This window comes from Secundilactobacillus kimchicus JCM 15530, assembly GCF_001433995.1.
Taxonomy (GTDB): domain Bacteria; phylum Bacillota; class Bacilli; order Lactobacillales; family Lactobacillaceae; genus Secundilactobacillus; species Secundilactobacillus kimchicus.
The window spans coordinates 1-57,671 of the sequence record NZ_AZCX01000005.1; the positions used below are offsets into that span (position 1 = coordinate 1).

General features: G+C 46.7%; 51 protein-coding genes and 1 pseudogene (1 of these 52 running past the window's edge). 40 read left to right on the top strand and 12 right to left on the bottom strand.

What is annotated here, in order from left to right; genetic code table 11:
* Positions 1–4,316, top strand: a 4,316-nt coding sequence (locus tag FC96_RS13005) for a DUF5776 domain-containing protein (protein ID WP_056942578.1), incomplete at its 5' end; no start/stop codon positions are given.
* Positions 4,317–4,416: 100 nt separating this feature from the next.
* Here the strand turns inward: FC96_RS13005 and FC96_RS07685 are convergent.
* Entirely contained in the window at positions 4,417–5,589 is a 1,173-nt protein-coding gene (locus FC96_RS07685) for an SAM-dependent methyltransferase (protein WP_056942579.1), read from the bottom strand.
* Between the two features lie 161 nt (positions 5,590–5,750).
* Between FC96_RS07685 and FC96_RS07690 the strand changes: the two genes are divergently transcribed.
* The 5 genes from FC96_RS07690 to FC96_RS07710 all read left to right on the top strand — a co-directional run bounded on the left by FC96_RS07690 (position 5,751) and on the right by FC96_RS07710 (position 10,164).
* The gene (locus FC96_RS07690; protein ID WP_056942580.1) at positions 5,751–6,671 is read left to right on the top strand and encodes a hypothetical protein; all 921 of its coding nucleotides are present in this window, start codon (positions 5,751–5,753) and stop codon (positions 6,669–6,671) included.
* 173 nt (positions 6,672–6,844) lie between these two features.
* Positions 6,845–7,948, top strand: a complete 1,104-nt coding sequence (locus FC96_RS07695; protein WP_056942581.1) for an AI-2E family transporter — start codon at positions 6,845–6,847, stop codon at positions 7,946–7,948.
* A gap of 3 nt (positions 7,949–7,951) precedes the next feature.
* Positions 7,952–8,566: a signal peptidase I gene (gene lepB, locus FC96_RS07700; RefSeq protein ID WP_054660989.1), complete on the top strand. Its 615-nt coding sequence runs from the start codon at positions 7,952–7,954 to the stop codon at positions 8,564–8,566.
* 198 nt (positions 8,567–8,764) lie between these two features.
* Positions 8,765–9,457 (top strand): 2,3-diphosphoglycerate-dependent phosphoglycerate mutase, encoded by a 693-nt coding sequence (locus FC96_RS07705; RefSeq protein ID WP_054660987.1) that lies wholly within the window; start codon positions 8,765–8,767, stop codon positions 9,455–9,457.
* Positions 9,458–9,936: 479 nt separating this feature from the next.
* Positions 9,937–10,164 (top strand): hypothetical protein, encoded by a 228-nt coding sequence (locus FC96_RS07710; protein WP_235804740.1) that lies wholly within the window; start codon positions 9,937–9,939, stop codon positions 10,162–10,164.
* Between the two features lie 94 nt (positions 10,165–10,258).
* Here FC96_RS07710 and FC96_RS07715 read toward each other — a convergent pair whose 3' ends face one another.
* Positions 10,259–10,843 (bottom strand): TetR/AcrR family transcriptional regulator, encoded by a 585-nt coding sequence (locus tag FC96_RS07715; protein WP_056942582.1) that lies wholly within the window; start codon positions 10,841–10,843, stop codon positions 10,259–10,261.
* A 197-nt stretch (positions 10,844–11,040) separates the two neighbouring features.
* Between FC96_RS07715 and FC96_RS07720 the strand changes: the two genes are divergently transcribed.
* Both FC96_RS07720 and FC96_RS07725 read left to right on the top strand, forming a co-directional pair.
* Positions 11,041–11,910 (top strand): SDR family NAD(P)-dependent oxidoreductase, encoded by an 870-nt coding sequence (locus tag FC96_RS07720; protein ID WP_056942583.1) that lies wholly within the window; start codon positions 11,041–11,043, stop codon positions 11,908–11,910.
* A gap of 787 nt (positions 11,911–12,697) precedes the next feature.
* A complete protein-coding gene (locus tag FC96_RS07725; protein ID WP_056942584.1) occupies positions 12,698–13,864 on the top strand; it encodes an MFS transporter in 1,167 nt (388 codons plus the stop codon).
* A 212-nt stretch (positions 13,865–14,076) separates the two neighbouring features.
* On the opposite strand, the gene FC96_RS07730 is transcribed toward FC96_RS07725, so the two are convergent.
* Positions 14,077–14,838 (bottom strand): SDR family NAD(P)-dependent oxidoreductase, encoded by a 762-nt coding sequence (locus tag FC96_RS07730; protein WP_056942585.1) that lies wholly within the window; start codon positions 14,836–14,838, stop codon positions 14,077–14,079.
* 382 nt (positions 14,839–15,220) lie between these two features.
* On the opposite strand from FC96_RS07730, the gene FC96_RS07735 reads away from it, so the two are divergent.
* Entirely contained in the window at positions 15,221–15,766 is a 546-nt protein-coding gene (locus tag FC96_RS07735) for a GNAT family N-acetyltransferase (RefSeq protein WP_235804745.1), read from the top strand.
* A gap of 51 nt (positions 15,767–15,817) precedes the next feature.
* On the opposite strand, the gene FC96_RS07740 is transcribed toward FC96_RS07735, so the two are convergent.
* Positions 15,818–16,429 carry a pentapeptide repeat-containing protein gene (locus tag FC96_RS07740; protein WP_054660973.1) on the bottom strand — a complete coding sequence of 204 codons (612 nt, stop codon included), beginning with the start codon at positions 16,427–16,429 and terminating at the stop codon, positions 15,818–15,820.
* Between the two features lie 145 nt (positions 16,430–16,574).
* Between FC96_RS07740 and FC96_RS07745 the strand changes: the two genes are divergently transcribed.
* Together FC96_RS07745 and FC96_RS07750 are read left to right on the top strand one after the other, a co-directional pair.
* The gene (locus FC96_RS07745) at positions 16,575–16,787 is read left to right on the top strand and encodes a hypothetical protein (protein ID WP_054660971.1); all 213 of its coding nucleotides are present in this window, start codon (positions 16,575–16,577) and stop codon (positions 16,785–16,787) included.
* Positions 16,788–16,878: 91 nt separating this feature from the next.
* On the top strand, positions 16,879–17,541 hold the full coding sequence (locus tag FC96_RS07750) for a hypothetical protein (protein WP_056942586.1): 663 nt from the start codon (positions 16,879–16,881) through the stop codon (positions 17,539–17,541).
* Positions 17,542–17,834: 293 nt separating this feature from the next.
* Here the strand turns inward: FC96_RS07750 and FC96_RS07755 are convergent, their stop codons facing one another.
* From FC96_RS07755 to FC96_RS07770, 4 genes are all read right to left on the bottom strand, one after another.
* Positions 17,835–18,950 (bottom strand): NAD(P)/FAD-dependent oxidoreductase, encoded by a 1,116-nt coding sequence (locus tag FC96_RS07755; RefSeq protein ID WP_056942587.1) that lies wholly within the window; start codon positions 18,948–18,950, stop codon positions 17,835–17,837.
* On the bottom strand, positions 18,947–20,050 hold the full coding sequence (locus FC96_RS07760; RefSeq protein ID WP_056942588.1) for an ammonium transporter family protein: 1,104 nt from the start codon (positions 20,048–20,050) through the stop codon (positions 18,947–18,949). The genes FC96_RS07755 and FC96_RS07760 overlap by 4 nt, the downstream gene beginning before the upstream one ends.
* Before the next feature lie 619 nt (positions 20,051–20,669).
* On the bottom strand, positions 20,670–20,846 hold the full coding sequence (gene rpmF / locus FC96_RS07765; protein ID WP_056942589.1) for a 50S ribosomal protein L32: 177 nt from the start codon (positions 20,844–20,846) through the stop codon (positions 20,670–20,672).
* 168 nt (positions 20,847–21,014) lie between these two features.
* Entirely contained in the window at positions 21,015–21,326 is a 312-nt protein-coding gene (locus FC96_RS07770; RefSeq protein WP_054660957.1) for a hypothetical protein, read from the bottom strand.
* A gap of 108 nt (positions 21,327–21,434) precedes the next feature.
* Here FC96_RS07770 and FC96_RS07775 point away from each other — a divergent pair, with 108 nt between their 5' ends.
* From FC96_RS07775 to FC96_RS07810, 8 genes are all read left to right on the top strand, one after another.
* Positions 21,435–22,055 carry a PepSY domain-containing protein gene (locus FC96_RS07775; protein ID WP_056942590.1) on the top strand — a complete coding sequence of 207 codons (621 nt, stop codon included), beginning with the start codon at positions 21,435–21,437 and terminating at the stop codon, positions 22,053–22,055.
* A 198-nt stretch (positions 22,056–22,253) separates the two neighbouring features.
* Positions 22,254–22,778: a TetR/AcrR family transcriptional regulator gene (locus FC96_RS07780; RefSeq protein ID WP_056942591.1), complete on the top strand. Its 525-nt coding sequence runs from the start codon at positions 22,254–22,256 to the stop codon at positions 22,776–22,778.
* Positions 22,779–23,834 (top strand): ABC transporter permease, encoded by a 1,056-nt coding sequence (locus tag FC96_RS07785; protein WP_056942592.1) that lies wholly within the window; start codon positions 22,779–22,781, stop codon positions 23,832–23,834.
* A 3-nt stretch (positions 23,835–23,837) separates the two neighbouring features.
* Complete coding sequence (locus FC96_RS07790; RefSeq protein WP_056942593.1) at positions 23,838–24,512, top strand: ABC transporter ATP-binding protein; 675 nt, start codon at positions 23,838–23,840, stop codon at positions 24,510–24,512.
* Positions 24,513–24,841: 329 nt separating this feature from the next.
* Positions 24,842–27,301: a phosphoketolase family protein gene (locus tag FC96_RS07795; RefSeq protein WP_056942594.1), complete on the top strand. Its 2,460-nt coding sequence runs from the start codon at positions 24,842–24,844 to the stop codon at positions 27,299–27,301.
* A 353-nt stretch (positions 27,302–27,654) separates the two neighbouring features.
* A complete protein-coding gene (locus FC96_RS07800; RefSeq protein WP_054660951.1) occupies positions 27,655–28,548 on the top strand; it encodes a hypothetical protein in 894 nt (297 codons plus the stop codon).
* A gap of 427 nt (positions 28,549–28,975) precedes the next feature.
* Complete coding sequence (locus tag FC96_RS07805; protein WP_056942595.1) at positions 28,976–29,659, top strand: DUF389 domain-containing protein; 684 nt, start codon at positions 28,976–28,978, stop codon at positions 29,657–29,659.
* Positions 29,660–29,686: 27 nt separating this feature from the next.
* The gene (locus tag FC96_RS07810) at positions 29,687–30,232 is read left to right on the top strand and encodes a hypothetical protein (RefSeq protein WP_056942596.1); all 546 of its coding nucleotides are present in this window, start codon (positions 29,687–29,689) and stop codon (positions 30,230–30,232) included.
* Positions 30,233–30,316: 84 nt separating this feature from the next.
* Here FC96_RS07810 and FC96_RS07815 read toward each other — a convergent pair whose 3' ends face one another.
* Positions 30,317–31,357, bottom strand: coding sequence for a zinc-dependent alcohol dehydrogenase family protein (locus tag FC96_RS07815; RefSeq protein WP_054660941.1), 1,041 nt, complete (start codon positions 31,355–31,357; stop codon positions 30,317–30,319).
* Between the two features lie 162 nt (positions 31,358–31,519).
* Positions 31,520–32,398 (bottom strand): LysR family transcriptional regulator, encoded by an 879-nt coding sequence (locus FC96_RS07820; RefSeq protein ID WP_056942597.1) that lies wholly within the window; start codon positions 32,396–32,398, stop codon positions 31,520–31,522.
* Between the two features lie 106 nt (positions 32,399–32,504).
* Between FC96_RS07820 and FC96_RS07825 the strand changes: the two genes are divergently transcribed.
* The 9 genes and pseudogenes from FC96_RS07825 to FC96_RS12915 all read left to right on the top strand — a co-directional run bounded on the left by FC96_RS07825 (position 32,505) and on the right by FC96_RS12915 (position 43,373).
* Positions 32,505–33,068 carry a DapH/DapD/GlmU-related protein gene (locus FC96_RS07825; RefSeq protein WP_235804741.1) on the top strand — a complete coding sequence of 188 codons (564 nt, stop codon included), beginning with the start codon at positions 32,505–32,507 and terminating at the stop codon, positions 33,066–33,068.
* A gap of 106 nt (positions 33,069–33,174) precedes the next feature.
* On the top strand, positions 33,175–34,035 hold the full coding sequence (locus FC96_RS07830; protein ID WP_338055567.1) for an alpha/beta hydrolase: 861 nt from the start codon (positions 33,175–33,177) through the stop codon (positions 34,033–34,035).
* Between the two features lie 11 nt (positions 34,036–34,046).
* A complete protein-coding gene (locus tag FC96_RS07835) occupies positions 34,047–34,694 on the top strand; it encodes an NAD(P)H-binding protein (protein ID WP_054660937.1) in 648 nt (215 codons plus the stop codon).
* A 35-nt stretch (positions 34,695–34,729) separates the two neighbouring features.
* Positions 34,730–35,599 carry an aldo/keto reductase gene (locus FC96_RS07840; protein ID WP_082593492.1) on the top strand — a complete coding sequence of 290 codons (870 nt, stop codon included), beginning with the start codon at positions 34,730–34,732 and terminating at the stop codon, positions 35,597–35,599.
* Positions 35,600–35,827: 228 nt separating this feature from the next.
* On the top strand, positions 35,828–37,576 hold the full coding sequence (locus FC96_RS07845) for an ABC transporter ATP-binding protein (RefSeq protein ID WP_056942598.1): 1,749 nt from the start codon (positions 35,828–35,830) through the stop codon (positions 37,574–37,576).
* A 505-nt stretch (positions 37,577–38,081) separates the two neighbouring features.
* Positions 38,082–39,665 (top strand): annotated as a pseudogene (locus tag FC96_RS07850) (ABC transporter ATP-binding protein); the annotation flags it as partial.
* 168 nt (positions 39,666–39,833) lie between these two features.
* Positions 39,834–40,565: a nuclease-related domain-containing protein gene (locus tag FC96_RS07855; protein WP_056942600.1), complete on the top strand. Its 732-nt coding sequence runs from the start codon at positions 39,834–39,836 to the stop codon at positions 40,563–40,565.
* Between the two features lie 198 nt (positions 40,566–40,763).
* Entirely contained in the window at positions 40,764–42,608 is a 1,845-nt protein-coding gene (locus FC96_RS07860) for a DUF2207 domain-containing protein (RefSeq protein ID WP_056942601.1), read from the top strand.
* Positions 42,609–43,202: 594 nt separating this feature from the next.
* The gene (locus tag FC96_RS12915) at positions 43,203–43,373 is read left to right on the top strand and encodes a hypothetical protein (RefSeq protein ID WP_156403192.1); all 171 of its coding nucleotides are present in this window, start codon (positions 43,203–43,205) and stop codon (positions 43,371–43,373) included.
* A gap of 33 nt (positions 43,374–43,406) precedes the next feature.
* On the opposite strand, the gene FC96_RS07865 is transcribed toward FC96_RS12915, so the two are convergent.
* Positions 43,407–44,078 carry a Crp/Fnr family transcriptional regulator gene (locus FC96_RS07865; protein WP_056942667.1) on the bottom strand — a complete coding sequence of 224 codons (672 nt, stop codon included), beginning with the start codon at positions 44,076–44,078 and terminating at the stop codon, positions 43,407–43,409.
* 225 nt (positions 44,079–44,303) lie between these two features.
* On the opposite strand from FC96_RS07865, the gene larA reads away from it, so the two are divergent.
* The 7 genes from larA to larD (FC96_RS07900) all read left to right on the top strand — a co-directional run bounded on the left by larA (position 44,304) and on the right by larD (FC96_RS07900) (position 51,213).
* Complete coding sequence (larA, locus tag FC96_RS07870) at positions 44,304–45,587, top strand: nickel-dependent lactate racemase (RefSeq protein WP_056942602.1); 1,284 nt, start codon at positions 44,304–44,306, stop codon at positions 45,585–45,587.
* A gap of 6 nt (positions 45,588–45,593) precedes the next feature.
* Positions 45,594–46,361, top strand: a complete 768-nt coding sequence (larB, locus tag FC96_RS07875; RefSeq protein WP_056942603.1) for a nickel pincer cofactor biosynthesis protein LarB — start codon at positions 45,594–45,596, stop codon at positions 46,359–46,361.
* Positions 46,358–47,641, top strand: coding sequence for a nickel pincer cofactor biosynthesis protein LarC (gene larC, locus FC96_RS07880; protein WP_054660927.1), 1,284 nt, complete (start codon positions 46,358–46,360; stop codon positions 47,639–47,641). Before larB ends, larC begins: the two co-directional genes overlap by 4 nt.
* A gap of 1 nt (position 47,642) precedes the next feature.
* Positions 47,643–48,353, top strand: a complete 711-nt coding sequence (gene larD / locus FC96_RS07885) for a D/L-lactic acid transporter LarD (protein ID WP_056942604.1) — start codon at positions 47,643–47,645, stop codon at positions 48,351–48,353.
* Positions 48,354–48,376: 23 nt separating this feature from the next.
* On the top strand, positions 48,377–49,201 hold the full coding sequence (gene larE / locus FC96_RS07890; protein ID WP_156403193.1) for an ATP-dependent sacrificial sulfur transferase LarE: 825 nt from the start codon (positions 48,377–48,379) through the stop codon (positions 49,199–49,201).
* A gap of 21 nt (positions 49,202–49,222) precedes the next feature.
* Positions 49,223–50,233, top strand: coding sequence for a HoxN/HupN/NixA family nickel/cobalt transporter (locus FC96_RS07895; protein ID WP_054660923.1), 1,011 nt, complete (start codon positions 49,223–49,225; stop codon positions 50,231–50,233).
* 269 nt (positions 50,234–50,502) lie between these two features.
* Positions 50,503–51,213: a D/L-lactic acid transporter LarD gene (larD, locus tag FC96_RS07900; RefSeq protein ID WP_056942606.1), complete on the top strand. Its 711-nt coding sequence runs from the start codon at positions 50,503–50,505 to the stop codon at positions 51,211–51,213.
* Positions 51,214–51,456: 243 nt separating this feature from the next.
* Here the strand turns inward: larD (FC96_RS07900) and asnA are convergent, their stop codons facing one another.
* Positions 51,457–52,464 carry an aspartate--ammonia ligase gene (gene asnA, locus FC96_RS07905; RefSeq protein ID WP_056942607.1) on the bottom strand — a complete coding sequence of 336 codons (1,008 nt, stop codon included), beginning with the start codon at positions 52,462–52,464 and terminating at the stop codon, positions 51,457–51,459.
* A 453-nt stretch (positions 52,465–52,917) separates the two neighbouring features.
* Between asnA and galU the strand changes: the two genes are divergently transcribed.
* The 5 genes from galU to FC96_RS07930 form a co-directional block, all read left to right on the top strand.
* Entirely contained in the window at positions 52,918–53,814 is an 897-nt protein-coding gene (gene galU / locus FC96_RS07910) for a UTP--glucose-1-phosphate uridylyltransferase GalU (protein WP_054661126.1), read from the top strand.
* A 223-nt stretch (positions 53,815–54,037) separates the two neighbouring features.
* On the top strand, positions 54,038–55,627 hold the full coding sequence (locus tag FC96_RS07915; RefSeq protein WP_056942608.1) for an Nramp family divalent metal transporter: 1,590 nt from the start codon (positions 54,038–54,040) through the stop codon (positions 55,625–55,627).
* A 19-nt stretch (positions 55,628–55,646) separates the two neighbouring features.
* Positions 55,647–56,081 (top strand): universal stress protein, encoded by a 435-nt coding sequence (locus FC96_RS07920; RefSeq protein WP_054660921.1) that lies wholly within the window; start codon positions 55,647–55,649, stop codon positions 56,079–56,081.
* Positions 56,082–56,275: 194 nt separating this feature from the next.
* On the top strand, positions 56,276–57,121 hold the full coding sequence (locus tag FC96_RS07925; RefSeq protein WP_056942609.1) for an aldo/keto reductase: 846 nt from the start codon (positions 56,276–56,278) through the stop codon (positions 57,119–57,121).
* Between the two features lie 127 nt (positions 57,122–57,248).
* Positions 57,249–57,671 carry the 5' portion of a hypothetical protein gene (locus FC96_RS07930; RefSeq protein WP_156403195.1) on the top strand. Its footprint extends 60 nt past the window's final position, so only the first 423 of its 483 coding nucleotides appear in the window; it begins with the start codon at positions 57,249–57,251; its stop codon lies beyond the right edge, outside the window.

Below are 57,671 nucleotides of genomic sequence, written 5' to 3' on the forward strand. Positions count from 1 at the left end.
AAGCAAGCAAAGCTTCAACTGCTAAAGATCAGGCTTCGAGTGCTGCGTCAATAGCCGCAAGTGCAGCCTCAGCAGCTAGTTCGGCGGTAACCGCAGGCGATAGTTCAGCGGCTTCCACTGCCGGTTCAATCGCCTCCAGCGCTGCTAGTGAAGCAAGCAAGGCTTCCAGTGCAGCCAACTCAGCAGCATCAGAAGCCTCTAATGCAGCTTCGACAGCTTCCAGTGCAGCGTCAACTGCAACGAGTGCTGAAAGTAAAGCCTCGAGTGCGGCATCAACTGCCGCTAGTGCGGCTAGCCAGGCTAGTTCGGCTGCTAGTGTGGCAGTTGATGATCAGAATGCTTCCAGCGCAGCCTCAACGGCTGCTTCAAATGCATCAGATGCAAACGATGCAGCTAAGAGCGCCGCTAGCGACGCCTCAACGGCATCAACGGCAGATAGTCAGGCAAATAGCGATGCTTCGGTCGCATCAGACGCAGCCAGTTCAGCAGCTAGTCTGGCCAAGGATAACCCAAGTAACGCTAACATTTCGGATGCGAACTCAACGGCAAGTTCAGCCTCAAGCGATGCAGATAGTGCAGCTAGTGTTGCCGATAGTGCGTCAACGACTGCCTCGAATGCAGCGTCAACGGCCAGTGAAGAGGCAAGTAAAGCTTCTACTGCTAAAGATCAAGCTTCGAGCGCAGCCTCAGCGGCCTCAAGTGCAGCATCAGAAGCAAGCTCAGCCGTGACGGCGGGCGACAGTTCAGCGGCCTCCAGCGCGGGCTTAATTGCCTCCAGCGCCGCTAGCGTAGCCTCCAGTGCGGCGAGTGAAGCCAACAAGGCATCGAGTGCAGCCTCCAGCGCCGCGTCGACTGCCTCCAGTGCAGCGTCAACGGCAACAAGCGCTGAAAGTAAAGCCTCGAGTGCGGCCTCAACCGCGACAAGTGCAGCGAGTCAGGCTAGTTCAGCAGCTAGCGTGGCTCAAGACACTTCAACGGCTACGAGCAATGCCTCAACAGCTTCCAACGCTTCGAATACGGCAAGTACAGCCGCTTCCGGAGCTAATCAAGACTCATCGATCGCTTCTACAGCTAGTTCGAAGGCGACAAGCTCAGCATCAATTGCTTCAGATGCAGCCAGTTCAGCCGCAAGTTTAGCTAGCGAAAATCCAAGCAACGCTAACATCTCAGATGCAAACTCTAAGGCCAGTGACGCTTTGAGTGAGGCAAACAGTGCCGCTAGTGTGGCTTCTAGCGCCTCTACGGCCGCTTCGAGTGCGGCTTCAACAGCTAACAAAGAAGCAAGTGCTGCGTCAACAGCAGCAAGTACGGCTTCTGAGGCTGCTTCGACGGCCTCAAGTGCCGCTTCTGTTGCCAGCTCGGCAGTGACAGCAGGTGATAGTTCAGCCGCTTCCACTGCTGGTTCAATTGCCTCCAGTGCCGCTAGCGTGGCTTCAAGTGCGGCTAGTGATGCTAATAGTGCATCCACGGCGGCCAGTCAGGCATCAGATGCTGCCTCGAGTGCGGCATCGACAGCCACAAGTGCCGAGAATAAGGCATCTTCGGCAGCATCAACGGCGTCAAGTGCAGCGAGTCAAGCAAGCTCAGCTGCCAGTGTGGCCGAAGACACATCAACGGCCACAAGCAACGCCTCAACGGCAGCGTCAACGGCATCAGATGCTAACGATGCGGCTAAGAGCGCCGCTAGTGATGCCTCAACGGCTTCAGTAGCAGACAGTCAGGCAAATAGTGATGCTTCGGTAGCATCAGATGCAGCCAGTTCAACTGCTAGTTTAGCCAAGGACAACCCAAGTAATGCCAACATTTCTGATGCCAATTCAACGGCTAGTTCGGCCTCAAGCGATGCTAAGAGTGCAGCTAGTGTTGCCGATAGTGCTTCAACGGCGGCCTCGAATGCAGCGTCAACGGCTAGTGAAGAAGCAAGTAAGGCATCTACTGCCAAAGATCAAGCTGCGAGCGCAGCCTCAGCGGCCTCAAGTGCAGCATCAGAAGCAAGTTCAGCCGTGACGGCGGGCGATAGTTCAGCGGCTTCCACTGCTGGCTCAATCGCCTCAAGTGCAGCTAGTGTTGCTTCGAGTGCGGCTAGTGATGCTAACAGTGCTTCAAACGCTGCCAAATCAGCAGCATCAACCGCCTCAAGTGCTGCATCAACCGCTTCAAGTGCAGAGAACAAAGCCTCAAGTGCTGCATCAACGGCTTCAAGCGCGGCGAGCCAAGCCAGTTCAGCTGCTAGTGTGGCAGCTGATGATCAGAATGCGAAGAGCGCTGGTTCAACTGCTTCGGGTGCTGCGTCAGGGGCCGGTCAATCAGCGAATGGTGCTGATAAAGATTCAGCTGCAGCTTCAACCGCGGCTTCCAGTGCAGCTAGCGATGCATCAGCTGCTTCAGATGCAGCCAGTTCAGCAGCTAGTTTGGCAAAAGACAACCCAAGTAACGCTAACATTTCTGATGCCAACTCAACGGCTAACTCGGCCTCAAGTACGGCTTCCAGCGCCGCTAGTGTTGCTGATAGTGCGTCAACGGCAGCTTCAAATGCAGCCTCAACGGCTAGTGAAGAGGCAAGTAAGGCTTCTACTGCTAAAGATCAAGCTTCAGAAGCCGCATCTACAGCTTCGAGTGCGGCGTCAGCAGCCAGTTCGGCAGTGACAGCGGGCGACAGTTCAGCTGCTTCCACCGCAGGATCGATTGCTTCGAGTGCGGCAAGCATTGCTTCCAGCGCTGCTAGCGAAGCAAACAAGGCTTCTAGTGCTGCTAACTCAGCCGCATCAACGGCCTCAAGTGCCGCTTCGGTTGCCTCAAGTGCTGAAAGTAAGGCTTCCAGTGCGGCCTTAACGGCTTCCACCGCAGCGAGTCAAGCCAGTTCTGCAGCCAGTGTGGCTAAGCAGGAACAAGAAGTTGCTAGCAAGGCAATTGATCAAGCAAATGGGGCAAGCTCGGCAGCAGCAAGCGATCGAACGACTGCTCAAAGTAACGCTAACGGCGCGGGTTCGGATGCCGCTAAGGCAAGCTCGGCAGCCAGCCAAGCAAGCAGTAGCGCCAGTCAAGCCGCAAGCCAAGCAAGTTCTGCTAGCTCAAAGGCGTCAAACTATCCTGGAAACCCAGTGATCAGTAGTGCTGCTTCAACGGCTAACAGCGCGGCCAGTGCGGCCTCAACTGCTCGAAGTACAGCTAGTTCGGCTGCTTCAACGGCTGCAAGTTATGCGAGTGTGGCTTCAAGTGCGGCAAAGGTTGCTGCTAGTGAAGCAGAGAAAGCTAAAGAACTGACTGGCCTTGCTAACAGCGCGGCAGCAGATGCTAAGACGCATGCAGATCAGGGTGATCAGGCAACCGCTGATAGTAGCAATGATAAGGCCAACAGCCTAGCTAGTGCTGCAAGTAACGCTGCTTCAACAGCTGCAAGTCAAGCGGCCATCGCCGCTGGCGCAAGTAGTGCTGCTTCAAGTGCGGCAAGCGTCGCGGTGAGTGCTGCTAGTACTGCTGCGGAACAAGAGGCAATTGCAACGAGTGCGAGTCACGTGCTTGATAGTGCGGCCAATGCAGCCGATGCGGCGGCTGCCGCAGCAGCGGAAGAAGCTAACCGAAAGAAGCTCACATCGGTTGAATCCCAAGATGCAGCGGATGGGTATCACACAGTAATGACTAGTCACACTATTGTGACCGACCACGGATTGTATCGTTATGATGGGGCAACGTTCAGTCGCGCCAAGAAATTAGAATACATTCCGACCGGCACGGTCTTACATGTGACCGACATCGTGCACAATGGCGACACCACTCGGTTTGTCTTGAGCGATGGCAGCTTTATCACAGGATTACAAAGCTATTCACACTTTGTTACTGATGTTCCGGCGAAGTATGGTAATGACAATTACCGACCAGGCATCTGGGTTGTCACGAGCCGTAAGGGGATTTACGAATACTCTGGCAAGACGTTCAAGTCAGCTAAGCAGATTCGGAATGTGAAAGTGGGGACGGTACTGCACGTTAAGCGCGTCGTGAAGGCGGGCAAGACGTTCCGACTCTACTTGACGAATGGTCGCTATGTAACGGCTAACCGTAATCTAGTGGCTAAAAAGCCGGTGCAAGCTCGTTACTACACGGGTAAATTGCACGGTCGAACGGTGACAGTCACGAATGCTAAGGGCATCTTCAAGTACCGTTCAGCGAGTCTTAGCAAAGCGACCCGCGGGCAACATGTTAAGCGGGGGACGACGCTTCATGTGAAGCGGATTGTCCGGACGAACAACGTCACCCGGTTCCAGTTAACCGACGGCACGTTTGTCACAGCTTACACGAAGTTCATTAAGGTTCATTAGTCACGAGTCACACAAAAGAGGGCACCCTGTTTAAACGGGGCGCCCTCTTTTGTGTTGTAGCCAAACTAAAAGCCGGTTAACCCCCGGCTTTTGTGTCAGCTTATTGATAAATGTAATCGCGAGTCATTGGTAAGGCAGCGCCAGATGGTCCCTTGGTTAATAGGAACTGCATGACGTCGATGTTACCTGATTGGAACGAGGCGGCGCTAGCCTGCAGGTACATGTCCCACATGCGCACGAACCGTTCATCCATCATTTCAGTAATCTCGTCGCGATGACGGTTAAAGTTTTGATCCCAGATTTCGGTGGTCTTTTGGTAATGCCGACGAAGTGGTTCAAGGTCGGCAATTTGCAAGCCAGCGTCCAGAATGTGTTGCGTGTTTTCAACAATTCCGGGCACGTAGCCACCAGGGAAGATCCACTTGTTTAACCAACCGTTGTTGGCACCCTTGCCTTGCCGAGTAATGCCGTGAATGAGCGCGACGCCGTCCTTATTCATGTACTTGGCCACGTCGTTAAAGTAGGTGCCCAGGTTTTCTTCGCCGACGTGTTCGAACATTCCAACAGAGGTAATGTAGTCCCAGGTACGGTTACCAAGTTCCCGGTAGTCGACCAAGAGGACTTCGGCAACACCTGATAGCCCTTCATTAGTGATGCGTTGTTGGACAAAATCATACTGTTCCTGACTCAGGGTAACACCGGTGACCTTTAAGCCGTACTCCTTAGCAGCGGTCAGCATGAGCGTTCCCCAGCCGCAGCCGATATCGAGTAGCGTTTTGCCGGGTTGCGGATGGAGCTTTTTGATGATGTGGTGGACCTTGTTAAGCTGCGCGGTCTTTAGATCATCTTGCTCGGTCTCAAAGTAGGCGCAGGAATAAGTCATTGTATCATCAAGCCAGAGTTGATAGAAATCGTTCCCAAGGTCGTAGTGACTTTGAACGTCTTCCTTACTTTCAGTTTCATCGTGCTTTTGTTTTGGTAAAAACTTAATAAACTTGGAATTATGGAAAAAACTGCCCGCCGTTTCGTATGCGCTAGTCAGTAGTTTTTCAATACTTCCATCGATTTCAATCTTCTTATCCATGTAACCTTCACCCAAGGCGATTGAGGCATTTTTACGAATGTCTTTGATCGGAATAGGTTCGTTAAACGTGATGTGAATTTCAGGCTCACCGTTGCCGTAAACATCGGTTTTGCCATCCCAGTAGGTGACGGCAATCGGGATGTTAAATGAACGACTCAGGAAAGTCTTGTAAAACGTTTTTTCAAGCATCAGTTTTATTCCTCCCTTAATCTCTTACAAATACAAAGGACATTATACGCTTCTGTGTCAAATGACGTAAGAAATTTTGCTTTGGAAAAGCGAGGTAAAACAGTTCATGGTATAATACTCCTGAAACGATTACGAACAACTATCGGAGCGGAGGGACTATTTTGAAGAAATGGATATGGACGATTATTGTCGTCGTTATCGTGGCTTTAATTGGCGGATACGCCTACTCAAGTCATCGATCCATGCAAAGTCAGTATGATACAGCGATGGCTGATGGAAAGAGTGCCATTCAAGATAAGAAATACAGTGAAGCAGAAACGGACTTCCAAAATGCGTTGCGCCATAAAAGTAATGACAAAACAGCGCAGGCTTATCTAAATCAGACCCAAAGTTTGGTGTCGGCGGAAAGTAACCTGCAAAACGGTCACTTTGACGTTGCCAAGTCTGATTACAACGAGGCTAAAAATGCCAATAATGGTTCCAGTGTATTGGTAAAGCGGGCTAAGGACGGGCTGAAAAACCTCAAAACGGTCCAATTGAAGGCCGACACTTACCAACAGATTTATGACTCAGCTCTGACCCAGAACCGGGCACAACAATATACGGCTTCAAACAGTACGTTAGACCGAATCTTTAACGATGCTGAAGCCAAGCAAGCTCCTTACTCAACCGTTTACAATAAGGCCGTTGATCTGCGTAGTGCGAACAACAAAGCCATTAAAAACGGCGGTGACGGGACGCCATCTGATAAGGTGACGGCTTCAAACAGTTCAAGTTCTAGCGCTAGTTCAAGCAGCGCCTCAGCTAACTCTAACTCATCATCGGTGACTGGATTGACGGATGCCGAGAAGAAAGAGGCTAAAAATTACAAGGGCAAAAACGAGTACACCGTTGGTAAGGATCGGAAAGAAATTAACGGTAAGACGATTACTGCGAAACAAATTCAGGAGGGTCGTAATTTAATTACGGCTAGTGGTCTGGAAGAAGGTAGCTTCTCAGATCAGGATATTCGAGATGGGTTAATTGCGGCTCACAAGGCCGGCATGACTTATGCGCAATACCTCCAAAAGAATTACAAGTAGCCCGCGTTAACTAACATGGGTTGAGAATCTGCAAGTACTCGGCATGATGAGGCTCGCAGATTTTTTCATCTCACTAGACAGCGGTTTATTAAGCTTTCCTTCACGTCGTGTTCTACCATTGAAAAATACTCAGACACCGGTATTATTAAAGGTGGTTAATAGGGGGGAAGAGCTTGAGTTTATATGAACGATTTGTAAATAATATCGGTATTCGGCGTTGGGTCGTTCTAGGCAGCATCATTTTTGGATTGTGGTTGCTGCGAAGCGAAATGAACATGATTTTGCTGACGTTTATCTTTACGTTTCTCGTTGTCCGGTTAATTCGATTAGTCCAGCGATACGTGAAGATTCCGTCATCGCTGATTGTCATGGCCGTTTATCTATTGGTAATTGCGGCGATGTACTTTGCCGTGACCAAGTACATTCCCATGATTGTCAAACAAGTCACGATGATGGTTCAATCCAGTTATAATTTTTACCAAAGTTCAGCAAATGATACCAATCAGACGGTGAAGCTGATTAACGACTGGATGAACCAGTTTGACGTGGTCCCACAGGTTAAAAGTGGGCTCAAAGTGGTGGTGGACTACGTGTCCACGATCGGGTCGTTTGGCCTGACCTTTTTTCTATCGTTTATCTTGAGCTTCTTTTTCACCGTCGAAGAAAAACAGATGGTAACGTTTAGTCAGTTGTTTTTAACCAGTCACTTTGGCTGGTACTTCCAAGATGTCGCCTACTTTGCCAAGAAGTTTTTGAACACCTTTGGCGTCGTGCTGGAGGCCCAGTTTATGATTGCGGTAGTGAACACCATCATTACGACCCTAGGACTCGCTTTTCTGCATTTTCCACAGCTTATGGCGCTCTCTATCATGGTCTTCATCTTTAGCCTGATTCCGGTCGCAGGGGTTATTCTATCCGCCATTCCGCTGACTATCCTAGGGTATTCAGTTGGTGGATTTCAGACGGTCGCCTACATCATCATTATGTTGATTGTGGTCCACGGCCTGGAAGCGTACGTGCTGAACCCCAAATTCATGTCGTCTAAGACAGAGTTGCCCATCTTCTATACCTTTGTTGTGCTACTGGCCGGCGAAGCGTTCTGGGGCGTTTGGGGCCTGCTATTAGGGGTGCCGGTCTTTACGTTCTTCCTCGATGTGCTCGGGGTCAAGGCGGCCCACGGTCTACACGTACCGCCCGCCCGATTTCAAAAAATGAGACTTAAAAGATTCTATCGAGAAAATTCAGATTCAGATTCGAATGATGAGAAGGGAAAGTAAGTTATGAAAAAAGCATTGTCGTGGCTCGTCCCAATCGCGGTTGGGATCGCCTTAGCGTTTCTAATTAAGCAATTTGTATTCGTTGTCGTTCGGGTGGATGGCCCGTCCATGGAACCTAACTTGCAAAATAACCAACACGTTTTAGCGGTTAAGCCCCTCGCAATTCACCGTTTTTCAGTTATCGTGTTTGATGCGGATGGTGTGGATGCCAACGCTAACGGACATGAAAACTACGTGAAGCGGGTCATCGGGTTACCAGGAGATTCAATCAAATACACGAAGACGGGTAAGTTATACGTTAATGGCAAGTACCAAGCGCAAAACTTCATTTCAAAATATCAACGAACAACCGGGACGGTCGCCAGTTTCAAGAATGGCTTTGACCTCGTCACGGCTGCCCGACAGTATGATTGGAGTAATAAGTGGAGCCTAGATATTGGTAATAACCGGGTCAACAAGGTCCCCAAGAACTGTTACTTCGTCCTTGGTGACCACCGGAGCGTTTCTGAAGACGGCCGGATGTACGGCTTCGTTCCTAAGAGCAAGATCTTAGGGGTTGTCAAAGCTGGCTTCTGGGCTAAGAACCATAAGATGGTCAACTCGTATTCAAATAACTAACACGTAAGCATCGCTCAAATTGGGTGGTGCTTTTTTGAATTGGCTATCGGACAAATAAAGCGCAGGTGACGGGATAGCCTGTGAATGGTGAATGGTCACGCTTACACATTTGTGAAACGCTGATTTTGTACTGAAATAAACGCCGATATGGTGTAAAATGATGGGGTACTTTTAAATGAAAGAAAGAGGTTATTACCCATGGCAAAACTTGTATTAATCCGTCACGGCCAAAGTGAATGGAACTTATCTAACCAATTTACTGGTTGGGTTGACGTTAATTTGAGCGACGAAGGTGTTAAGCAAGCTCAAAACGCTGGTAAGTTGATCAAGGAAGCCGGCATTGAATTCGACTACGCCTTTACTTCTGTATTAACGCGTGCCATCAAGACGTTGCACTACGCTTTGGAATACTCAGACCAACTCTGGATTCCAGAAACTAAGACTTGGCGCTTAAACGAACGTCACTACGGTGCTTTGCAAGGCCAAAACAAGGCCGAAGCCGCTGAAAAGTTCGGTGAAGACCAAGTCCACATCTGGCGTCGTTCATACGATGTATTGCCACCACTTTTGAGTGCTGACGACGAAGGTTCAGCTGCAAAGGACCGTCGTTACGCTAACTTGGATCCACACATCGTGCCAGGTGGTGAAAACTTAAAGGTTACCCTTGAACGGGTAATGCCTTTCTGGGAAGACGAAATTGCGCCTAAGTTATTAGACGGCAAGAACGTCATCATCGCAGCCCACGGTAACTCATTACGTGCCTTGAGCAAGTACCTTGAAAACATCTCAGACGAAGACATCATCAACTTGGAAATGAAGACTGGCCAACCAGTTGTTTATGACTTTGATGATAAGTTGAATGTGACGAATAAGACTAAGTTGGGCGAATAAAGAATAGAGTGTGGAACGGGGCGGTTAGGTCACGGCGTGTAAGACGGGAAGTCAGGAAATCCTGCTTTTGGATTTTGTGACTTTTTGGCTTACACATTAGTGACCTGCCCCGTGGAACACGTTTCGGCCACGCTGCCTATGCCGTCTCCCTGGGGGGCGGCTTTTTGTGTGAGTGGGCGATGTCATCTCCGACGGTCGCTGTTAGTGCGCTGTGGGGACCGGTCCGAGCCTGAGGAGCGGTCTCGAACCTCGCATTGAAGCCCCGCTTACGGGTCTCCAATGGCGTCCCGCGGTGTAAGTGCTAAAGCACTAACGCCGCTGTCACCGCGCACCAACAGCGATCGTCTCCGATTGTGAGAGTTTCTGATTTAACTAACAACGAAACAGAATCAAAAATGATCACTCGCCATGGGTGATCATTTTTGGTGACAATGCTGGACTAACAAAATATTAGTAAAAATCGAATGGAGTTTAAAACCTTGGAAAACACAGCTAAACAAGAAGTCGCACAACGCGACATGATGAAGATTATCGGCCTTTTTCGAAAGAACAGTTTCCGTGGCGAATACGAAAGCTTTGAGCACGGTGACGGTGGTCAAGACGAGTACCTCGTCACTTTAGTGGATGAAAAGACCGGTGTTAAAGGGTTATTCAAGGCAGATTTAGGGACTGGTGTGATTGAGTTCCAGCATGTGGTGATGGATTAAAGATTTCTGGGTTTAGAGAATGTAAATAGGGCCAAGGTCGCGATTGTGCGATCTTGGTCCTTTTATCATATTCAGATATTTTTTATTAAATGCCCTACTCGTTTCCGGTCAACAAAAATCCATGAATTAGCGTTACCACATCTTGTTGTGATAGTGGCTGATCGGTTAATTCGCCGGTAGTCTGAAAAAGGAGGTAGTTAACAACCATTGAGAAGACCCCTTCGGCCAAAAATTGAGGGTTATAGTTTTTGATAACGTTAAGTTGTTGAAAGTGTTCAATTTTTGTAAAAAGAGCGTCAAAAAAAGGATCGTCTTGAATGGTTGGAAGTATCGGACGGATTTGTGGTTGTTGGCGAAATAGCAGAATAAGTTGAATTGATTGTGGATGTTGTAAGCCAAATTCAATGAGGCCGGTAATGAGGGCATCGATTTGCTGAACTGGACGTAATTGTAATTCAAGTAAAGGTTGAAGGGCTGTGATGAGTTTCGCCTGGTGTTGGCTAAAAACGGCTAGCAGAAGCATCTGTTTATTTTTAAAGTAGGAGTAGATGTTAGATTGAGAGATGTCTAGTTTTTTTGCCACTTTAACGGTTGAGGTGCCTTCGATACCTTGAGAAATCAACAACTGGGTGGTGGTGGTGAGGATTGATTGGCGGAGTTTTTCACTTTTGAGCTTCATAATTGTCTCCTTTAAATAATCATGATCATTATTAGGATAGCGAAGATTGATCCAACTAACAAGGGATTGGCGATTAGTGGCGCTAAATAATGAGTTAATAATCTTGACAAACGATAGACCTATCGCTATTATTGAGATGTTCTTTTAGAGATAGAGCTATCATTAAAAATGTAATTAATTACTGGAGGCAGACAAAAATGAAAACATGGTTTATTACAGGGGCTACGGGTGGTTTAGCAACCGCCATTATTAGCCAATTGCTTGAACGGGGTGATCGGGTCGCTGCGACAACACGTAAAAAAGATGCGTTGGCAGCCTTAGAAAGCGAATATGGCGCTCAGTTATGGGTAACGGCACTGGACTTAACAAATCCGCAAGCCGTTAATGGTGCTGTGAATCAAGCATTTCAAATCTTTGGTACAGTTGACGTGTTACTCAATAACGCGGCCTATGGGCTGTACGGAACGGTTGAAGGGATCAGCACCAAGCAAACGGGAGAGGTATTTAGTGTTAATGTTTTTGGGTCGTTAAATACGGCGCGGACGTTCCTGCCTCATTTTAGAGAACAGGGAGGTGGACAGATTATCCAGATTGCTAGTATGGCTGGACAGTACTCGGCACCAGTAACGGGAATGTATAGTGCGTCAAAGTGGGCAGTGGAAGCCGCGTTTGAAGCACTGGCTACAGAAGTTGAGCCATTTAACATTCAAACAACGATTGTTGAGCCTGGTGGCATCAGGACTAACTTTGTCGGTGGAAACGGTGTTTTCGGCGAGGATCCGATTGCTTATCAAGACACTAAAGTCGAAAAAATGGTTCGACTGATGAAAGGTGATGTTCCAGGGATGGATCTAGCAACGTACGAAAAGTATATCGCCGGTGATCCTGAAAAAATGGCCCATCAGATTATTAGCCGTGTAGATGTTGGAAAAGGACCATTGCGGTTGACGTTGGGCAGTGACGCCTATCAAAAAATCAAGGCAAGTTTGGAAGCGCGACTAGCGGCATTAACTGAACAAAAGACTGTTGCGTATTCTACGGATGCTGACGATTATGTTGCGCGGTAAGCATTGTTCGGCAAGCAAACAATATTAATAACGGTTGCCAGGGCATTAAGTTGATGTGTGTAGCGAAAGTATTGTCTTAGTTGATTTCAGAAACGGTTAAGGAAAACGATATATGGTGGCGGTCGAAATACATGATATGTGATGCTTAGTCAACGACTTAGTAAATAGCACCGGGATATAGAAAAAGCTAATGGTCCAAAGAACGAGCAGAGAGTCCGACACTAAGTAGGAATATTTCGTACAACGCACGGTCGTTTTGACTGAGGAGAAGTCAGGCGTTAAGGGATTATTCAAGGCTGGTTTAGGGACTAGTTCGATTGAACTCCAGCAGGTGGTGATGGAGTAGGTTTTATTGCTGGTTTACAGTTATTTAAAAAGGATAAGGTTGCGATTATGCGAGCTTATCCTTTTTGAATTCGAGAAAGAATCAGTTAATTTCAGAAACCTAACTACTTGGAATAATGCGTAGGATAGATCCCAAAATGAGTAAAAACGTTCTAGGCAGTATCGTTTCTAGGACAAGACCTAAAACTAAATCCATTTTGGTCCTGCGTAGTCGTATCGTTAACAGATCTGGCCGAATGAAGTAGTCAATTAGCATTAAGGTGTTAACAGGTGGGATGATCAACCGCAATAGTCGCTACGGTCTGGGAAAATATGATACAATTATTTGTACCTTTTAGAACGGAGGTTTTGACTATGGGTCGACCTGCAATGTACGTTGTACTTTAAAATCCTAATCCCCAGATCACGCAATGGCGTAGATTATGATTAGGAAGATAGTACAATGGAAAAAAGTTGGAAGAAGAAGGCCTATGTCTTCTTGGTTTCACAAAATATCTCTTTATTTGGCAGCTTGGTTACCAGTTTTGCTATTACGTGGCACATTTCGTTGGCCACCAACTCTGCTACATGGATGGCGATTGCAACGATCTGTACGATTTTACCGCAGATAGCAGTTTCGCTTGTTGGCGGCTTTCTTGCTGATAACTATTCACGCAAAATGCTGATTATTGCGGCTGACGGTGGAATTGCTTTAATGACAGTCGTCTTGTTTGTGATGAACTTAAAAGGCACCGTCGCGATCGGATTATTGTTACTCTTCACGGCTTTACGCTCGGTCGGTCAAGGTATTCAAGCACCAGCAGTGAGCGCAACTTATCCGACGATTGTCCCTGAGGAAGCACTCGCAACAGTCAACGGTCACAATCAAACTATGGTGTCAGTTTCGTCGTTTTTTGCCCCAATGATTGGTGGCGTAATTTTAGCAGCTAGTAATTTGGCAATTGCCTTATTAGTGGATGTTGTCACAGCTTTGATTGAAGTTGGGTGCCTGACATTTCTGACTTTACCAAAAGTGAATCAGCGGGTGAAAAATAATATGTTGCCCGAATTATTAACGGGCTGGAAAGTCGCGTTAAAAATTAAACCACTCAAGAAATTATTAGCGGTGTATACTGCAAGTTTCTTATTCATTACACCGATGATGGTTCTCGGCCTTATCATGGTGCAACAGCGTTTTGGCCTGGATGTTAAGTTGCTGACATCACAAGAAGTTATTTGGGGGTTGGGGTCAATAGTTGGCGGTTTAATCGTTGGGAAAATCACTAAAAAATATGAACTCAAAAAGATAGTTGTGATTAGTTTAACTGTCTTTGGTGTTCTTATGAGTCTCATGAGTGTTGTGCCGTTGTTTTGGATGTATTTGTTACTCTCGTTTGCAACGGGACTCTTAATGAGTTTAATTATTGCAGCACAAACCACAGTGATTCAGACTTTAGTGCCATTGGAAAACATGGGTCAGGTCTTTGCGGCTTTTCAAATGAGTAGCAACTTGATGATTTTACTAGGATCAATTATTTTTGGTCCCTTAAGCGACTTAGTTGGCATACAGATAATTTTTATAGCTAGTGGTGTTTTACTAATTATCAGTTCGTGTCTATATAATAAGTAATAAAAAACGAACTAGCTTAAAGTACAATAGAAGTCAGGCAGGTTTATTCAAGACAGATTTAGGAACCGGACCGATTGAGTTTCAGCATGTGGTAATGGATTAAGCATAGTCATTTAGAGCTAAAGAAGAAGGGCAAAGGTCGCGTATGTGCGATCTTTGCCCTTTTATCGTATTCGGATTTTTTTATCAGATAGATGCGAAGCATACCTAGTCTACCGTAACTTAATATCTCCGCCGTCCACCATGAGCGTTTGACCCGTCATATAGGAACTAGCGCTGCTGGCTAAGAAAAGGGCAACTGAGCCGATATCGGTCTCGGGATCGCCTAAGCGATGGAGTGGGATACTGTTGACCAGCTGGTCGTATTGTTCAGGCGCTGCCTTGTGCCATTGCTTAACGCCCTCTGTTTCAGCGATTGGAGAAATAATGTTGACGCGAATGCCATCGCTGGCCCATTCGTTGGCAGCGACTCTGGATAGTCCACGGATAGCTTCTTTGGCTGCGGCGTAGGCCGCTTGAGTTGGCTGACCGTTGATGCCAGCGCCTGAGGCAAAATTGATGACGCAGCCCTTTGAGTCTTTTAAATAAGGGTGAGCAAATTGCATTAAGTGCCAAGTTGGGTAGAACCCTGTATTAAAGGATAGGGCGAGATCGTCGTCGGTTAAATCGGTAAATGGCTTTTGCTTAGAGGCGTGAGCGTTATTAATTAACACATCTAGGCTACCGAACTTCGAGACAGCTGTTTCAATGATTTCTTGGTCGACGGTCACAGATGAGATATCCGCTTTTAACGTTTCAATGGTTCCGAAAGACGCCAAATCTTTTTTGGCCTGAGTGAGTGCCGAGTCATTAACATCGACAATTAATACTTTTGCACCGGCCTTAACAAATGCGGTCGCCATTCCAAGGCCGATCCCGCCAGCACCGCCAGTGATGATTACACTTTTATCTTGCACATCCCAGTTAATACTCATAATAAGAACCTCCATAAAGATAATTTTGCATTAAGCAGCATATCATAAATGTAAGCGTTTTTAAAATTAATTTCATAAACTTAGAATAATTGGCTTGTCCTAAAGGGAGAGGCATCATGAAAATGAATGAATTATTGATAATAAGCGTCGGGATGGCACTTTTTGATCGCTAGCACTATTGGTAGCAATCAGTTTTAACGAGTTCTGGGGTTAAAAAATGGGGAATGGATTGAGAAATTGGTTCATTGAGTTCCAGAATACGATGATGGCATAGCGTCGAGATACTTTGATAGTCTGCTCGCTGTCACTACCGTAATTTTTCATGTACAATTAAGCTTAAAATAAGCGACACCGTTCTTTAAGGAGGATTATCGTGGTTACAATGAGACGGGCCAAACCGACGGATGCCAAAGCTATTGCGAAGATCTTGATGGTGATTTTTGAACAGATGGGCATAACTGAGATGTTACCGGAGGAACTGGTCAAGCGGGTGGCTCGGGTATTTGAAGGGTCAGCCTTTCTTGGTGAAGTTGCCGAAACAATCGTGGCCGAAACGGCTGGGCAAGTGGTTGGTGTTGCGTTTAGCTACCATGCTGACCAAGAAGTGGCGGTCATTGAACACTGGGATTCGGCGTTTATCGACACGTCGTTGCGCCTTCACCCAACCAGCGAAACGCTACCGGGTGAATGGTATCTGGAACTCCTGGCAACCGATTCAAAAGTTCGCGGCCAGGGAGTTGGCGGCCAGTTGCTAACAGCAGTCCGTCGCCTGGCTCAAGATAATGGGGCCGAGACCCTGGCCTTAAATGTCGATGTTGCCAATCCCAAGGCGGAACGTTTGTACCGGCGGCAGGGCTATCAGTCGGCTGGAGACATGACAATTTTGGGCCATCGGTATCATCATTTAGAGTTGAATCTTGCGGAATAGCAATCAAAAACGAGACCGGCATCCATTACGGAAGTGAAGTCGGTCTCGTTTTTAGTCAATTTCAACGCCAAGAGCTAACGCAAATGGCAGGGCCTGCACGGCGTCAATGCGACAGCCGCGGACTAAAGCAGGGGTAAAGCGGAGGTCGTCAATGGTGCTTGTCCGAAAGTCGACCCGTTTCAGCGCGCTATCACTAAAGTCGGCCGCCACCAGTTGGCAGTCGGTGAAAGTTAGGCTATTTCTCACCGTCATCGCTTGGAAAGCTGCTTCTTCTAGGCGGGTGCTCACGAAATGGCATTGATCTAATTCGGTTTCGGAGAAATTGCAGTAGCTGGCTTGGCTATCCGTGAACGTCACTTGTTTGAGTCGTGACATTGTCCAGTCCGTGCCGATCAGCTGGCAAGCCTCAAACTGACACCGGTAAACATGGCTACCTGAGAAATCGGCATTTGGAAATTGACAATGGCTAACCTGACAGTCCAGCCATTCTCCTTGGCGAAAATTGGTCTGCTGGAGCACACAGTGGTCAAGAATGAGCTCGCTAAGCCTGACATCCGTGTTGGAGTAGGTTAGTGTGCAGTTTTTATAGTGATGTGCGGGTTGAAGGTCGTCTAGGGACAACGTCTGCGACGTGACAACGGGGTATTCAGGGGAATTTTGCATGGGGGCTCCTTCTATTGGCAAGCGGAACTTTAATCGGGCCGCTTTTGTTAGCGATAGCGTATCATGTTGGGTGACGTTTTGCCACGTGTTGGTCAAATTTTAAAAGGCGTATACTTAGGAAAACAACGAAAAGAGCGTGGTATCTGTGAAAAAACTAATTGCCGCTATCACAGTGATTTTGTGGCTGGCCGCTGTCGTAATCATCGTCGTTGCAGCTACTCACCATGAACTGCTAACACTAATACCGGTCTTTGCTGACAACCGACCTCAAGGGCGCCTTGGTTGGACCCTCACCGCCGCAATGGTGGTGCTAATAATCAGTCTGCTGGTCCATAGCAACGGCCACCATATTAAATAAGCGGGCTAGACTGGGGCGTTTAGCGAATGTTACACTATTACTATAATGATTGATAATTAAGTTTATTGTTTGATATTGAGGGGGGATTCTCATGAAAAAAATTGTTCAGGGGTTGATGGCATTTGGCTGCACGTTATTTGTCAGTGCCACGGTGGGGAGCGCCAAGACGGATTTTGTCACCACCACTGCACCCATTGAGGTTGGCACCGTTGTTATTCCAAAAAATACGCGGTTGTCGTTCATCGATACGAGTCAGGTAGCTAATAGAACGGTCGCCAATATTGACTGGTCGGCGTTGAGCTATACGCTGCGTCAGCAAAAGGCGGGCGATAGTCTCCAGCTACCATATTCAGACCATCTTAGAGCATCGAAAGACACGGCGGCTGACCGGCTACCATGGTTCTATCAAGGGCGTTACGTTGGGTCAGAGGCTCGTCAGTTGGCCCGGAAGATGTTGAAGGTCACATCCGACCAATACCTGGAATACTACAAGAGTCATGATGCCCAACAAAAACCGATTTCAACGACTAAGATTACGAAGAGCATTAAGAAAGGCAAGTTTACTTTCTTGTATGCCAAAACAAACATGGCCAAGTTGCCAGATAAGAAGGTTCGATCGACTGGCAATTACCGTTACCGGTTGACGATTCGGGATAACGGTACGAAGACGGATCCGGCATCACAGCAGAAGTACAGCAGCTTTTCGGTAGGCCGCGTTGCCAACAAGTTCTTCGTGCCAGAGGGCCGAGCTTAAATCGCTTTGCGGCAATTAAAGAAGATAATTAATTAACAAAACGGAGTAGGGGGAAAATCCCTACTCCGTTTTTTCTGGATTGGTGAGTCATAGTCATCGCGTGACGAACCGTTATAGGCGTTGATGGATTTGTACGTTGTTCCAGCAGTAGCGCACTAACGCAAATGTCGGTGGTGGTTTTTCCGTAACGTTTTTCATGAATATATCAGAGTTCTTTGGGGGTCACAATGACTGTCGGCCTCGGAGAGGGGAGGCCCCCCGGGACCACGTTAATCATTTTCTGTTTCTTAGAACTAGCACTGGCAATTAACATCACAGTCATCAAAGTCGTCCAAAAACATGTTGGCCTTTTTGTATTGCTGTGTGACTTGGGGATTAATTGTCATACGAAGCCGGGCTAACAGTTCTTCTGCCAGCGGGGCGAACCGTTGGCGGTATTTATAAATATAGCAAAGTACGACATCATCGTGAGTCACTTGTGGACCAATCAAAAATACATTTGGTGACTTGGTTGATTCGTCCATTGCGGTTAGTAGTGGGCGGTTGGCGCGAATGTCAAACAGGGAACTGACAAGAGGGCTCTGAGAGGCCGCAAAGCCAGTTGCAAAAATTGGCTTTGTTTGTGAAATGGCAGTTGATGAATCGGCAAAAGTCAGTTTGAAAGCGGTTGGTTTTTTCTTAATGGCAACCAGTTGTTTATGAGATTCAACGTGAATCAAATCAGCGTACTTTAAGTATCGACCGATGGTAAAGGTTGACAGTCGTTTGCTAGGGTCAGCCGCCTTTGATTCAAGACCGCTTTCAGTCGTGTAAATGGTTGTTGGAATCCCCCGCTTGGCAAGGTTGATTGCAACGTCAAAACCAGCCTCATTGCCACCAATTACAGTTTGCATTTGGTCGGAAAAGCGGTTATAAGTTTGAATATCGACGTAGTGAATGCCGTAGTTATTGCCTGGAATATCTGGTCGATAAGGGTATGAAAAATCGCCAATACCCACAAAGACATACTGGGCTTCAAGTATTTGAGACGAGGAAAGAATCAATTCAAAGTGGTCTTCGACGGGGAAGATTCTGTCGACTCCCGTGTGTTGTAAGACCGGTAAATGACTGAGTTTACTAACTGCTCGAAGATAGCTTGCGTACGCTTTGCCAGACGGATGTTCTGAGCTGATAGAATACGCGGGTGAAGTATCGGGAGTAATGGCATTGAGGTCTGGGGCCCCAAATCCGTTAGTAGTAAAGGAGGGGGAAATGAAGTGTGTCTCCGGATTCCAACTCTCAAATGAATGACCAATGGTCTCTTTTTCTAGGATTAAAAAATCGTTAATCCCGTAGTTTTGAAGTGCTACTCCTAAGCCGATTCCTGCCGGTCCGGCACCAATAATGACAATAGAATGTTGATCGTTCAAAATGCCGCTTCCTTTCGTCTGGATAAGATAAGTATTTTTATTATTTTGATGAGCCCCAAACAAACGAGAGTTCCAAGAAGGGTGATGAGAATTGTTACAATTAGAGTTAACCCTTCAACCTCGGCGAATTTTAAACCGCCAGAAAGTAAACCAGTGGCACCGGCCTTGTTAACCGTCGGCGTTGCGAACAAAATTAAGCCAAGTGTGCCAACAAGGCCGCCTATCCCGTTAATTCCGAATGAATCAACTGGATCGTAAAAGTAAGTGGAGTCTGCTAACAGGTCAGTGACATAGTGACAAATCAGACCGCTGATTAACGTGACGATGAGCATTGATGGAGTTGAAACATAAGCGACTAAGGCGGTACTCGTAACGAGGCCACAAATAATGCCGTTGTACAAAGTGCTGGAATCCAAGGACAGTCCCAACCGACTGCCACTCGTCCAACCAACGACGGCGCCAATAGCAGCTGTTAAAGTATTAATGACAATTAACGGACCATGGTTTTGAAAGGCGCCAGCAGGGGCTAAGTTAAAGCCAAGCCAGCCGGTTAAAATAAAGAGTGTTGCCACGTAGTTTAATAGCGGACTATCACGTGGCAACGGAGGTTTGGTATTTCGCATAAAAAACGACAAAATGAGACTTGTGAGTCCCGCGGTTAAGTGCACAACCAGTCCGCCGGAAAAATCTAATGCGCCTAGCCTATATAAAAAGCCGTTCGATGACCAGATTAGATTAGCTAGCGGCGCATAGACAAAAAATGTCCAAAGGGGGATGAAGATGATTAGGAATTGCCATTTAATCTTTTGAACGCTGGTCCCAACGAACATAATGAGCGCATACAAATAAAAACATAGTTGTGATAAAACTGTGATGGTTGGTTTGAGAGTGGTCAAATTAAGATTGAGAAAACTAAATTGAAACGACTCAATGTTGCCAAAGAACAACCAGCAAGTGATGCCACAAAGTATGGCGGCAGTCATTGTTGTCAGGTGAGTGGATGATTCACTATTAGCGTACGCGTTGATGTACATGACGGGGACAAAGAAAATCATGGGAATCATGATCAATGAACAAAGTAAAATGAAGTTATTATCCAAGCAAAGGCGCACCTCCGTTGTTAAATAGTAATTGTTACGATTTAGAATTATTCTCCTTGGCTAGATAATTGTCAAGGTTATTTTGAAAAATATGAGTAAATACGGATCTAAAACAGCCCAATCGCCTCACGACGGATAACTTGTCACCTTGTTAAACATTCTGAATCTGTGGGATTGTAACCGAATAAAAAAGTGCTGTTATGAGACCACCAAAAATCAAATAATTTTACTTGATCTTTTGGCAGCCCCAATTGAGCACTTTTTTGGGGAGTGGTGACGGTTAGGTCACGGTATGGATTAATTTGTCCCGTTAATAAAGGCATCCATCGCATTTTGATCGACTGAATTGATGATGAACGTGACTTGATCAACATTAAAGTTTTGAGTATCAATATCGACGACTTGGCCGTTATGAGAGAAACGGGTTCTGAAATCTGCTTGAAGATAGCCAAGCAGTGAAACAAATAGTAGAATCGCCCGTTGATCACCAAACGTGATTTCAACGGCTTGGCTTGAACCATCATACCGGAGGATAGCGTGGGGGAGTCCATAGCGGTTAAAGAGATGATTGAAGCTTGTTAAAACGAGTTGGTCTGAGTAGTTGATGGGGGGGACCTCCTCAGTACTTAGGTTTGATAACTTGGTGGCCGTGATACAAGCCTGATGGTGAGATGTGGTGGCTCAGCACGTATTCATTGATCTGTGGATCCCAGTGAACTGCTGGTGTGGATAGTTTTTGGTGGTTTCGCCGACTACGTTTTTTAGTTTTAGAGGTTCGTCTGGCGGGGGTAGCCATAGGATTATGTCCTCCTTTCTAAATAGTAACTATTACTATTTGAGCTTTAGAATAAAACTTTGGCTGGAATTTGTCAATTTAAAATTGCAATTTACTCTGGCGGATATTAAAAACCGCTACTTTGTTAGGGTCGAAGTAGCGGTTGTGTCGAATGATTAGGGATGACCATTATTTTGTTGGCAACATTCCTGCCAGTAAATCCATCACGCCACTAGTGGCACTTGGAAAGGCAAAAATTTGTTGGTGTAAGTCGTTAGCTGTCATATGGCCATTGATGATCATCGTGATGAGGTTAATAAGATCATCCGCATCATCTGCGTAGAGGCTGGCTCCGACCAAGTAACCAGCTTGATCAAAAACGAGGGTGGCCTCGGCGTCCAAGGCCAGCTTGTACTCAAAGGCGAGTCGTTTTCCAAATGGGGCAACTTCAGTCTGGTATGTACCGGGGTTAGCCTCAATGATTGCGAGGTATTGACACACTAAATTTTGCGAATTAAAGATGCGTATTATTAGTTGTTTTCGGCATATTTGCTATACTTTTAGTGAAAGTATGAATTAATGAGCAATGACCAGAAAGGGTGTTTTACGATGAAATGGCAACTCAGTGTCGCAATCGCAGCGACCCTATTACTAGCGGGGTGTTCTACAACCGATAACGGGTCAAAAAACGCATCGAGTCAGCAATCAACTAACAGCCAGTCGAGTGTTAGTTCAAGTTCGAACAGTTCGACGACAAAATCCACGGCGTCGAACAAATCCCTCACCAACCTAGCGTTTAGTCCAACCGACGCGATTAAAAAGTTCCAGGATAAGTACCCAAAAGCAGCCATCACAGATTTATCCATCGAAAAGGATTCGGGTCAATACCAGTATGAAATTACTGGTGGTCATGGGCATTCAGAGTATACGCTAGATCTGGACGCTAAGTCTGGAGCGGTCTTGGATACAGAAAGCGAGACAATCGACATTGATGGTGAGGATGATAATTTCGCTGATAATGCGCTAAATTTGAAGAATCTGATTAGTTTGAATAAAGCGGTGAGCGCGGCTCAACCAAAAGTCCGTCATGCGACCGCAACAGAAGCGGCACTAAAACAAAAGGGGAACGTTACGTACTGGGAGATCCAGTTCAATAAAGGCCAAAAGCAGCCAGACGTTCACGTCGATGCCCATTCGGGAAAAGTCTTGGCGGTTGACCAAGACGACTAAGGCCTTTAACTGGTTGACCAGGACACTTAGTCAGCAAATCATTCGACTTTAAACCCTCAAATCCGCCATAATTGTTAGTAGAAAGACTAACGGTTATGGCGGATTTTATTTTGGGTCACAACCCATGTTGACACGGTGTCATAATCGCGTTATATTTATCAGGTGATAAATTAGATTAACTCATAAAGGAGGTCCGCAATGGTTCAGACAACGTTTTTGAATTTACCAGTTGAAAAACAGAAGAAGGTCCGCCAAGCGCTGCTGGCCGAATTTAGGCAGCACGCCTTGGCAAAGGCTCAAGTGGCGCGCATTGTGAAAGCTGCCGAGATCGCCCGGGGAGCATTCTACACCTATTTTTCGGATTTAACGGATGCGTATCAATACTTAATGGAAACTACGCTTCAAGAGATTCATGTCTCATTGCCAACGGACGCGCCGATTGTAGTGCCGACTCAGTACATTGAAACAATTCGTCAGTTTTTCACGCAAGCGACCAATCTGGATTATCTGAACTTATTCCAGATGCACTACCGGTTTAACGAAGGAGTGCTGGGTGCGAAGCCATCTGAGCTTGTCCAAGCTGACTATGGGCCAGCGCGGTGGGCCATTATGACGCTTTATCACCAGACGATTCAAGATTGTATTTTGGATCCCGAGCACTTGGAGGCCCGGCTTGGACAGCTCCAAGAAATTCTTGAAAAAAGCCAGATTGGAGGGGTTTAAATGTTTCTAGCATTGAAGGAAATTAAAAAAGAAAAAATCCGATCCGGCATGATCATTGCGATGATTGCGTTGATTGGGTATTTGATTTTTATTTTGACCAGCCTAGCACTCGGGCTAGCGCGGCAAAATACCGATGCCGTAAATTCTTGGGGCATCGACAATATCACGTTAAATGACAGTGCTAACGTTGATTTACGCCAATCCATCATTACTCAAAAGCAGGTTGGCAATCTAACGGCCGACCAAGCACTGTTGGGACAAGCACCAGTCGTGGTCAAAGCTAAGGACCATGCGAACACGTCGGCCGCCTTTGTTGGCTTGAAGCCGGATCAGTTTATCGCGAAGAACCTCAAAGTGTCGAGTGGTCATCAGGCGACTCGCGTTGGGGAAGTCGTCGCAGATGATTCCTTTAAGACCAAGGGCTATGAGCTTGGCGATACGGTGACCTTTAATGACTTCAGTCGCAAGTTTAAGATCGTTGGGTTCACCCAAGGCGCTAAATTAAACATTGCGCCAGTCTTATACGGCCGGTTGTCAACCTGGCGTCAGTTGAAAGGCAACATGCCAGGAGCCTATGCAAGTGCCATTGTTTCCAAGGATGCGGGGTATCGAACAAAGGCCAACGGATTGAAGACGTACAGTAAAGCCACCTTCATTAATAAGCTCCCGGGGTACTCTGCACAGAACTTGACCTTTGGCCTCATGATCTTCTTTTTAATGTTAATTTCGTTGATTGTGATTGCAGTTTTCCTCTATATATTAACGATGCAAAAGTTACCAAATTACGCTGTATTGCGGGCGCAAGGCATTCCCAGCAAAATGCTGGTGGGTGCGACAATCAGTCAGTCCGTGTTGTTGGCAGCTGCCGGTTTGATTCTCGCGACCGCCCTGACTGTTGTGACGGCTTTTGCCATGCCAGCGAGCGTTCCCGTGGCCTTTGATGTTCCGATTCTGGCCAGCGCAGGGGTGGGGCTACTAGTGATGGCCCTATTAGGGAGCCTCATTCCGATTCGAAGCGTCTTGAAAGTTGATCCGGTAAGTGTGATTGGAGGGTAGAAAATGAAACCATTAGTGATTGAAAAGGTGAACCAGGTTTTCGGAACGGGAACTGCCCGGGTTCACGTTCTGCACGATGTGTCGTTTGAAACGGAACCGGGAACCGTCAGCCTCATCATGGGTCCATCTGGGTCAGGGAAAAGTACGCTGCTTAGCATTGCTGGTGGCTTGCTGACTCCGACAAGCGGGATGGTGAGCGTGGCTGGCGAGCCGTACAGTGACCGAACAAAAAAGCAGCGTGATAAGTTGCGCTTGGACTACATTGGCTTTGTGTTACAAGCCTACCATCTGCTACCTTATCTCACGGTTCAAGACCAATTCACGTTGGTGGACAAGGTGAAATCAACCGGGAATCTATCTGCAGATGAATTAGCCGAAGTGCTCGAGTCCTTGGGAATCTCAGACCTCGTGCATAAATACCCGCCCGAATTATCCGGTGGGCAACAGCAACGGGTCGCTATTGCCCGGGCGCTATACCCGAACCCCGCCGTCATCTTGGCCGATGAACCCACGGCTGCCTTGGATGGTCCGCGGGTGCAGGTAGTGGCTGATCTTTTCAAGAGTCTGGCAGTGGAACACGGCAAATCCGTCGTCATCGTGACACATGACAGTCGGTTGACTGATGTGGCGGATGTTATTTATGAAATGAAAGACGGTTATTTAACTCAAAAAGAATGATGAAAGCAAAGCCCGACTGGTCGAAAATGGTGACGAGTCGAGCTTTTTTTGAAATGAAAACGGAAATTTTCGGCCGTTTAAAAATCTCGTAAGAGGGTTGTAAGCACGAGCCAAAACCGCCATAATACTAGTTGTGAGGAGATTTTACGAGAGTTAAGTTTCCCCTCAAAATAACGGGTGTTCAGTAACTTTTGTAATTGGACCGTATCAATTTTTTAAATTGTTGACTTTTCTCCAAAAATTGGTATGATTATGGAGCAAAGAACGATTCCGGACTCCCGGAATTTTGTTGCTGACAGCTTGTATTTAAATGAAGGAGTGTAAATTTCATGGCAGTAGATTTCGATTCCAAGTCATACTTGGAAAAAGTTGACGCCTGGTGGCGCGCTACAACGTATCTTTCTGGTGGGATGATCTTTCTGAAGGACAACCCATTGTTCTCAGTTACTAACACGCCACTCAAGGCAGACGATGTGAAAGTTAAGCCTATCGGACACTGGGGTACCATTTCAGGACAAACCTTCCTGTATGCGCACGCTAACCGTCTGATCAACAAGTACGACTTGAACATGTTCTACATTGGTGGTCCAGGTCACGGTGGTCAAGTAATGGTTACTAACTCTTACTTAGACGGTACCTACACTGAAGATTACCCTGAAATTACGCAAGACCTTGAAGGAATGGCTCGCTTGTACAAGCGCTTCTCATTCCCAGGTGGGATTGGGTCACATATGACCGCTCAAACCCCTGGTTCATTGCACGAAGGTGGCGAACTTGGTTACTCATTATCACACGCTACCGGTGCTGTTTTAGATAACCCAGACCAAATTGCCTTTACGGTTGTTGGTGATGGGGAAGCTGAAACTGGTCCAGCTGCTACGGCCTGGAACTCAATCAAGTTCTTGAACCCTAAAAACGATGGTGCGGTATTACCAATCCTTGACGTTAACGGCTTCAAGATCTCAAACCCAACAATTAGCTCACGGATGAGTGACGAACAATTAACTAAGTTCTTCGAAGGCTTAGGCTGGTCACCTCGTTTCATCGAAAACGACGACATCCACGATTACATGGCTTACCACGAATTGGCCGCTAAGGTCTTGGATCAAGCTATTGAAGATATCCACCAAATCCAAAAGGACGCTCGTGAAAACGGCAAGTACGAAGACGGTGAAGTGGCTGCATGGCCAGTTATCATCGCTCGTTTACCAAAGGGTTGGGGTGGTCCTACTCACAACACCAAGGGCGAACCAATCGAAGGTTCATTCCGTGCTCACCAAGTTCCTTTGGACTTGAAGCAAGGCGACTTGTCACAATTGGGTGAATTCGAAGACTGGATGAACTCATACAAGCCAACTGAATTATTCAACGCTGATGGCTCATTGAAGGACGAAGTTGCTGACTTCGCACCTAAGGGCGACAAGCGGATGGCTGCTAACCCAGTTGCTAATGGTGGCCGTGCTAAGGGCGCTAAGCCTGAAATGCTTGACTTACCAGACTGGAAGTCACTTGCAAACGACATCAACGATAGCAACCGTGGGACGCAATTACCAGACGGTAACCGCAACATGGATATGAACGTTCTTTCAACGTTCTTTGCTGGCGTTGCTAAGAAGAACCCAACTTCATTCCGTGTATTCGGTCCTGACGAAACGATGTCAAACCGTCTCTGGGAAATGTTCAAGATGACTAACCGTCAATGGATGAGTAAGGTTGAAGAACCATTTGACCAATACGAAGCCCCTGAAGGCCGGATCTTGGATGCTCAATTGTCAGAACACCAAGCTGAAGGTTGGCTTGAAGGTTACACTTTGACTGGTCGTACTGGTGTCTTCGCATCATACGAATCATTCTTGCGAGTTGTTGACTCAATGACGACGCAACACTTCAAGTGGATCCGCCAAGCTGCAGATCAACCATGGCGTAACGATTACCCATCATTGAACTTGATCTCAACTTCAACTGTATTCCAACAAGACCACAACGGTTACACCCACCAAGATCCAGGTATGTTAACCCACTTGGCAGAAAAGAAGTCGAACTTTGTTCGTCAATACCTGCCAGCTGATGGTAACACCTTGCTTGCTGTCTTTGACCGGGCCTTCAAGGATCGTCAAAAGGTTAACCACATCGTGGCTTCTAAGCAACCACGTCAACAATGGTTCTCAATTGACGAAGCTGATGAATTAGCTAACGAAGGACTTAAGGTTATCGACTGGGCTTCTACTGTTGCTGAAGGTGAGGATGCAGATATCGTCTTTGCTTCAGCCGGTGTAGAACCAACCATCGAAACTTTGGGTGCCGTTCAATTGATCAACGACGCCTTCCCATCTGTTAAGATGCGTTACGTCAACGTTGTTGAATTAGGACGTCTTCAAAAGAAAAACGGCCCATTGAACGACGACCGTGCCTTAACTGACGACAAGTTCAGCGCACTGTTTGGCCAATCAGGCACTCCAGTTGTCTTTGGCTTCCACGGTTACGAAGACTTGATCGAATCAATGTTCTACGAACGTCAACACTTAGGCTTGCACGTTCATGGTTACCGTGAAGACGGTGACATCACTACTGCTTACGATATGCGTGTCTACTCTAAGTTGGACCGCTTCAACCAAGCTAAGGACGCCGTTAAGACGTTGGTAGCTAACGGTGCCGTTGATAAGGCTGCCGGTGAAGCATTCGACAAGAAGATGGATGACATCTTGGCTAAGCACTTTAAGATCACTCGTGACGAAGGTCGCGATATCGAAGAATTCACTAAGTGGTCATGGTCACCATTGAAGAAGTAATTCCTCAATCGTTAAAATGAACATTTATAAAAAGGTCAGCTCCTTGTGAAGGGCTGGCCTTTTTGTTTTGCCTTGAGTTCGTGTGCCACTTGCGGGGCCGGGGGTTGTTGGCTGTGGGGGCCGGGCCGAGCCGAAGAGCGGTCTCGACCCTCGCATTGCAGCCCCGCTTTGCGGGTCTCCAATGGCGCCCCATGCTGTAAGTGCTAAAGCACTAACACCATCGACACTGCCAACAACCCCCAGCCCCTCCGGGTTACGCAGTGCTCGATATTGCAGCAGTGAGTTGCGAGCCAAACTCCCAGGGCTTGGAAAAATGGTATACTTAGTTCAATACAGAGCAGGAGGAGAAACAAATGAATTTCAAAAAGCTGACCCTTTCACTTACTGGTCTTGTACTTAGCCTGCTGGTTTTTGGCGGTACTGCCCAAGCTGAGACAACCAATATTACAGACAACCATGCTTCACGAGTGCGTGGCAATATAAATGATTACGAGGGTCTATTTAGTCGTCAATATTACCGAGTCAATAAGAAAACAACAGTCAAACTCGCTTTTTATCGCAAGGATAACCCCTCAAAAATAACCTATCGCAACTTGACCATTCCGACAGGCACCATCATCAGCGCCCGTTCTTGGACGGATCCGAAAAATGCTAAGATTACTAGAATCAATGATTCATTTCACATGGCGGACCTCAGCTATAAGCTGAAGCAAAAGGTGATTACCTCAGCTAGTGCCAATGCTTATGGTAATGGCGAAATCTATATAAAATTTAGGCCGGGTCGGAATTTTACTCGAGTGAAGCGCCCAAGTTCAGTTTTGCCATATGGTGACAGCATCCTTGCTAAGGGCGGGGTTTCAGCTATTAGACAGCTACCCACGGTCACCGGTGATTCAGTTAAGTTGACGTCAGATGGTTATATTGAATACTACAAATTTAACCAGCAACCGTACACATCGTATTCTCAACGCTATTTCTGGAGTTCCAAGCCAACTAGCTATCGAAAGATTAATCACGTTTTGGTTAAAGGATCCTCAGTTTACTTGTACTACAGGTCAAAGTTGCCTAATGTCAATGACAAACGAGTACGGAAATCTGGGCCATACCAATATCGGTTGACCATCAAAAATCAGCACACACCATACTCGTACGAAGACACAACTCAAGGTGATGACACGGGCTTTTCAAGTATTTATACCATCGGCGGCGTGCAATATAATACCCGAATTGCGCAAGGCTGGAATTAGAAAATGATTGGTTACGATTAGAGCGGCTTTAGGTCAATTCGCGAAAGAACTGGCCTTTTTGGTCGATAAATAAATGGGTTTTCATGGCTGTGAGTGCTAAAGCACTAACACCATCGACACTGCCAACAATCCCCGGCCCCTCTAGTTTACTGAACAGCTTTCGGGGACGTTATTAGTTCTGTTCGAAATCAAACGAGATTACCTGGTTTACTATTGTGGGGTTTAGTAGAAACACGCAATTAAGCGTCTGACATTTTTCATAGTCAGACGCTTATTTTGTATCGAGATTCAGTCATTCTTTCAATATTGCCATGGGCAATTTTTTCCTTGGTATTTTTAGCTAGCGGTGCATTTTCCAAGAAACCAGCTGCACTATTCGGAACGGGGTTATTGGGTGTATCGCTACAGCCTCACGCCGAGTTGCGGTATGCTTAAGCAAAACGAGGAGGGGGCAGGTAGGCCAGCTAAAAATATTACGGACGTTTCTAGCTTTGATCGCGCCATGCGGGATGATTTAGTGTTGAGCCCCGGAAATTTAGGGATTTTATTTTGTGCAGCTATGATTGCCAGTATCGGGTTGAATCTCAATTCACCGGTCGTGATTATTGGGGCGATATTGATTTCACCGCTGATGAGTCCCATTCAGGCGATTGGCTATGGACTTGCGATATCCGATTCAACGTTGCTTGGCCGTGCGTTGCGACTTTTGGGGTTAGAGGTCGTGACCAGTCTGGTGGCGGCCAGTCTCTATTTTTTGTTTTCGCCAATCAATACGCCGACTGCGGAAATTTTGAACCGGGTGCAACCGACGATCTGGGACGTTTTGATTGCAATTCTTGGCGGAACCGCTGGAATCATTGCTGCTACCAAGAAAAATAGCATTAACGTGGTGATTGGAGTCGCCATTGCGACCGCTTTGATGCCACCGCTTTGCGTGGCTGGATTTTCGATTGTTCATGCGAACTGGTGCTATCTGGGCGGCTCTGCGTACCTATTTTTAATCAATTCATTTTTCATTATCTTAGCTACGATGATCGGCATCTTGATTTACAACAAGGCCAACCATATCCATTCAACGGTTCCCAGCCGGTTCCGATGGGTGATTTCCTAAATTGCAGTCGTCATGGCGGTACCGAGTTTGATTACGGCTCTTGTCACGGTTCGCCAGAGTTACTTGGATAGTCAGTTACAATCGTTTGTTGACTCGGAAATGTCGAGTATCTATGTCTCTAAGCAAAGTGTCGATCGTAATCAGCGGAAAATTTCGTTGTTTGTGGTGGGCTCTCAAGTTTCTAGTCAGGAAAAGCAGCGACTAAAAAAACAGCTGCCGAGCTATCATTTGACGGACTACAAACTTGATATCACGCAACTATCAGCTAAGAAATATGTCTCAATTGCGGATCTTAAAAAGTACTTTGCGGATAATCAGCAGGCCGCACAAGATGCTGATAGTACTCAAGATAAAGTGCAGACTGCCATTGCCGATGAAGTTAAAAAAATTAACAAACAGGTTGTGGTGTCTTTTAGTGATTTGAAGGAGGAGGATGACCGCGTTGAAGTGACCATTCAAACGAAGCAGCGGTTAAACGCCGCTCAAAAGAAGGCTCTTCAAAAGGCGGTTAAAGATGCAGCTGATCAATATAGCATGACGGTCCAAATGACCTTCACGGTATCGGATAAATAATCGTTAACAGCAGAGGATACCAACTAAAAAAAGCCATTCCAACTGAAAATGGAATCGGCTTTTTTAAATCAAAATGAAATTTGGTTAGTCGACGATGATCAATGATTTAATCGCTTTTCGTTGATCCATTGCTTGGTAGGCGGCATCAATGTCATCCAGTTTGAATGATTGGGTGAAAACCTTGCCAGGGTGGATGTCACCATCTAACACAGCCTTCAGTAATTCGGCTTTATCGTAAGTGGTAACCGAAGCAGGGCCACCGGCAATTGTTGTGTTTTTAAAGAAAACGGGGGTGAGATCCATGGCAGAATTGTGAGGAACGCCAACGCGACCAACCATGGCGCCTGGGCGGCCCACTTTCATGGCCGTGTCAACGGATTGTTCGGTCCCGACACATTCGAGCACAGCATCAGCGCCGTCGCCATTTGTCAGTTCCATCACCTTAGCAACGCCTTCATCACCACGTTCAGCGACGATGTCGGTAGCACCAAATTCCCGGGCGAGTTTTTGCCGGTCTTCGTGCCGACTCATCGCGATAATCCGCTTAGCGCCACGGAGTTGGGCAGCAATGACACCACATAAACCAACGGCGCCGTCACCAACGACGACCACGGTGTCACCCTTTGAAACGTGCGCAACGCGGGCGGCGTGGTAACCGGTTGGCATGACGTCGGCCAACGCTAATAATGATTTCAACATTTCTTCACTGTAGTCTTCGGGTTGACCAGGAATCTTGATTAATGACCATTCAGCATGTTGGTAACGCATGTATTCGGCCTGGGCGCCCGTACTGAAATTGTCGTCGTGGTTCAAGCAACCACCTTCAAAGCCGGCGCGACATGCCGCACAGTGACCACAGCCATGAGTGAACGGCGCGATAACGAAGTCGCCAGGGACGAGGGTCGTAATGGCAGCACCCACGGATTCGATAATTCCGATGGCTTCGTGGCCCGAATTTTGTGAATGCTCGGGGACTTCGTCCAGTCCACGGTAGGCCCAAAGGTCAGATCCACAGACACAAGCCCGAACGATGTGAATGATCACGTCGTCGTCAGCAATTAATTCTGGTTTATCCACGGTTTCAATGGCAACTTTGCCAGGTTTCATAAATAGTGTGTCTTTCACAATTAATTCCTCCAGTAATTTCATGATTAATGATCAAGTCTATTATGCGCAAGATTGACCAAAAAGACCAATACTTCTTATCCTTACATCTTATAGCTAAAAGCTATAGTGATTTCGATGAGGCCGGCGATATGAACGCAACTAATGACCGTGGGATGACTACTATTGGCTTGCTAGGTGTTGCCGAAATTCTTTTAAAAACGCATCTGCTTGGGCTGAAAGCGGTGTTGACTTCGACCATATTAAACTTGCGTGGGCTTCGAGCCTGGGCGCTAGCGGAATAAAGGTAAGATTGCTACCGGTTGTATTAATGATGCCATCTAAACAAAGAACGGCACCGACTCCGGTGGCGGCCATAATGGACGCATTATAGAGTAAATTATAGGTGGAAATAACCTCTAAAGAAGCAGTACTGTCACCAATCCAATTGGCGAATAACGATAAGTTACCAGTTTGTTGGGGCATGATTAAACATTGCTTTTGTAGGTCCGCAGCACTGACTGTGGCTTGCTGCGTGAGGGGATTATCCCGACGAACAAGAAGCCCCCACTGAGTCGACCCAGGTAGTGTTAAGAAGTTTGCATTTTCTTTGTCGGCAGGTTCCATCACGACGCCGAAGTCAAAAAGACCAGCATCCATTTTGGTCGTCACTTCATCGGCGTCAGTGCTGTACAAGTTGACTTTCACCTTTGGTGCCTTTTGTTTTAGCGCGGCAACTGTCTCGGCGACCGTGACCATCATTGAAGCTTCGGCACTACCAATAGTCACAATCCCGCTTAATTCAGCACTTTGTTGAATGTTGACGATTGTCTTGTCGGATAGCGAAATAATTTGTTTCGCTTGGTTAAAAAAGTACTTACCAGCACTGGTGAGTCCGATGGTCCGGCTGCCACGTTCGAAAAGGGTGACGCCCAATTCAGCTTCCAGATCCTTGAGTTGCCGGGAAATGGTTGGTTGCGAGATATGCAGTTTTTCAGCGGCCCGAGAAATGTTTCGTTCCGTGACCACGGCGACAAAATAGCGAAGAACCCGTATTTCCATTTTGAATTACCTATTCCTTTTAACTATATGTTGCCATCTATTATAAGTATTAGACAGAATATTGTAAAGCCGCTATGATGGATTTATCTTAATTGGAGGTGATGATTTGCCAGTTCGATTAGAACAGTTGCTTGATGCTGGTACAGTCGCCTTTTCCGGTGAAATTGAGGCACAAGTTAACCGGGTTGTGGCTGAAACAGCAGGACACTTGCAACGGTTTAACGGGACGCAAGATACAGCGGAACAGGTAACGATTCTTCAAGAGATGATGGATGATCGGTTACCGAAAACAAGCACAATAAAAGCGCCATTTCAGAGTGATTTTGGTGGTCACATCTTTGTCGGCGAGCACGTGTTTGTTAACCGAGATTGTTTATTTGTTGACTTAGGCGGTATTACGTTAGAGGATCACGTTTTAGTTGGACCCCGAGCATCACTGATTTCGGTTAACCACGTTGAACAGCCAACACACCGACGGGACCTTGTGTTAAAGCAAGTGATCGTCAAAAAAGGAGCCTGGATTGGATCGGGATCGATAGTGTTGCCTGGAGTGACGATTGGCGAAAATGCCATCGTAGCGGCAGGGGCGGTGGTCACAAAAGACGTTCCCGCCAATATGATAGTTGCTGGGGTGCCGGCTAAACCCATTCGGGAAATTAAAGTGGAATAGGTGTCGCTATTAGAGGAGACAATAGTTAATGGATAATTATATTTTTGAACTCGACCAAACTGTGGATTGAAAGACGGTCCACTTTACAAACCGTTTTGGCATTCAGCTGGTCGCGGATGTGTATACGACGAAAGGCCTGGATTTTTCAACTAAACATCCCGCGTTGATTGTTGGACCACCGTACTCTGGTGTTAAGGAACGGGGACCCGGGATTTACGCGCAGGAAATGGCAAAACGGGGTTACGTTGCGCTGGCTTTTGACCCATCGTTTAACGGGTTTAGCGGCGGTGAGCCACATCACGTTTCATCGCCTGATATTTTTGTCGAAGATTTCATGGCTAGTGTTGATTACCTTGGGACTCGCGACTACGTTGATCGTGATCGAATCGGGGTTATTGGCATTTGTGGTAGCGGGAGTTTTGCGTTAAGTGCCGCTCAAGTTGATATGCGCATTAAGGCTGTGGCAACGGCCAGCATGGTTGATATTTCTGCTGCCCAACAACAGGGGACAAAGGACGAACGCCAAGCCCGCTTAACTGAAATTGGTGAGCAGCGTTACGTTGATTTTACGAGTGACCAACCCTTTATGGGGCCGCGAGGGTCAGCTCTTGCTGATGAAACTGACGATCCCGTTTTCCGTGAGTTTGGTGATTTTTACTTTACTAGTCGCGGGTGGCATCCGAACGCTATTACGACAGTTGCGCTGAGCTCCAGTATGTCATTTATGAACTTCAACTTATTGGATAAGATTGCCGAAATATCGACGCGACCAATAATGTTGATTGTGGGAGAAAATGTTTTTTCGAAGGGTTTCTCTGAAATGGCTTTTGCAGCCGCTCAGGATCCAAAGGAGTTAGTGATGGTTCCTAATGCAAACCATATTGACTTGTACGATGACTTGAAGACGATTCCATTTGATCAATTGCAACAATTTTTCGATAGCAGTTTATATCGTTTGACTAACTAAGGAGGGCCAATATGACAAAAGTTTTAATTTTAGGCGCTAATGGGGCGACTGCCAGGATTGTTACGCAACGGTTGATTGACGAGACAAACGATGACATCGTGCTTTATTTGCGGAGCGCGAGCCGACTTTCTGAATTCAACCAATATACGCAAGTCACCGTGATTGAAGGCGATGTTTTGGACACAGTCACGTTGGTGCAAGCGATGGTGGGCGTTGACCTTGTGTATTCTAATATTGGCGGCGTCGATTTAGGCAAGGCTACCCAGGTCATTCTTGATGCGATGAAGGTGAGTGATCCGAAGCGACTGATATTTTATAGTGCGTTAGGCGCGCTGCATGAAGTACCAGGCGCATTTGGTGAATGGAACGAAAACGCAATTAAGGCTTATCTGCCCGGCTTTCGTGAGGCTAATCAACTCATTGAAGCGGTCCCGGAAATTACCACCACCCAGTTGCGACCTGCCTGGTTAACGGACGCTGATGAGATTAACTATGAACTAACGGGATCTGATGAGCTGTTCAAAGGGACCGAGGTCTCCCGAAAGAGTGTTGCGGACTTCGTCGTCTCACTAATTAAGGACCCGAGTCAATACCAAAATGACAGTATTGGCCTCGATAAGCCGGGCACGGATGGGCCGAAGCCGACATTCATGGCGTAACAAAGTAGTGAAAAGGAGGACGATAGTCGTTGACTATTCAAGAGGTAACATTAAATAACGGTATTAGTATGCCCCTCGAAGGGTTTGGGGTTTTTCAAGTGGATGACTTAAAGGGTGCCGAAGAAGCAGTTCAGACCGCCATCAACAAGGGTTATCGGTTAATTGATACGGCGAGCTCCTATAAAAATGAAACGGCAGTTGGTCAGGCAATCAGTAAGTCTGGTGTGGACCGGCAAGATCTATTTATCACGACAAAGGCCTACATTCAACAAATGGGCTATCGTGAAACGATTCGGGCCTTCTATGAGTCACTAGAAAAACTTCAATTAGATTATTTAGATCTTTATTTAATCCACATGCCTTTTGGCGATTATTACGGGTCTTGGCGGGCAATGATCGATTTATATAAAGAAGGAAAAATTCGGGCAATTGGGGTCAGTAACTTTGACTCAAGCCGATTGATTGATTTAGCCAACAACTTTGATGTCATTCCGGCCGTGAATCAGATTGAACACCATCCCCATTTTCAACGTCCTGAGGAATTAAAGGTGATGGCGGACCTGGGTATTCAACCTGAAGCGTGGGCCCCATTTGCGGAAGGGCTGAACGGTATGTTTGACGAACAAGTGTTGAAGAATATTGCTGAGAGTCATGGTAAGTCAGTCCCGCAAATCATTCTTCGGTGGAACGTTCAAAACGGGGTTGTGGTTATTCCGAAGTCCGTTCATGAAAACCGAATGATTCAAAATCTCGCCATTTGGGACTTTGAATTGACGACTGAAGAACAGGATCAAATTGCGACGCTAGATAAAAAAGTGCCATCAATGCTGGATATTAACGAACCGAGTGAAGTCAAACGCGTGTACGATTACTTGGAGCATCCGGTACTGACCAGTTTGGGCTAAAATAACGTGATGAAAGCTGCCATTTAGGCGGCTTTTTATTTTGGAAAGAGCGCCGATATTGATACTTTACAACGGTGAGGGAAAAGCGGATAATACAAAGCCTCTTGTAAAACGGCACACTTTACGTAAGTAAGACAACCGGTGGTCGAAACGTTGACGCAGTTGCCCATTTGTGTGTAACAGGTTTGGCGGGGGAGCACATGTTGAGAGACATTAGGGAGGTATCGCATGTTAGTTCGTGCAATTGGAAAATACAAGTGGTTGTTAACAGCTGCCTTGGTGACCATGCTGGTCGAAGTAGGCGCAGCCTTATGGCAGCCGAGCTTTATGAAGGACATCTTAAGTACCATGGCCAGCTTATCGTTATCGACGAGTGGGAAGGTCGGTAAAGTCAGTGGTTACGGGATTGCGTTGATTGCCATTGCCGTGGTGGGGTTGATTGGCTCGATCCTAAACACGATTGCGGCAGCAAAGTTGGCGCAGGCGGTTTCCGCTGATTTACGAGAAAACACATTCCGCAAAATTCAGACGTTTTCGTACGCAGATATTGAGCGGTTTAAGTCCGAAAACTTAGTTGTTCGGATGACCAACGATATTAACCAGATTCAGATGTTGTTAATGATGACGTTCCAGATTTTGATTCGGGTCCCGTTATTGTTTGTCGGGTCCTTTGTCTTGTCCATCATCACGATGCCACAGTTATGGTGGGTCATCGTGGTGATGGTCGTCTTAATCGTGATTGTCACGGGACTCTCAATGCGGGCGATGGGGCCTCATTTTGGGGCGTTCCAAAAGTTAATGGATAAGATCAACGCCATTGCTAAGGACAATTTACGGGGCGCTCGGGTTGTGAAATCCTTTGTTCAAGAACGCAATCAAGAAGCCAAATTCGATAAAGAATCAGACGATTTGCTGGGGCATAACTTAACGGTTGGCTACATTTTTGCCGCTATGATTCCGGCATTTACGATCATTTCACAACTTGCTATTTTTGTCGCCATTCTCTTTATTTCGTTCGGTATCACCCAGTCGGCGAGTTTTGCCCAGGATCAACTGGGAGGTATCATGAGTTTTATTCAGTACATGATGCAAATTATGTTTGCCATTATCATGGGTGGGATGATGTCAATGTTCGCTTCTAGGGGCTTCGTTTCGATTGGCCGAATTCGGCAGGTCTTGGAGGCCACGCCTTCCATGTCATTTCCGGATACGCCAACGGAGACGCTGAGTGGTGATGTGACGTTTGAACACGTGTCATTTTCTTATCCTGACGATGAAAAGCCAACGTTGAAGGATGTTAGTTTTGAACTAAAATCCGGCCAACAGGTTGGGATTGTCGGGGCAACTGGGGCCGGAAAATCCACTTTGGCCCAACTCATTCCGCGGTTATTCGACCCATCGGAAGGGACCGTCAAAGTGGGCGGCAAGGATTTAAAGACACTGTCGCGTAAGACGTTGAACAGCACCGTGTCGATTGTTTTGCAAAAGGCTATCCTGTTCTCCGGAACCATTGCGGGGAACCTTAAACAGGGGAATTCGGCCGCTACAAAAGACGATATGGATCGGGCTGCCCAGATTGCACAGGCCGCTGAGTTTATCAATCGCCTCCCTAACCGCTACGATGCGGAAGTGGTTGAGCGAGCCAATAATTTCTCGGGTGGGCAAAAGCAACGCTTATCCATTACCCGAGGCGTGATTAAGCAACCGAAAGTCTTGATTTTGGATGATTCCACATCAGCGCTAGATGCCCGTTCGGAGAAGCTTGTTCAAGAGGCGTTTGATAAGGAATTGAAAAATACGACGACCATTATTATTGCGCAAAAGATTTCGTCGGTGGTGCATGCTGACACCATTTTAGTGATGGATCAGGGCCGGCTTGTTGCGCAAGGCACCCATAATGAGTTAGTGGAAACGTCCGACGTTTACCGTCATATTTATGACACTCAAAAAGCCCAGGGGGATGATGCTGATGAATGACACTGCGCGCGCCATTAAGTTCTTCTATTTGTACCTTAAAAAATATAAATTGCAGTTCGCCGTTATTGCGGTCTTCATTATCGCAGCAACCTACCTGCAAGTGAAAGCACCCGCCATCATGGGGGACGCCATTACCCACTTAACTACGTATGTGGGCGACTTCTTTACCCATCAACATGCGCCAGAAGCAACTAGCGCCCTTAAGAAAATTGCCGCTGGTGCGGTGAGTTCTCAAGAGGCGTTGCAACAGATGGCCACTCAATTGAGTCACGCCACTGGCCATACGATGACCTGGCAGGCGTTGACCGACAATAATGTGCCACAACAGCTACTCAGTCATTTGCCAAAGGGCACCACGATTCACTCCCTACAACAAATGGCCAGCATGCCGCACGACTGGAAGGCGTTGACAGATAGCAACGTGCCTGCTTCGGTGATATCATCACTACCGGATGGGACGTCCATTAGTAGCCTGCACAAAGTTGCGTTATCGGCACCAGCAAGTAAGGGCGCCTTCTTCTCTTCCATGTGGTTGCTTTTAACGTTTTACGTGATGACTGGGGTGGCGCAACTTTTGTACACCCTGTTATTTGCGCGAATCGTGGCGCATTCAACGAATCGGATGCGAAAAGGCCTCTTCGGCAAACTTGAAAAAATGACGATTGCTTATTTTGATCGCCACGAAGACGGGGACATTTTGGCCCGGTTTACTTCAGATTTAGATAATATTCAAAATACACTGAATCAAGCTGCTGTTAATGTCACGACCAACTTTGCGTTGTTTATCGGGATTTTGATTATGATTTTTCGGCAAAACGTGACCTTGGCCTGGGTGACCGTTTCGACAACGCCGGTGGCGGTGTTAGTGGCCGTGATTATTGTGGTTCAGGCCAAGCGCAACACGGACCGCCAGCAAGCCGAAGTGAGCGATTTGAACGCTTACATGGACGAAACAATTTCGGGCCAAAAAGCGATTATTGTGGAGGGCCAACAAGAGGACGCCATTGATGGTTTCCTAGTTCGAAACAAGAAAGTGCAAAGTTCAACGTTTAAAGCGCAAGCATGGTCTGGGATGATTATGCCCGTGATGAACGGTTTTCAATTGCTCACAACTGCATTGGTCATTTTCATGGGGACGCGCTTGGTCTTAAATGACTCGGGTATGAGTACGGCGGTCGGTCTGGGATTGGTTGTTACCTTCATTCAGTACGCCCAACAGTACTACAACCCCATCATGCAAATCTCGTCCTCGTTTGGTCAACTGCAGTTGGCCGTTACGGGAGCGACTAGGTTGAATGTGATGTTTGATGAACCTGAAGAAGTTCGTCCTAAAGACGGGAAACCGTTCGAAGAAGTCGGGAGCGGGATTCAAATTGACCACGTCAACTTCGGGTACCTGCCAGGCCGCCAGATTCTAAAGGATGTCAACATTGACGTCAAGAAGGGGGAAATGGTGGCGCTCGTTGGGCCAACGGGTTCCGGGAAGACCACCGTGATGAACTTGATGAACCGCTTTTACGATGTGGATAGCGGCCACATTAAGTACGATGGGACTGATATTCGGGAATTCGACCTTGATAGTCTGCGCTCAAAGGTCGGCATCGTGCTCCAAGAATCCGTTCTGTTCTCCGGCACCATTGCGGAAAACATTGCGTTCGGGAAGCCAGATGCAACAATGGCCGAAATTGTGACCGCGGCCAAGACAACCCATATCCATGAGTTTATCGAGAGCCTGCCCGACAAGTACGAGACGCACGTTGATGAAAGTAACGATGTCTTTTCCGTGGGTCAAAAGCAACAAGTGTCGATCGCCCGAACTATTTTGACAGATCCCAAGATTTTGATTTTGGATGAAGCGACGTCAAACGTGGATACGGTGACGGAACAGCAGATTCAGTACGCGATGGATGCGGCAATTGCAGGGCGGACAGCCTTTGTGATTGCCCACCGACTGAAGACGATTTTAAACGCTGACAAGATTGTTGTGTTGAAAGACGGTCAAGTCATCGAAGAAGGCAATCACCACGAACTGTTACGAGAAAACGGGTTCTATGCGGAACTCTACCGCAACCAATTTGTTTTTGAGTAGGGTTGATCACAACCGCGGCGATTAATCTGCCGAAAAATGAGTCTGGCCCAAAAAGCACCTTGCTTTTTGGGCCAGACTTTTTTGATCGTCAGCGTTTAAGCTGAGGGCGTTCAAATGGCTATTTTACAAAAAAACGCTATAATTATATATTGGAAAGGAGGTGTCTGTTTGCCAGAAAACTATACAAACCGTGGCGAATACCGAACTTATAAATTACTCAAAGAATTAAGTGACAAATATCCAGAAGACGATTTTCATATTTTTGCTAATTTATATTTAGAATCAGATGATGACCGAGACCCGAATCGGCAAGTTGACCACCTAGTGGTTTGTCGAAAAGGAATCTTCATGTTTGAAACGAAGTATTGGACCGGGCAGGTGTATCATAACGTCACCCGCGACCAGTTGATCAGTCTGGTCAACCCGGCTAAAGGACAGCCCAATAAGGCGGCCATTAAGCTGTTGACAAGCTTGTTACCCGATAAGGTGACCCGGGAGAACCAGGAATCGTTTACCATGACCATCAAAAGTCCGGAAAATATTGAAGTCTATAACGGCACAAGTAACCCAATTACGCAGGTCCAGCTCTCTGGATTAACGCTGAATCGACTGATTGATAAAAAATTACGACGAGCTGGTATTAAACCCTATATTCATGAATTTGTTTTCTATAATTACGTTAGTCGGAGTGGCGACGATGAGGTGATTGACCTCAATGGCGTCTTGGATAAACCCTATAGCGATGATTATAATGATTGGGGTGAGGGCTTCACAAATGCGTCGCGGCTCCGTAAGTTCTACCAAGATGTGCACGATAATTTACCAGATAAGCTGGGATTAAAACCACGGCAGGTGGAAAAAATTACAGATTTGATTCATCGCCAGATTGTGCTGGATTAAACTGACACGGCTACAAGTCGTTCTTTTTGATTCATCCGGTGGTTGAGCAAGCCGTCTCTTTGGGGGTTCCCATTGTTAGACGGCTTTTTGTCATGATTGGACACGTCTTTTTTACGTGCAAATTAAGAGTCGGCCGTATTTTCAGCTATCCGCCGTCTAACCGGCATGGTACACTAAAACCAGTTAGGGGGCTGAGAGATGATGAAAGTAAAACGAGTCGTTGCCCTGTTAGCGCTTGGGTTGGGTCTAAGCGCTGGCGGTGAAGTGGCCTCGGCAAAGGATTATACAATTGACCAGTACCACGTCAACGTGGCGATACAGACCAACGGGGATGCTGTGGTGACCCAACGCGTGGCCTACGATTTCGATGGCAGCTTCCACGGCGTGTACTACAATCAGGATATTGGCGGCATTAAAGGCCTGGTTGACCCGGCGGTGAGTGTTCGGACAGCGACGGGCAAGACCCACCAGCTGGCCCATAACCGGTCGCAACAACCCAACACATTTTTGACAACTAAGACAAAGAATAACTATAAATTCAAAGTGTTCTATCCAACCCGAGATGATCGGGTGACTTTCCAATACCACTATCAGTTAAAGGGGGTCGTGACAAATTATAAGGATACAGCAGAACTAAACTGGAAGATTGTTGGGAGTGCATGGGAAGAGGACCTAGACAACGTTAAGATCACGGTTCAGTTGCCCGCCAAAAATATTGGGCGGCTCCAAGCCTGGACCCATGGGCCGCTAGATGGCGACACAACGGTGAATAAGAAGTCGGGCCGGGTCACCATGCAAGTGGCCTCGGTACCCGCCGAGACGTTTCTAGAAAGTCATATGCTGTTTCCGACCCAGGTTACTGCGCAAAATCCAAATGTGAAACCCCAACGGCGGTTAAAGGCCGCACAGGAACAAGAGGCACAGTTAGTCGCCGAAGCGAATCGCCAACGGGAACAGAGTCGGCGAGTCCCGTTAGTGATCGCTGGGATTGCCTTGGCAATCGGAACCCTGTATTTGGTCATACAGTGGTGGTGGTTCCGCCGCCATCCCGTCCACACGGTAAAAGAGGTCCCGCCCGTTCATAGCTTTGAGATTCCACCCTATCCCGCAGCAACTGCTCAGTCGATTTTGACCCGCACGACGCCAGATAACGCGGCGTTCACCGCCTGGTTGATGGAACTGGCAGCGGCCGGGGAAATCACGATTTCACCGGAAAAAGTCGGCCGGCACAAGACCTATCGACTGACTCAAACGACTAAAATGAGTGCCGCCAACAAAACGGAGGACCTCCTTCGATTCTTGTTTGAAAAAGTCGGCCATCAAGACGCGGCTGGGCATCAGACCGTGACGTTGCGGGAAATAAATAAATATGGCAACGGGGCAAGTAAAAAAATGAGTCAAAAATTTACAGCATGGCAGGAGGCTGAATTAAACCGGGTTAAGGCCCAACAGTTCTTCGATGAGGCAAATGGTCAAACCCAGCTTCAGGCATGGTTACTGCTGATTTTTAACGCCATTTTGGCGGGTGGTGGCGCTTTGTGTGCCGCGTTTGTTGTTTGGTCCAACTGGCGCTTAGTGGGCTTCATTTGGGCGGCTGTTTTAATGGCTGTTACCCTGGGCGTCGCAGTCAAACGGCTCTGGCATTTATCGCCGTACACGCAGGCTGGTGCGGATGCTGCTGGGCCGATTAAAGGCTTCAAGGCCATGCTACAAGATATCGGCCATTTTGACCGAGCTCAAGTGGGGGACCTAATTTTATGGGAACGGATCTTGCCGTATGCCGTCGCGTTTGGTTCGGCAAAACAGGTGATTGCAGCTATGCAGACCGACTTTTCCGCGGAAGAATTAGCCACTGGAATGGGCTTTTATTACCCGTTATTCTTCTACGGTGATTTTGGTAACACGACGTTTGCTAGCCAGTTTGGTCACGATTTTGGTGGCAACATTCAAAGTGCAATGAGCAGTTCAAGCGGTGGGAGCGGCGGCTTTAGTGGCGGCAGCTCCGGCGGCTTTGGTGGTGGCTCTGGCGGTGGTGCTTTTTAATCTAACGAGAAACCAAAAAGTGATCCTGAAGTGAACCCCGATTGTTGGACGAAACTTTCAGCTGTTTTCTGGGTGGTAAGAATTCGGTAATTTACCGGACGCTTACCACCCAGTTTTGTTTTGCACCTCCTGAAACGTTGTTATATCAGCTATACGCTAGTTTAACCTACAAAGTGTCCGTGCAACTTGCTTTGAATGTGTTAGAACACGTTTATAGAACACTACCAAAGTCTAATCCGGCTATCTTCTCTTTCAACGTCTCACGGTTCAGTCCCAAGTACTTCAACGTCATAGCTTGGCTTGAATGGTTGAGCAACATCATGACAAAGGCAATGTCGTGTCCTGACTGCTCATTTTTTTTGATTTCCAAATAAACTTAAATAAGCTCGTAAAACATCTCAAATAAAACTCTGTATTCATTGAGGTAAAAGGGATATAGAGTACTTAAAGAGGTTTGTAAAGGGCAACCGAACAAAATCGACGGGCACCAGATTTTAGAGAGGGGTTCCCGCCATAAAAGATCTTTTGCATAGCATTGTGCCCGAATTAAGATATACTGACGACGAAGGAATACATATTCTGAAGGGACGGGATATGATGCTGAAAAATCGCCATGTTCAAGCGTTGGTTGTGGGAATCGTAGCTGCCATCATTGTCATTATCACTAGTCGTTTAGAGTTGAATATTTTTGTATCTGCATTTCTGATAGGGTTAGTTGTTTTTTTAACTGGTGTAATCGTTACAGCTTTGGGTAAAACCAAATAAAAAAGTGATCCTGAAATTTTTCAGGGTCACTTTTTACATTGGGACGTAATCACGTAAGTAAATCAGGTTTTTAATCACAAATTTGTGGTCCGAGATGTCGATGATGCCTTCTTTGCGGAGGTCACTTAAAATTCGGGTGACTGAGGACCGGGAGTTAATCCCACAAAAACCGGCGATGTCCATATTGGTGACGACAAAATCGATGAGGATGCCCTGATGATCTGGGAGGCGTTTTCCAAACAGGTCGACGAGCTGTTTTAGAAAGGTGCACACGATGTCGTGCTTGCTTCCCATGATCATTTGCTGGGAGCGGACAATATTTTCTGATAATTTTGTGCGGTAGTATTCCTTTACGTAGTTGTTTAATTCGTCGTCTTTGTTGACCATTTGCCAAAATGTTACCCGGTCAATTTTATAAAAATCAGCTGTTTCAGATTCGATGCGAACGTTGAATGGTTGGGCGGTATTCTTAGATAGTTCGTCGCGTAATAAGCTGATAACATCAGGTTTGGTAATGTAGGATAAATTGAACTCGCGACCGTCCTGTAAAATAATGGAATTTTTGACGATGCCATCTTTTAAAATGTAGGTGCTGGTTTCGCCTAGTCCATGATAGGTGAGGTAAGTGTGCCGCTTTTTGGTAATTACAGGGACGTGATGAGTCGCCATTTGATTTAGTAAATATTCGGTACGAGTCATAACCATTTTTTTCAGATCCTTAACCATTAACTTTTGAAACAAAATGAAAACTCCAATTTGAGTTGCAAGCTTAATTCTAGCACATAACCTGTAGGAATAAACCGCTTTTCGAGACCCGGTAACATTTCATACGGTAAAAGTTTGCCCCTAAATAATCGCTACAACTCAAGTCGTTTTCAGAAAACAGAGTGGTATGCTTGTGAATGTTTTTGAGAGGAAGGATTAGAGAAAATGATTGATATTGAATTGCCGTATGATAAGCAAAAGATTACGGCGCACGTTCCGGAAACAAACTTTGCGGGAAAGCTAGTTTCACAAGCTGCCACTTATGAAAATCCCGTTTCAGAAGAGGAGACCGTTGAACAGTCTCTGGATCATCCAATTGGCTCACCAAGCCTAGAGGCTCTGGCGAAGGGGAAACGTAACATTGTGATTATTTCCTCCGATCATACGCGACCAGTCCCGTCACATATTATCACCCCAATTCTACTTCGTCGAATTCGTTCGGTGGCCCCGGATGCCCGGATTCGGATTCTCGTTGCGACAGGGTTTCACCGTCCTTCGACCCATGAAGAACTAGTGAATAAATACGGCCAGGCCATTGTCGATAACGAAGAAATTGTGATGCATTATTCTGAGAAGGACGAGGACATGGTCAATCTTGGTAAGCTACCATCCGGTGGTGACTTACTGCTAAATCGAGTGGCCGTTGAAGCTGATCTTTTAATCTCGGAAGGGTTTATTGAATCCCATTTCTTTGCTGGTTTTTCGGGTGGTCGTAAATCAGTCTTGCCAGGCGTAGCGTCATATAAAACAATTATGGCGAACCATTCCGGTGAATTCGTTGCCGATAAGCACAGTAGAACCGGGAATCTTCACCACAATATGATTCATGAAGATATGGTTTACGCCGCAAAGGCTGTTAATTTGCAGTTTATTTTAAACGTTGTCTTAGACGAAGATAAAAAAATTATTGCCTCTTTTGCTGGTGATTTGGAGCAAGCCCATAAAAAAGGGACCGATTTTGTTTCATCGTTATCCCGTGTGGATGCGGTCGATTCTGACATTACAATTTCAACCAACGGTGGTTATCCACTTGACCAAAATATTTATCAAGCGGTTAAAGGGATGACAGCAGCCGAAGCCACTAATAAGGAAAACGGCACAATTGTCATGGTTGCCGGTTGTCGTGATGGTCATGGTGGTGAAGGGTTTTACCATAATCTAGCTGATGTGCAGGATCCTCAAGAATTTTTTGATCAAGCGGTCAACACATCCCGGTTGGAAACAATCCCTGACCAGTGGACAGCGCAGATTTTGGCGCGGATTTTGATCCATCATCACGTCATTATGGTTTCCGATCTTGTTGAACCTCGTTTGGTGACGGACATGCACATGGAACTTGCTAAAAGCTTAGAAGAAGCAATGACCATGGCTTACGAACGCGAAGGACAACAGGCGAAAGTAGCGGTGATTCCAGATGGATTAGGTGTCATTGTTAAGGCAAAGGAATAGGGCATCATGGTTGAAGATGAAGATAGGGTGACCGCCATTCTGCAACAGATTGCCGACCACAAGTTGTCGGTTGCCTCAGCGCTGAAGCAATTAGTTGATCCTGGATTTGTGGATCTAGACTACGCAAAGGTAGATACAGATCGACAGCACCGGACGGGTTATCCAGAAGTCATTTACGGTGAAGGAAAAACGCCGGACCAAATTATTGGCATTATTCAAACCATGGTCTCTGCTGAAATGAATGTGTTGGTCACAAGGGTTTCGCCAGAAAAGGCGGCAGCCGTGATGGCTGTTTTTCCTTTAATGGTTTATCACAAAAATGCTCAAATTCTAACCTGGCAGTCAGTCAATGTTACTCGTTTGACGAATACGATTGCAATCGTCACTGCCGGAACTTCGGATTTACGAGTGGCTGAAGAGGCGGCGTTAACGGCCGAAGCCTTCGGTAATTCAGTGTCGCGGGTCTACGATGTTGGGGTTGCCGGGATTCACCGGCTATTTGCCCGGCTTGATGTGATTCGTCAGGCCCAAGTAGTGATTGTCATTGCAGGGATGGAAGGGGCGTTAGCTTCGGTTATCGGTGGCCTAGTGGACAAACCGGTGATCGCCGTCCCGACAAGCGTTGGGTACGGCGCCAATTTTGGTGGTCTGTCCGCTTTATTGACCATGTTAAACAGCTGTGCGTCAGGCATTACCGTCGTCAACATTGACAACGGTTTTGGTGCCGGCTACAGTGCCAGTCAAATCAATCATTTAACGGAGAATACAAAATGAGTTATCTCTATTTAGATCCATTTTCAGGTTTGAGCGGGAACATGCTTTTAGGTGTCTTGTTTGACTTAGGGTTGGACTATGACCAATTTCAAGTTGAATTACAGAAGTTGCATGTGTCTGGGTATCATTTGACTTTAGAAAAAACAAATCGATCTGCAATTGGTGGTCATTTGTTTAATGTGGTGTTGGAAGAGGCCCATCATCACGCGGATGAAGGGTTAACTGCCAGCGAGACGGTGAGCCACGCGCATTCTGACCATTCAAAATCTCAGCATCATCACCACCACGGTCGAAACTTGTTGGAAATCACACACTTAATTAATGATTCAGAATTAAAGCAATCCGTTAAAGATCAGGCAATCGCGGTTTTTAACGAAATCGCGCAAGCTGAAGCTCACGTTCATCAGCTATCTACCGAAGCCGTCCATTTTCACGAAGTTGGGGCTATTGACTCCATTGTTGATATCGTTGGCTTTTTCATTGGGCTTGACCTCATGGGAATTGAGGGGATTCAGAGTGGCGCGTTGGTAGATGGTTCTGGAACAATCCAAGTGGCCCACGGGACTATGCCAGTGCCGGTGCCGGCCGTGATGCAAATGCGACAAAACAGTGAAGTCCCAGTTAAGCAACGCACCGATATTCAAACGGAGTTGGTGACGCCAACGGGATTTGCCGTCGCCAAATTGACGGTTAAGTCGTTTGGGCCAATTCCTGATACGATGCAGATTCAACGTGTCGGATACGGGTTTGGTACGCGAGAAACTGGTCATCTCAACGCGCTCAGAGGATTGCTTTTGACACCGATGGCCAGTCATAAGGAAGTTCATTCAACCGGTGATGAAATATTTGAAATCCATGCCAACATCGATGATCAAACGGGAGAAGATCTCGGGTTTGCACTCAGTAAATTGATCCATGGCGGTGCGCTTGATGCGTATTTCACCCCGATATTTATGAAAAAGAACCGGCCAGCTTACGAATTAACGGTTATTGCGGCAGCTAGTCAGTTGTCGGCAATGATTGCGTTGTTATTGGAACACACCACAACGTTTGGCGTTCGATGGACCAAGATGGAACGTCAAACGCTGCCTAGAAAATTTGAAACGGTGACGACCCAGTGGGGCGACGTCACGGTCAAAGTTGGGGTCAGCGAGACAGGTTCCAAAATTACGGTAGAACACGATACCGCAGCAGCGCTTGCTGACGCTCACCAGATTAGTCTTGATCAGGTTCGTCAGGCCGCTCTGTTTGCTTATAAAGAAGAAGATAGGATGGTTTAACATGCATCAATTACTTGCAGAATTAATGGGCACTGCCCTTATGATTATTTTTGGGGTTGGCGTTCACGCCGACACTGTTTTGAACGATACAAAGTACCACGGTTCCGGTCATTTATTTGCCATTACGACTTGGGCATTTGGGATTTCGATTGTCTTATTTATCTTCCCGACCGTTTCAATCAATCCGGCTATGGCGCTCACACAATTCTTTTTAGGCAATATTAGTTTTATCACGTTCGTTGAAACGAGTATCTTTGAAATGATTGGCGGGGTTCTTGGTGCGGTTATTGTCTACGTGATGTACGCCGATCAGTTTAAGCATTCATACGATAAAGTGGATAATGTTGTCATTCGAAATATTTTCTCAACTGCGCCTGGGGTTCGTAATTTACCCCGGAACTTCTTCGTTGAATTTTTTGCAACGTTTGTGTTCTTAACTGGAATCCTCGCCATTGCCACGATTAAAACGCCAGGCGTCGTTCCCATTGGTGTCGGCCTCTTAGTCTGGGCAATTGGGATGGGGATGGGCGGTCCAACTGGGTTTGCGATGAATCAAGCCCGGGACTTAGGCCCTCGAATCGCGTTCGCCCTGTTACCAATTAAAAATAAAGCAAACGCGGACTGGCAATACGGTTTAATTGTGCCAGGACTAGCGCCATTTTGTGGCGCAGTAGCCGCTTTCTTGTTTAGTAAATTTTATCTTGGAATGTAATTTAAAGAATGGAAGTAATTAAAATGAGTGAAAAAAATGCAGAATTAGTTCGTCTTTTGAAGTCGTACAACAAGGTCTTGGTGGCCTTTTCGGGTGGCATTGATTCAACGGTTGTATTAGATACAGCATTGAAGACTCTAGGTAAGAAAAACGTTGTGGCGGTAGTGGCTAATTCTGATTTATTTACTGACGAAGAATATGCCAAAGCCATCCATTTGGCCCAAGAACTGGGGGCCACCGTAAAAGGTGTGACATTAGACTATTTGGCTAACGATGAGATTAAGTTCAACCGTCCAAGTTCTTGGTACTGGATGAAGAAGCTCTTTTATCAGAAGATGAACGATTTAAAGGCTCAATATGACTGCGATGTTGTCTTGGATGGCATGATTATGGATGACAATGACGATTTTCGTCCTGGGTTACGAGCCCGTGATGAAGAAGGGGCCGTTTCAATTTTACAATTGGCTGACATCTACAAGTCGGATGTCCGGACAATTGCCCGGGCAAATGGGCTATCTAATTGGAATAAGGTTGCAAGTTGCTCGGTTTCATCTCGATTTGCTTACAATACCGAACTGACAGTAGCTGGTCTTCAACGGGTCATGAAAGCAGAATCTTACCTACGCCGGCTTGGGTTCCCAACTGTTCGAGTTCGGGTTCAAGATAATCTTGCCCGGATTGAAGTATTAGCCGATCAGATGAACGACTTAGTTGCTCAAATGTTTGATGTTAACTCAACCTTGAAGAATCTAGGATACGAATTTGTGACTGTGGACCTTGAAGGATTTAAGTCGGGTCGAATGAACGACAGTTTAAGCACCGAAGTTAAAGCGGCTTTAGTCGATTAAGGCAAAGAAGTGGAGGAGCGCATGCAAAAAGTAAGCCTTCGAAGGGCCGTCCCATTTTACGGACTCTCACTTGGATTGCATCTCATCGGGCTGGTCCTACTTGTTATTGCGGCTCAAGCGGCTCCTAAATTCTGGGGGTTAGGGTTACTTGCTTACACGTTGGGATTACGCCACGCATTTGACGCCGATCATATTTCAGCGATTGATAACACCGTTCGCCGGTTGTTGAACCAAGGCACATCAGCTTACGGTGTTGGGTGGTACTTCTCAATGGGCCATTCGACGGTGGTTTTTCTAATGATCATCGCTGTTCGGGCGTCGTGGGGCTGGGCTAAGGCACGGTTGACTATTTTTGGAACCATTGGTGGCCAAATTGGGACCTGGGTTTCGGGAATGTTTCTGATCATTATTGCGATTAGTAGTTTTATGATTTTAGGCAAACTTTGGCGACTGAAAGCGCACGCCCAAAGCGATCAAAATCAAGTTGAATTAGGCGCTTTACTGGATTCCAGAGGATTACTGACCCGCTTTCTTGCCCCACTATTCAGATGGATTCGGCATGATTGGCAAATGTACTTTATTGGGTTTGTATTCGGTTTGGGATTTGATACTGCCACAGAAATTGCAGTGATCGCATTGTCGGCGGTCACGACCAGCGCATCAACGGTCACTTCATTTGGGATATTTGCGTTACCCATCCTATTTGCAGCAGGCATGAACCTAATGGATACTGTCGATTCGACAATGATGTTATTTGCGTACAGTTGGGCGTTTGATACGCCAGGCAAGAAGTTGCGCTACAACCTAGTTATGACGAGTTTTTCCGCTGTTACAGCATTAAGTATCGGAGCGGTAGAATTACTTCAAACGGTTCATTGGCCAGCTGGTATGGGCCGAATGATTGCTAATATTGACATGGGGTGGGTGGGTTACGCCCTTGTCTTGATTTTTGCGATTTTTTGGGCCATTTCGTTTGGTCGTTGGTCATGGCGAAGTCACCATCTCTCCTTGCCAACCCGTTCAGATTCGTAAGCTAAAAAGGGGTTGCTTCCAAATTCGGAAGTGAGGCCTACCCCCAAAGTTAAAGTGATTTTACTTTAACTTTGGGGGTAGGCCTCATTTTGATTGATTTCAGGATCACTTTTCATTTAGATAAGCTTAGCGTTTTTGTTTTGAAAACGCATGAAAACGTACTTTACTGGGATTCTTCAAAGCGGTATGATAGTTGCTATGTGTGAGATAGCGTCAGGTCGATTGGGCGGACGCACACAAAAAAAGAAAAGAGAGTGGGAAGTTATAGCATGCATCAGTTACTTGCAGAGTTAATGGGTACGGCCCTGATGATTATTTTTGGGGTCGGCGTCCATGCCGATACGGTTTTAAATGATACGAAGTACCATGGTTCTGGCCACTTATTTGCCATCACAACATGGGCATTTGGAATTTCAATTGTACTCTTTATTTTCCCGGCAGTTTCCATTAATCCTGCCATGGCGTTATTGCAATTTTTCTTAGGCAACATCACCTTTGTCACCTTTATTCAAACGAGTATCTTTGAAATGATTGGCGGGGTCCTTGGTGCCGTCATCGTTTATATTATGTACGCGGATCAATTTAAGCACTCATACGATAAAATTAACAACGTGACCATCAGAAACATCTTCTCAACAGCTCCCGGTGTCCGCAACTTACCCCGGAACTTCTTCGTGGAATTTTTTGCTACGTTTGTCTTTTTAACCGGCATTTTGGCCATCGCAACAATTAAAACACCAGGGATCGTCCCTATTGGTGTTGGTCTGTTGGTTTGGGCAATCGGGATGGGAATGGGGGGCCCAACTGGGTTCGCCATGAACCAAGCCCGGGACTTGGGCCCACGGATCGCATTTGCCTTGCTACCAATCAAAAATAAGGCAAATGCTGACTGGACTTACGGTCTTCTTGTCCCCGGTATCGCACCTTTCTGTGGGGCAGTCGCTTCGTTCTTCTTTGCGAAGTACTACCTGGGGATGTAACATTTATTCTGAATCAACTAATGAGGACCAACACTACAGTGGATTGTGGTGTTGGTCCTCTTTGCGTTCTATTAGCATCTCTGATGGCTGCGGTTGGTGCGCTGTGGGGGACGGTCCGAGCCTTAAAAGCGGTCTCGACCCGTCCCCCACAGCACACGACCCCCAGCTATCGGAGATGGCAGCAAGAAATGAAAAAGGATCAACTCACGCAAACTGCGCAAAATTGGTCCTTAGAAATCAAAATTAAAGTAAGTGAATCCCAGCAGCTTCACACTTGTCGATCATTTCTTGTGGCCAAAGGGCAGCTTGAACTTCACCCACGTGGGCCTTGCCGAGTAACAACATGCAGACCCGTGATTGACCGATTCCACCACCGATGGTGAATGGAACTTCTTCGTTTAAAATCATTTGGTGGTAGGGGAGGGTTAAGCGGTCTTCGGCATCCGCAATTTTGAGTTGTTTCTTCATTGAGTCAGCATCGACCCGGATCCCCATGCTTGAAATTTCGAGTTTTTGGTTCAATGGTTCGTACCAGAAAATTAAATCGCCGTTTAATTCCCAGTCGTCGTAGTCAGGGGCGCGACCGTCGTGTTTTTTACCGCTCTTTAGGGCGCCGCCAATCTTCATGACAAAGACACACTTAAGTTCCTTGGCAATGGCGTCTTCGCGTTCCATTGGAGTCAGGTCTGGCCACCGGTCTTCGAGTTCTTGGGTGGTCACAAAGTGAACTTCGTCAGGTAAGTGGTGCACGGCTTCAGGGTACTTATACCAAACTTCGTGTTCCATGTGCTTGAGGACTTTGAAAATTTGCTTAACCGTTGCTTGGAGGGTTTCAATCGTCCGTTCTTCGCGGCTGATTACTTTTTCCCAGTCCCATTGGTCGACGTAAGCGGAGTGGAAGTTATCCAGGTCTTCGTCTTTCCGGATTGCGTTCATGTTCGTGTATAACCCTTCGTGAAGCTTGAAGCCGTTCCGTTTGAGGGCGACCCGCTTCCACTTAGCTAACGAATGCACGATTTCGATGGGTTCGGCACCCATGTCTTGCATGGTAAAGGAAACTGGGGTTTCAACACCGTTCAGATTATCATTTAACCCAGTCTTCTTTTCTAGAAACATTGGGGCAGAGACCCGTGATAAATTCAATTGTTGGCCGAATTCGTCTTGAAACGTTTCTCGGATGTAGCGGATAGCCTCTTGTGTTTCACGGACTGACAATTTTGGCTCGTATGACTCTGGAATGATTAAATGCATGTTCCTTCTCCTCACGGTATTAAAAAGTTTTTAGACAAAAGAAAAAGTCTCCCGTCCCTATCTCTAGGGACGAAAGACTTCTTTCGCGGTACCACCCAAGTTGCCTATCAAAATAGGCCAGCTCAAACTGAAGGACAATCATCCTCCACCGATGGTAACGTACCGGTTAACGGCGAAACCTACTCCACGAATGTTTCAGTCAGCAACTAAGAAAGTGTTTTTCCGAACGGCTAATCCTCATCGGGTTCTCACTCAGCCCCGACTCACTGATAGGTTAGCCAGACGTACTCGTCTTTCCTCCGTCTTTTATCTTGTGACTCATTATATTCTCACTTTTTTAAAATGTAAATAACATTTTCAGGTTATTTTATGGTTGGCCCGCCATAATGGGTTATAAAGCTTGATGTTATCCTATTTCAAGAAGTAAAAAAATATTTGAAGGGCCGTGTGATGATGAAAGTGAAAAAGGCGGTGATCCCAGCTGCTGGATTGGGAACGCGCTTTCTCCCAGCAACCAAGGCATTAGCAAAGGAAATGTTGCCAATTGTGGATAAACCAACGATTCAATATATTGTAGAGGAGGCAATTGCGAGTGGGATTGAAGACATTTTGATCATCGAAGGCAAGCAGAAGCGAGCCATTGAGGACCACTTCGATGCCGCCCCCGAGCTAGAGCAAAATCTGGCCGAAAAAGGCAAGCAGCACTTGCTTAAGTTGGTCAAAGAAATAACGGCTGACGGGGTTCATATTTTATACGTTCGGCAACCCTACCCAAGCGGGCTAGGGGATGCGGTGAGCTATGCTAAGTCTTTCGTGGGTGATGAGCCGTTTGTGGTCATGTTAGGCGACGACTTGATGCGTGACCGGGTGCCACTGACCCGCCAATTAATGACGGCCTACGAGAAAACGCACGCGGCCACATTAGCGGTCAAACGGGTGCCCCACGAGTCGGTATCGGCCTATGGCGTCATTGACCCCGTTGAAGCCGTCGAACCGGGGTTATTCCGGGTGGCCCACTTTGTTGAAAAGCCGCATGTAGCGACGGCGCCTAGTGATTTAGCTATCATTGGCCGGTATCTATTAACACCAGCCATCTTTGACCAGTTGGCCACGTTAACAATTGGAAAAGGGGGCGAACGTCAACTGACGGATGCCATTGATGCGTTAAATCGTCAGGAGTCAGTCTTTGCTTACGAGTATACCGGTGAGCGTTATGATGTTGGCAATAAGTTAGGCTACGTCACGACCAACATTGCCTATGGGCTGACCCATCCAGAGATTCAAGCAGACCTTCGCCGTTATATTTTGACCACGGCGGATCAGATTCGGGCCGCCGAGCCAGTTGATTAACCGGGTGGGTCACGATTAGTGAACTGAAAATAACAAGTAAGGCGATCTTATTTTTAAGGCTCGCCTTATTTTTATTGAGTTCGGGTTAAAAGTGAGTAGGTACAGTAAAGAAACCGGTCTCAAAGAACCCCTTTATTAAGGTATCCCTAAAAAACATGTTGAAATCATTTGAAACAGAAGTACAATGGAGCAGGTGACAAAAATTAAGGGAGTGTGACTTAAATTGAAAGATCAAAATACACCTCGCAAGCACCACTTGATTGAGTATGCCAATGGTAAGTCATTGGAGGAAATTAACGGAACCGTAGAAGTTCCAAAAGGCAGGGGCTTTTGGCGAACTTTGTTCATGTATTCTGGGCCGGGTGCGTTAGTTGCGGTTGGTTATATGGATCCAGGTAATTGGTCAACGTCGATTACCGGTGGTCAAAATTTTCAGTATTTACTGATGTCTGTCATCTTGATGTCAAGTTTGATTGCGATGTTATTGCAATACATGGCAGCTAAACTTGGCATCGTGAGTCAGATGGATTTGGCTCAGGCCATTCGGGCTCGAACGAGTAAGTCGCTCGGTGTCGTGCTATGGATTCTAACTGAGTTAGCCATTATGGCAACCGATATTGCGGAAGTTATTGGGGCCGCAATCGCTTTGTACCTGTTATTCCATATTCCACTTGTTTATGCGGTTTTCATTACCGTTTTTGATGTTTTGTTACTGCTATTATTAACCAAAGTCGGTTTTCGAAAGATTGAAGCCATTGTGGTCTGCCTCATTTTAGTGATCTTATTTGTTTTCGTGTATCAAGTTGCGCTGTCAAACCCTAACTGGGCAGCAGTTATTGGCGGCCTTGTTCCAACGGGTGAGACCTTCTCAAGCAGCCCGTCAGTTGGTGGGATGACCCCAATTTCAGGTGCTTTAGGGATTATTGGGGCGACGGTCATGCCCCACAACTTGTATCTGCATTCCGCGGTTTCACAATCGCGTAAAATTGACCACAACGATGAAGAAGATGTGGCGAGAACCGTTCGTTTCTCAACTTGGGATTCAAACATTCAACTCTCATTTGCGTTTGTTGTGAATTCACTGCTCCTCATCATGGGGGTCGCGGTGTTTAAGACCGGGGCCGTCAAAGACCCATCGTTCTTCGGCTTATTTGAAGCCTTGTCAAACACTTCAACGTTGAGTAACGGCGTTTTAATTGGCGTTGCTAAGTCAGGGGTGCTCTCAGTCCTCTTTGCGGTCGCCTTACTCGCATCTGGGCAAAACTCGACCATTACTGGGACGTTAACGGGTCAAGTCATCATGGAAGGGTTCGTGCACATGCGGATGCCACTATGGTTACGGCGGTTAGTGACCCGACTGATTTCAGTGATTCCCGTTTTGATTTGTGTTGCGATTACTGGCCGTGAAACGCCGATTCAACAACATGAAGCGCTCAATAATTTAATGAATAACTCTCAAGTCTTCTTGGCCTTTGCGTTGCCATTTTCAATGTTGCCACTTCTAATGATGACGAATAGTCGGTTGGAAATGGGGCAACGGTTTAAGAACAATTTCTTAGTGAAGCTTTTTGGTTGGATCTCAGTGATTGCGCTGACGTTCCTGAACATGAAGGGTCTTCCAGGCTCCATTGCCGGGTTTTACGGGGACAACATCACAGCTGCTCAAACGCACCAAGCTAACATTATTGCTTACATCCTCATCGCAGCAGTCTTAGCCTTACTCGTTTGGACCGTCTACGACCTGTACAAGGGAAACCAGCGACTTGCTGCCAAGTTGGCGGCTGAACCAAGTAACAACGACGTTGCGGACTAAGCCGAGGAGGAACTAGAAGATGAGTACAACTGAATTTCACAGAATTTTGGTCGGCGTTGACGATTCAGCAGACGCCCTGTTAGCCTTTGACTACGCGATTGCCTTTGCAAAGGAAAACCAAGCAGAACTAGTCATTACCTCCATCCTAGAGCGGGATGACATGAACGTTTATCAAACGATGGATAAGGACTTTTTCCATGGCGAATACGCCGAACTAGAGCAACACGTTTTAAAATACCAACAGCAGGCTGAACAAGCGGGCGTTGCGCACGTCCGAGCCATTGTGGCCGAGGGAGAACCAGGCGAAACAATTATCGAAAAAGTGATTCCCCAAGTGAAGCCGGATGTTTTGATCGTGGGCTCACTAGCCAAGAAGGGCGTTCGGAAGTACTTCGGTAGCCAGGCCGCCTACATGGCCAAGTATGCCCCCATTCCAGTCTTCGTTATCCGGTAAGGATACGCTAAAGCTGGTTGTTTAAATCATGTCAAGTGCAGTGTGAGCGGTGCCTAAGTGGCGCCGCTTTTTTGAATTTGGGCAAGGAAACACGTTCTTTCAAGGACGTGATGAATTGCCTTTTTTATGAACCAAACGGTTTCATTCGGACCGATTCTGGCTTAAACTGTTGATGTAGCAAAAGGAGGAGTATGATGACAACCATCACAGAAACGTTTACGTTAAATAATGGCGTCAAAATGCCCAAGGTCGGTTTTGGGACTTGGCAAACCGAACCGGGACAGGAAACTTATGATGCGGTGGCAAACGCCCTGAAGGCGGGATACCGCTTCTTAGATACGGCGAAAGCTTATCGCAATGAAAAAAGTGTTGGCGAAGCATTTGCGGCCTCTGGCTTAGACCGAGAAGCCGTTTTTATCCAGACCAAGTTGCCAGCTGAAACTAAAACATACGACGGGGTCCTGGCTGACTTTCAAAGTAGCTTGGACGCCTTGGACGTTGATTATGTCGATTCTTATATTATTCACGCCCCGTGGCCATGGGCAGATATGGGGTCTAACCACGATGCCGAAAATCGCGAAACTTGGCGAGCCATGCAAGATATCTACGCTAGCGGTCGAGCTAAGGCGATTGGCGTGTCAAATTTCAATTCCCATGACCTCGATAATCTGTTGAGCTGGGACGGCTTAACAATCGTACCAGCAGTGGACCAGATTCAATATTTTGTGGGTCACACGCAAGATTCAATCGTCACAACAGCAGCAGCCCATGACATTTTGATTCAAGCCTACTCACCGCTTGCAACGGGTGATTTGTTGAAACGGCCGGAGTTAGCAGAGATTGCGGCCCACTATGCTGTTTCAGTGTCCCAAGTTGCCTTGCGGTACGTAATTCAAAAGGGCATTGCACCGCTTCCTAAAGCTCGTTCAATGGCCCACGTTCAAGCTAACGCGGCCCTTGATTTTGAAATTAGCGAGTCCGATATGCAAACACTAGACGGGTTAAGCGATCTCGATCGTTGGCACCCGGCTGGGGATTAGTTAAAACGACAGTCGCGGTTGGGCAAACAGCCTACCGTGACTGTTCTTTTTATTTTTCTAAACTTTTACTCTAAACGGTGTCCTAGATTTTGGGAGGGGTATAATGGTGCCATTCGACAGGGAGGTCATGAAAATCAAACCGAATAAGAAGATAATCGTAGGATTAGCATTACTCACGTTTGCACTTTCAATCATTGGATTTGGTCATTTAAACGCGCAAGCCAAAACAACTTGGCATACCGGAACACCAACCGCTATTCGCGGGACATGGTATTACAATGGTGCTGGCAGTAACAAGGCCTATGTGACGTATTCAGCGCATATGAGTAAAGGCCAGTACTTCGAAAAATCGGATGCTGATAACACGTACTATAAGTTACCTGGGTATGGCTTGAAATCAATTAAGTATCGTTACTTAGGTCAGCGGGTCTACGAACTAACGGGGATTCAGTATTCACCAAAGGGGGCCAAGGTCCAATTTGATGGTAAGCGGATGACCTATAAAGTTAAGGCCATTTCAAAAAGTAAGCTCTACTTTTACAAGGGCTTC

Coding starts and splice junctions, on each gene's coding strand:
- FC96_RS07725 (WP_056942584.1), top strand. CDS start 12,698: ATGGAAAAAAGTTGGAAGAAGAAGGCCTATGTCTTCTTGGTTTCACAA.
- FC96_RS07780 (WP_056942591.1), top strand. CDS start 22,254: ATGGTTCAGACAACGTTTTTGAATTTACCAGTTGAAAAACAGAAGAAG.
- FC96_RS07750 (WP_056942586.1), top strand. CDS start 16,879: ATGAAAAAAATTGTTCAGGGGTTGATGGCATTTGGCTGCACGTTATTT.
- larC (WP_054660927.1), top strand. CDS start 46,358: ATGAGTTATCTCTATTTAGATCCATTTTCAGGTTTGAGCGGGAACATG.
- larD (WP_056942604.1), top strand. CDS start 47,643: ATGCATCAATTACTTGCAGAATTAATGGGCACTGCCCTTATGATTATT.
- larB (WP_056942603.1), top strand. CDS start 45,594: ATGGTTGAAGATGAAGATAGGGTGACCGCCATTCTGCAACAGATTGCC.
- FC96_RS07865 (WP_056942667.1), bottom strand. CDS start 44,078: ATGGTTATGACTCGTACCGAATATTTACTAAATCAAATGGCGACTCAT.
- FC96_RS07740 (WP_054660973.1), bottom strand. CDS start 16,429: ATGCAAAATTCCCCTGAATACCCCGTTGTCACGTCGCAGACGTTGTCC.
- FC96_RS07785 (WP_056942592.1), top strand. CDS start 22,779: ATGTTTCTAGCATTGAAGGAAATTAAAAAAGAAAAAATCCGATCCGGC.
- FC96_RS07860 (WP_056942601.1), top strand. CDS start 40,764: ATGATGAAAGTAAAACGAGTCGTTGCCCTGTTAGCGCTTGGGTTGGGT.
- FC96_RS07925 (WP_056942609.1), top strand. CDS start 56,276: ATGACAACCATCACAGAAACGTTTACGTTAAATAATGGCGTCAAAATG.
- FC96_RS07720 (WP_056942583.1), top strand. CDS start 11,041: ATGAAAACATGGTTTATTACAGGGGCTACGGGTGGTTTAGCAACCGCC.
- FC96_RS07795 (WP_056942594.1), top strand. CDS start 24,842: ATGGCAGTAGATTTCGATTCCAAGTCATACTTGGAAAAAGTTGACGCC.
- asnA (WP_056942607.1), bottom strand. CDS start 52,464: ATGCATTTAATCATTCCAGAGTCATACGAGCCAAAATTGTCAGTCCGT.
- FC96_RS07685 (WP_056942579.1), bottom strand. CDS start 5,589: ATGCTTGAAAAAACGTTTTACAAGACTTTCCTGAGTCGTTCATTTAAC.
- FC96_RS07895 (WP_054660923.1), top strand. CDS start 49,223: ATGCAAAAAGTAAGCCTTCGAAGGGCCGTCCCATTTTACGGACTCTCA.
- FC96_RS07820 (WP_056942597.1), bottom strand. CDS start 32,398: ATGGAAATACGGGTTCTTCGCTATTTTGTCGCCGTGGTCACGGAACGA.
- larA (WP_056942602.1), top strand. CDS start 44,304: ATGATTGATATTGAATTGCCGTATGATAAGCAAAAGATTACGGCGCAC.
- FC96_RS07775 (WP_056942590.1), top strand. CDS start 21,435: ATGAAATGGCAACTCAGTGTCGCAATCGCAGCGACCCTATTACTAGCG.
- FC96_RS07800 (WP_054660951.1), top strand. CDS start 27,655: ATGAATTTCAAAAAGCTGACCCTTTCACTTACTGGTCTTGTACTTAGC.
- lepB (WP_054660989.1), top strand. CDS start 7,952: ATGAAAAAAGCATTGTCGTGGCTCGTCCCAATCGCGGTTGGGATCGCC.
- FC96_RS07845 (WP_056942598.1), top strand. CDS start 35,828: ATGTTAGTTCGTGCAATTGGAAAATACAAGTGGTTGTTAACAGCTGCC.
- FC96_RS07790 (WP_056942593.1), top strand. CDS start 23,838: ATGAAACCATTAGTGATTGAAAAGGTGAACCAGGTTTTCGGAACGGGA.
- FC96_RS07705 (WP_054660987.1), top strand. CDS start 8,765: ATGGCAAAACTTGTATTAATCCGTCACGGCCAAAGTGAATGGAACTTA.
- FC96_RS07730 (WP_056942585.1), bottom strand. CDS start 14,838: ATGAGTATTAACTGGGATGTGCAAGATAAAAGTGTAATCATCACTGGC.
- FC96_RS07715 (WP_056942582.1), bottom strand. CDS start 10,843: ATGAAGCTCAAAAGTGAAAAACTCCGCCAATCAATCCTCACCACCACC.
- galU (WP_054661126.1), top strand. CDS start 52,918: ATGAAAGTGAAAAAGGCGGTGATCCCAGCTGCTGGATTGGGAACGCGC.
- larE (WP_156403193.1), top strand. CDS start 48,377: ATGAGTGAAAAAAATGCAGAATTAGTTCGTCTTTTGAAGTCGTACAAC.
- FC96_RS12915 (WP_156403192.1), top strand. CDS start 43,203: ATGATGCTGAAAAATCGCCATGTTCAAGCGTTGGTTGTGGGAATCGTA.
- FC96_RS07835 (WP_054660937.1), top strand. CDS start 34,047: ATGACAAAAGTTTTAATTTTAGGCGCTAATGGGGCGACTGCCAGGATT.
- FC96_RS07920 (WP_054660921.1), top strand. CDS start 55,647: ATGAGTACAACTGAATTTCACAGAATTTTGGTCGGCGTTGACGATTCA.
- larD (WP_056942606.1), top strand. CDS start 50,503: ATGCATCAGTTACTTGCAGAGTTAATGGGTACGGCCCTGATGATTATT.
- rpmF (WP_056942589.1), bottom strand. CDS start 20,846: ATGGCTACCCCCGCCAGACGAACCTCTAAAACTAAAAAACGTAGTCGG.
- FC96_RS07735 (WP_235804745.1), top strand. CDS start 15,221: ATGAGACGGGCCAAACCGACGGATGCCAAAGCTATTGCGAAGATCTTG.
- FC96_RS07805 (WP_056942595.1), top strand. CDS start 28,976: ATGCTTAAGCAAAACGAGGAGGGGGCAGGTAGGCCAGCTAAAAATATT.